The organism is Streptococcus sp. SM5 (assembly GCF_027497975.1).
Window position 1 is genome coordinate 1 of sequence record NZ_JAJNSC010000027.1, and the last position, 44524, is coordinate 44524.

Below are 44524 nucleotides of genomic sequence, written 5' to 3' on the forward strand. Positions count from 1 at the left end.
TCGTCGGGCTCATAACCCGAAGGTCGTAGGTTCAAATCCTGCTCCCGCAATAAGGCTCGGTAGCTCAGTTGGTAGAGCAATGGATTGAAGCTCCATGTGTCGGCGGTTCGATTCCGTCTCGCGCCATTTTTTTAATAAGATCTATGCGGGTGTAGTTTAGTGGTAAAACTACAGCCTTCCAAGCTGTTGTCGCGAGTTCGATTCTCGTCACCCGCTTTGAACTTTGTTCAAGTACCAAGTTTTTTACTTGGGCGCGTAGCTCAGGTGGTTAGAGCGCACGCCTGATAAGCGTGAGGTCGGTGGTTCGAGTCCACTCGTGCCCATTAATAGGAGAATTACTCAAGAGGCTGAAGAGGACGGTTTGCTAAATCGTTAGGTCGGGTAACCGGCGCAAGGGTTCGAATCCCTTATTCTCCGTTTAATTTCGACTCTCTGTCAACTGTAGTGGGTTGAAGAAAAGCTAAGTTCTAGGAAGGAGACATTTCGTCCTTTCTTTTTTGGTATTCAGAGCGATAAAAAGACTCCATAATATTTGTAGTGGGTACCCCCCTATAAATATTATGGAGCCTATTTTTATGTAGAAAAAAGTTCCATATGATCCATAATGAAAAGCAACCAAACCATCATTAGAAAGAATCATATGGAATAGTTACATTTTATCACAAAATTGTTCGATATCAAAGACCAAAATATCAAGATTTTAGATATCGTCAATAGGGATACTCACAAGGAAATCATCGCGAAACTGGATTACAATGCCCCATCTTGTCCTAGTTCTGGAAGTCAAATGAAGAAATATGACTTTCAAAAACCGTCTAAGATCCCTTACCTAGAAACGACTGGTATTCCTACTAGAATTCTCCTTAAAATGGCTCTTTTTCAACTGTATAGGGCTGCAGAAAAGCTAAAATCTTTATATATTGTCGATTCTATGGTTGTGCTAGTTTATTATTACTTCCAACTCTTGAGTGAAATTTCTCCGCTATTGAGCCAGATTTCTTTTCCGTTATCACATTGAACTAAAAGTTTGCCATTTTCTGAGATATCTTTAGCAAGTCCCTTGTAGTCTTTTTGATCTAGTGTGAAAGTAACTTCTTTTCCTAGAACGAATGACTGTTTTTTGTATAGGTATAATAGTTCTTCTGCTGGTGTTTCGAAGAAAGTCCGCCAGATTTCTATGATTAATTCATTTCTGGTAATAGGTGCTGGTGTTTTAAATAAACTAGCAGCTTTTTCTTTTAATTCCTGAGGAAAGTCTTTAATAGTGAAATTAATACCTACTCCAATAATGATATCTGTGACTAAGCCAGTTTCTACAGAGGTCATTGCCTCAGTAAGGATTCCTCCAATTTTATGATTGTTTAGGTAGATATCATTGACCCATTTTATGTCGACATCAATTAAAGTTAGGTTCTTAATGGCTTTGTAGACAGCTCCTGCTACAAGTAGTGTGTAGGATGGTAATTGGTCATAGGGCAGATTGGGTTTAAGATGGAGTGTCATATAAATGCCACCTTGTGGGGAGTAGAAAGAACGTTGAAAACGTCCTCGGCCAGCTGTTTGATAGGAAGCTAGATAGAGGGTGTTTGCTTCATTTCCTAAATCAATTGCTTCTTTTGCATCGAGTTGTGTTGATCTTGTTTCGGGTTTAAAACTGATTTTAATTGGAAGATTTTGTTCTAGAAGTTCTGGAAGAATAAGGTCTCCGTTCACCAGTTTATAGCCTTTGTTTTTGATACTATCAATTTCAATGCCTTCTTGTTCTAAACGCTTGATGGCTTTCCAAATTGATGTTCGAGTCAGTGATAGTTCTTCTGCAATCTTTTCTCCGCTGATATAATCGGTTTCTTTAGTTAGAATCTGATAGACAGCTTGGTAGGATTTCATGGGTTTCCTTTCTTTAAGAATAGTATATGATTTGATTTTAGTTTGGATAGTTGCTTCTAATCTATATTTTATTACTACTATTTTAACATATGCCTACTATTTTCGGCACGTTTTTTTAGAGTGAATCTAGTCATTAAGCTTGAGTTGTGAAATCTCAGTATTTTTGCTCCCTTTTTTACCTAGTAAACGTTTCCTTTGTTTTCAAATTGCTAAAAAAGTGGTACAATAAAGGGTAGCTTACTATTATCTGAATCAACTGATTTGGAGAGAAAGGATTCATTTTGAAATCAATAGGCTTTATTGAAAAGCTGAAAGGGTTGTCTAGTAAAGAACTGATTTTATTGGGAATCATCCTGAGTATCTTTTTACCCTTTTATCTTTTTGTAGTTGTATTCTGTTTATATATTATCAGTTTGATTTTTACAGGAGATATGAAAAGTATTCTTCAGAAAATGGGGGAGCATCCGATGCTACTTCTTTTTCTTGGCTATAGTACTGTTATATCCACTTTTGCTCAAAATTGGATGGGTCTTGTGGCTTCAGTAGGAATTTTTCTATTTACTGTTTTCTTTTTGCACTATCAGTCGATTTTATCACATAAATTCTTTCGATTGATTTTGCAGCTCGTCTTGTTTGGTAGCGTCTTGTCAGCTGCTTTTGCGAGTTTAGAACATTTCCAAATTGTAAAGAAATTTAACTATGCTTTTCTTTCACCCAATATGCAGGTGTGGCATCAAAATCGTGCAGAAGTGACCTTCTTTAATCCTAATTATTATGGAATTATTTGTTGTTTCTGTATCATGATTGCCTTCTATCTGTTTACAACGACCAAGTTGAATTGGTTGAAAGTATTCTGTGTGATTGCAGGCTTTGTGAATCTCTTTGGTTTGAACTTTACGCAAAATCGAACTGCCTTTCCTGCTATTATCGCTGGAGCCATTATTTATCTCTTTACGACCATTAAAAATTGGAAGGCCTTTTGGCTTAGTATTGGGGTCTTTGCGATTGGCTTGAGCTTCCTCTTTTCTAGTGATTTGGGAGTTCGGATGGGGACTTTAGACTCTTCTATGGAAGAACGCATTTCTATCTGGGATGCTGGGATGGCCTTATTTAAGCAAAATCCTTTCTGGGGTGAGGGGCCATTGACCTATATGCACTCGTATCCTCGGATAAATGCTCCTTATCATGAACATGCTCACAGTCTTTATATTGATACGATTCTGAGTTACGGAATTGTAGGGACTATTTTACTAGTTTTGTCTTCTGTGGCTCCTGTTCGCTTGATGATGGATATGAGTCAGGAGTCGGGGAAACGCCCGATTATCGGTCTTTATCTATCTTTCCTTACAGTGGTTGCTGTGCACGGAATCTTTGATCTGGCCCTCTTCTGGATTCAATCAGGTTTCATTTTCTTGCTAGTTATGTGCAGTGTTCCATTGGAGCATCGAACGTTGGTATCGGACATGACGGATTAAGTTTATAAGATTGAAATCTTCTACCTTGGGTAGGAGATTTTTTTACTGGGAAAAATTATTTCTAAATCGAAATAGTTGACAGTTAGAATAATGAGTGTTACAATTATTTTATTCATTTCGATATCGAAATAAATTGGAGGTGTCATGAAAGATAGTCATTTGCTAGCCCATCATATTCGTTTGTTGAATGGGCGGATTTTTCAAAAGTTACTGAGCCAAGATTCTGAGGCTCTTTATAGGGGTGAACAGGGCAAGATTTTAGCGGTTTTATGGAATAGTGAAACTGGCTGCGCAACTGCGACAGATATTGCTTTGGCGACTGGACTTGCTAATAATACGCTGACGACTATGATTAAAAAGCTAGAGGAACAAAATCTTGTAACTATTAGTCCATGTGGAGAAGATAAGCGTAAGAAGTATTTGGTTTTAACAGAGTTGGGGCAGTCTCAGAAAGAAGTGGGGCATCGTGTCAGTCAGAAATTGGATACGATCTTTTACAAAGGATTTTCAGAAGAAGAAATTCGTCAGTTTGAAGCCTTTCAAGAAAGAATTTTGGCTAATCTGAAAGAGGAGGAAAATGAGGTTTAAATCATGTCACAACAAGTGAAAAATGCTCATAACCTATACATTCATGCCATTCAAAACGGACGAGTTGTTGAGGCTCAAGCCCAGTCTGTAGGGGATACTTATATCTAACACTCGACAGGTGTACTTGACGGGAAAGAAGGGTTTGCGGCCTTCTTTGCAAATTTCTTCGAGCGCCATCCAGAGCGTCAGATGAAGATTGTCCGCACTATTGAGGATGGCAATCTGGTCTTTGTTCATGTTCATCAATATCTGAATGGTGGGGAAGCTCAATGGGTGACGACGGATACTTTCCGTGCAGATGAGAATGGACGTATCGTGGAGCATTGGGACGTTATTGACTACTATCGAACGCCTGAAAATGGACAATTAGACCAGATTTTTGGCGATTTTAAGATCAAGGATTTGGACAAGACAGCAGAAAATAAAAAAACTGTTCGTCGTTTCTTGACAGAAATTTTCCAAAATGGGGAACTGGAGCAGTGGAGTGATTATGTGGCAGACGATTTGATTCAGCATAATCATGAGATTGGACAAGGAAGTGCTGCTTATAAAAACTATGTGGCTGAATATGGCGTCACTTTTGACTTTGTTTTCCAACTCTTAGGACAAGGAAACTATGTGATCAGCTATGGTCAGACTCAGATTGATGGGCTGGCTTATGCCCAGTATGATATCTTCCGACTAGAAAACGGTAAAATTGTGGAGCATTGGGATAATAAGGAAGTTATGCCTAAGGTAGAAGACTTGACCAACCGAGGTAAGTTTTAAATTGAGGACAAAGAATGATTGAATACAAAAATGTAGCGCTACGCTATACAGAAAAAGATGTTTTGAGAGATGTCAATTTACGGATTGAGAATGGGGAGTTTATGGTTTTAGTTGGACCTTCTGGGTCTGGTAAGACGACCATGATTAAGATGATTAACCGTCTTTTGGAACCCACTGATGGAAATATTTATATGGATGGCAAGCGCATCAAAGACTATGATGAGCGTGAACTTCGCCTTTCTACTGGTTATGTTTTACAGGCCATTGCTCTGTTTCCCAATCTAACGGTTGCAGAAAATATTGCCCTGATTCCTGAGATGAAAGGCTGGACTAAGGAAGAAATAGCGAAGAAAACAGAAGAGCTTTTGGCTAAGGTTGGTTTACCAGTAGATGAGTATGGACATCGACTTCCGAGTGAATTATCTGGTGGAGAACAGCAACGGGTCGGCATTGTCCGTGCCATGATTGGCCAGCCTAAGATTCTCCTCATGGATGAGCCCTTTTCGGCCTTGGATGCTATTTCGAGAAAACAGCTACAGGTTCTGACGAAAGAATTGCATAAAGAGTTTGGGATGACAACGATTTTTGTGACCCATGATACGGATGAAGCTTTGAAATTGGCGGACCGTATTGCTGTCTTGCAGGATGGAGAGATTCGTCAGGTGGCGAATCCCGAGACGATTTTAAAAGCTCCTGCAACAGACTTTGTAGCAAACTTGTTTGGAGGTAGTGTTCATGACTAATTTAATTGCAACTTTTCAGGATCGTTTTAGTGATTGGTTGACAGCTCTATCTCAACATTTGCAGTTGTCACTTTTGACCTTGTTGTTGGCTATTTTTATCGCGATTCCCTTGGCTGTTTATCTCCGCTATCATGAGAAGTTGGCCGACTGGGTCTTGCAGATTGCAGGGATTTTCCAGACTATCCCGTCTCTGGCCTTGTTGGGGCTCTTTATCCCCTTGATGGGAATTGGAACCTTGCCGGCTTTAACAGCGCTAGTGATTTATGCGATTTTCCCGATCTTACAAAATACCATCACTGGGTTGAAGGGAATTGATCCAAGTCTGCAAGAGGCTGGGATTGCCTTTGGGATGACTAGGTGGGAGCGCCTCAAGAAGTTTGAAATTCCACTTGCCATGCCTGTCATTATGTCTGGGATTCGCACGGCGGCCGTTTTGATTATCGGTACGGCCACCTTGGCGGCCTTGATTGGTGCAGGGGGACTAGGTTCCTTTATCCTTTTGGGAATTGACCGTAATAATGCCAGTCTGATTTTGATTGGGGCCCTTTCTTCTGCAGTGCTTGCCATTGCCTTTAACTTCCTGCTAAAAGTGATGGAAAAAGCAAAATTGCGGACGATTTTTTCAGGTTTTGCCTTGGTGACAATATTACTCGGTCTGTCTTATAGTCCAGCCCTCTTGGCTCAAAAAGAGAAAGAAAATTTGGTGATTGCTGGGAAATTGGGTCCAGAACCAGAAATTTTGGCCAATATGTATAAGTTGCTGATTGAGGAAAATACCAGTATGACTGCAACTGTTAAACCGAATTTTGGGAAAACAAGCTTCCTCTATGAAGCTCTGAAAAAAGGCGATATTGACATCTATCCTGAATTTACGGGTACGGTGACTGAAAGTTTGCTTCAGCCATCACCAAAAGTGAGTCATGAGCCAGAGCAGGTTTATGATGTGGCGCGTGATGGTATTGCCAAACAGGATCATCTAGCCTATCTCAAACCCATGTCTTATCAAAATACCTACGCTGTAGCTGTTCCGAAGAAAATTGCTCAAGAATATGGCTTGAAGACCATTTCGGACTTGAAAAAAGTGGAAGGACAGTTGAAGGCAGGCTTTACACTCGAATTTAATGACCGTGAAGATGGAAATAAGGGTTTGCAATCAATGTATGGTCTCAATCTCAATGTAGCAACCATGGAGCCAGCTCTTCGCTATCAGGCGATTCAGTCAGGCGATATTCAAATCACAGATGCCTATTCAACAGATGCAGAGTTGGCGCGTTATGATTTGCAGGTCTTGGAAGATGACAAGCAACTCTTCCCACCTTATCAAGGAGCGCCACTCATGAAAGAAGCTCTTCTCAAGAAACATCCTGAGTTGGAGAAAGTTCTCAATAAATTGGCTGGTAAAATTACTGAAAGCCAGATGAGCCAGCTCAACTACCAAGTCGGTGTTGAAGGCAAGTCAGCAGAACAAGTAGCCAAGGAGTTTCTACAAGAACAAGGTTTGTTGAAGAAATAGTTTGAAAAGCTAAATTCAACTTGGTTAAATGTCTATATAGAAGAATGCTCAGACAATGTCGTCTGGGCTTTTTTGGTGTCAGAATTAATGATTTTCATTTTTTAAATGGAAAATAAGAGAAAATTTTCAGGAATTTGCATATTTAACTGTAAAGACACTTGACTATTCACAAAATAGGTGTATAATGTGTTGTGAACTATTTAACAAATAAGGATTTTCAGCTCATGTCGACTAAGGCTAGAAATCATGTGTATAGACAGTTCATTATCTAATAGAGCGTTGCGTCCGAAAGTCTATCCAGACACGGCTCTTTAAAAACAAAAGGAGAAATGATGCATACTTATTTGCAAAAGAAAATTGAAAATATCAAAACAACCCTAGGTGAAATGTCAGATGGTTACCGTCGTATGGTTGCGGCAATGACTGATTTAGGATTTTCAGGAACTATGAAGGCTATCTGGGATGACCTTTTTGCCCATCGTAGTTTTGCCCAGTGGCTTTATTTACTGGTTTTAGGAAGTTTTCCTCTCTGGCTGGAATTGATTTATGAACACCGTATTGTTGATTGGATTGGGATGATTTGTAGCCTGACAGGGATTATCTGTGTTATCTTTGTGTCGGAAGGTCGAGCAAGTAACTATCTTTTTGGCTTGATTAACTCTGTTATCTACCTTATCTTGGCCTTACAGAAAGGCTTTTATGGTGAGGTATTGACGACCCTTTACTTCACGGTCATGCAGCCAATTGGTCCTCTAGTTTGGATTTACCAAGCACAGTTTAAGAAGGAAAAGCAGGAGTTTGTTGCACGTAAACTGGACGGCAAGGGCTGGACAAAGTATCTTTCCATTAGTGTTCTTTGGTGGTTGGCCTTTGGCTTCATTTATCAGTCTATTGGTGCTAATCGTCCCTATCGGGATTCTATCACTGATGCGACCAATGGGGTTGGGCAAATCCTCATGACAGCTGTTTACCGTGAACAGTGGATATTCTGGGCGGCCACCAATGTCTTTTCAATCTATCTTTGGTGGGGAGAAAGCCTGCAAATTCAAGGGAAATATCTAATTTATTTCATCAACAGTCTAGTTGGTTGGTATCAGTGGAGTAAGGCTGCTAAGCAGAATACTGATTTACCTAACTAGGAAAAGATGTTTTAAGTTTTGGGATAAAATAGATAGAGTTGATACTAAAGGATTTTATATGATGGAAAGAGGATCGGCGGATCCTCTTTTATTGAAAAGATAAAAAACTCAGTAGCCTAGGTATAAGGCAACTGAGTTCTACTCTGTATTCAATTTTTAGGAATGAGAAGGTATAGATAAAATTGGACAACTTCCTGTTCTGTGAAATCTTGCCCTTTTTTGAGCCACCAGGTCAATGTTTCGATAAAGTTAGTTACGACAAAATGTTGGAGGTAAGAAGTAGGTAGACTTGGGTGAGTTTGTTTCAAATCAGCAGCCAGCATGGGATAGACGTGGTGCTCCAGTTCTTTATGAAGTTGGCGAAGGAAGTAGTCATTTTTGGAGAATAGCAGACTGGTGATATGGTCTTGGTTTTTCTGAAAATGAAGAAAGAGATGGGCGAGATAAACCTTAGTTGAAATGGATTTTTCTCTTTCAAAAAGATGATGGAAGAGGTAGCGGCAGAGCTGGTCCAGAAGAAGCTCCTTACTCTCATAGTGACAGTAAAAGGTGGATCGTCCCACATCTGCGAGATCAATGATATCCTGAACAGTAGTGGCCTCGTAGCCCTTAGCATTCAAAAGTTGTATAAAAGCTTGATAGATAGCTTTTTTGGTTTTGCTGATACGGCGGTCAATGTTAGTCATATGGACACTTGAGGCAAATTGTTCAGAACTGAATAAAGCTGACGTTTTGCTTCTATCCTTTCTTTGAGTTTTAGTGGATAATGATAATGAACAAGGTGTTCATAAATCTATTATAACAAAGGAATGAGAAATATGAAGGCAAAATATGCTGTTTGGGTGGCTTTTTTCTTAAATTTGATTTATGCTATTGTCGAGTTTATTGCAGGTGGAGTATTTGGTTCGAACGCTGTTCTTGCTGACTCGGTGCATGACTTGGGAGATGCGATTGCAATTGGAGTATCAGCCTTTCTAGAGACCATCTCTAATCGTGAAGAAGACAATCGGTACACCTTAGGCTATAAGCGTTTTAGTCTGCTAGGAGCCTTGGTAACAGCGATAATACTCATGACAGGATCTCTTCTAGTCATTTTGGAAAATGTCACGAAGATTTTAAATCCGCAACCAGTCAATGATGAGGGGATTCTCTGGTTAGGAATTATTGCAGTAAGTATTAATGTGTTAGCGAGTCTAGTGGTTGGTAAGGGAAAGACAAAGAATGAGTCTATTCTGAGTCTGCATTTTCTGGAAGATACCCTAGGGTGGCTGGCTGTCATCCTAATGGCCATTGTTCTTCGATTTACGGACTGGTATATCCTAGATCCACTTTTGTCCCTTGTCATTTCTTTCTTTATTCTTTCAAAAGCTCTTCCACGTTTTTGGTCTACTCTCAAGATTTTCTTGGATGCTGTGCCAGAAGGTCTTGATATCAAGCAAGTGAAGAGTGGTCTGGAGCACTTGGACAATGTGGCCAGTCTTAATCAGCTTAATCTCTGGACTATGGATGGTTTGGAAAAAAATGCCATTGTCCATGTTTGTATAAAAGAAATGGGAAATATGGAAGCTTGTAAAGAATCTATTCGAATTTTCCTCAAAGATTGTGGTTTCCAAAATATTACCATTGAGGTGGATGCTGACCTAGAAACTCACCAAGTACATAAGCGAAAGGTGTGTGACTTGGAGCCGAATCATGGGCATCGTCATTAGAAAAAAAGCGACAAATAATTGGGTACTATCTTATTTGGAATAGAGTAATTCTTTATTATTTAAATAATTTAAAAGATTGGTAAGAGAAGAGCATTGTATAAACTCCATTACATGATTGATAATTATAAAAAATTTTTCGATTAGGTGCAAAATGCTTGACTTGGAGTCAACTCAAAGTTATATAATAAGATAAGTGAGTTAGAATAGCTTAAACTCAGTGAATAAAATGAGAGGAGGTTAGTGTATGAATATTAAATCTGCCAGTGACTTGTTGGGAATTTCGGCGGATACGATTCGGTATTATGAACGAGTTGGTCTTGTACCACCGATTACTCGTACTGCAACTGGGATTCGTAATTTTCAAGACCAGGATATTGAGGCGCTGGAATTTATTAAGTGTTTTCGTTCGGCAGGTGTCTCTGTAGATAGTTTAGTTGACTATATGTCGCTCTACCAAAAGGGGGATGAAACGCGAGAGGAAAGGCTTGGTATTTTAGAAGAGGAAAAGAAAAAATTAGAGGAGCGCTTGTCTCAGTTGCAGGTGGCTTTGAATCGATTAAATCACAAAATTAAACTTTACAAGGAAGGAAAAATTTAAATGAAATCAGCAGTATATACAAAGGCAGGTCAAGTTGGTCTTGCTACAATTGAACGTCCGCAAATTATAGAAGCAGATGATGCTATTATCCGTATTGTCCGTACTTGCGTTTGTGGTTCGGATCTTTGGAGTTACCGGAATCCCAAAATCGAAGAAGGACATAGAAATAGCGGTCATGAGGCGATTGGAATTATCGAAGAAGTTGGTGAGAACGTTACTACAGTAAAAGCAGGTGACTTTGTCATTGCTCCGTTTACACATGGTTGTGGTCAGTGTGACGCCTGTCTTGCTGGCTTTGACGGTTCTTGCGATAATCATATTGGTAATAACTTGGGAGGCGATTTTCAGGCGGAATATATTCGTTTTCACTATGCAAACTGGGCGCTGGTTAAAATCCCTGGACAACCTTCTGACTACACAGAAGGTATGCTAAAGTCCCTCTTGACTCTTGCAGATGTTATGCCGACAGGCTATCATGCGGCGCGTGTTGCTAATGTTCAAAAAGGGGATAAGGTTGTGGTCATTGGTGATGGTGCTGTAGGTCAATGTGCTGTCATCGCGGCGAAGATGCGTGGTGCGTCGCAAATTATCCTCATGAGTCGTCATGAAGATCGTCAAAAGATGGCTCTGGAGTCGGGTGCGACAGCTTTTGTAGCTGAGCGAGGTCAAGAAGGTATTGCCAAGGTGCGTGAAATTCTCAGTGGCGGAGCGGACGCAGCACTTGAATGTGTTGGTACGGAGGCTGCTGTAGAACAGGCGCTAGGTGTCCTTCATAATGGAGGGCGTATGGGATTTGTAGGAGTCCCACACTATAATAATCGTGCTCTTGGTTCGACATTTATGCAAAATATCTCTGTAGCAGGTGGGGCAGCTTCTGCGACAACATATGATAAGCAATTTTTACTAAAAGCCGTCCTTGATGGTGATATCAATCCAGGCCGTGTCTTTACTTCAAGCTATAAATTAGAAGATATTGATCAAGCTTATAAAGATATGGATGAACGTAAGACCATTAAGTCTATGATTGTGATGGCCTAAAAAAGAAAATCCTAATGGAGATTTGAGACTCTCTATTAGGATTTTTTGTCATTTTTAATTTGTGGAGTTATGGCAGAGTACTCTCTCTCAATGTCAGTCTGGTTCCCAGCATGGTTAGGCTAGGGATTTTCCGACCGTGGAGTACTTCCTTATTAAGAATATCCATACCTGCTCGGCCCATTTCTTCGGTATAGACGGTGATGCTAGAGAGGGGAGGATAGACTTGCTTGGTCAGGCTAGTATCGTTAAAGGAAATAAGACTGACGCGGTCTGGCAGGTTGATTCCAGCTTCTTGGAGCGCACGGAGGGAACCGATAGCTAAACTATCGCTGGCTGCGAAAAAGGCTGGCGGGAGTTGATCTCCCAAGTTCTGAATGGCTTCCTTCATCAAGTCATAGCCAGACTGGGCGGTAAAGCTTCCTTGAAAGACCAGTTCATCATGATAAATTCCCTTCGCTTGACTGTAGTTTCTGAAATTTTCCAGCCGCTTATCCTCAATGATTTCTTCTTGGTCGGTTGTTTCCTCAAGCCCTGTTAGAATCCCAATACGGTCCATCCCTTGACTGAGGAAATAATCGACAACCTGTTTCATGGCAGTGTAAAAGTCCGTGATAATGCAGGTGTGTCCCAGTGAGAGGGTATCACTGTCTAGAAAGACAAGAGGCTTTTGGTATTCTTCAAAGGCAGAGATCTGAGCTCGACTAAACTTTCCGATGCAGAGAATCCCGATGACTTCCTCGCTCAGTGTAAAAGGATGGTCATTAAAATAGCGTAAAATATCATAGTCCAGTTCTTGGGCTCTTTTTTCTATGCCTAGGCGAATCTGGTAGTAGTAGAGATCGTCTAGCTCCCCTTGTTCGCTGACCCATTGGATAATGGCAATCTTTTGCTTGGGCTTGTGGGACTCGCCTGTCTTGAGGTGCTTGGTGTAGCCCAGCTCTTCAGCAACAGTTAAAATACGGTGTCTGGTTTCTTCTGTAACAGATAGACTCTGGTCGCGATTGAGGACACGGGATACGGTCGCGATAGAGACAGAGGCTAGCTGTGCAATGTCTTTTAAGGTAGCCATAAATCCTCCTTGATTAGATTAGTATATCATATTTTTCTGCTTTTTACCGATAGTTTAGTAAAATTTTAGTAAAAAGGATTGACCTTGGAAAATCCCTTGGATACAATAGAAGAAAACGATTACACGTTAAGGTGACTTAACGGACAGTAAAAGGAGAAATCATATGACACAACATCTTACTGCTGAAACTCTTCGCAAAGACTTTCTTGCTGTTTTTGGTCAAGAAGCAGACCAAACTTTCTTTTCACCAGGTCGTATCAATTTGATTGGTGAACACACAGACTACAACGGTGGGCACGTTTTTCCTGCTGCTATTTCCTTGGGAACTTACGGTGCAGCTCGTAAGCGTGACGACCAAGTTTTACGTTTCTACTCAGCTAACTTTGAGGACAAGGGTATTATCGAAGTGCCTCTCGCCGACCTCAAGTTTGAAAAAGAGCACAACTGGACCAACTATCCAAAAGGTGTCCTTCATTTCTTGCAAGAAGCTGGACACGTGATTGACAAAGGTTTTGATTTTTATGTTTATGGGAATATCCCAAATGGTGCTGGCTTGTCTTCTTCAGCATCCCTTGAACTCTTGACAGGAGTCGTGGCAGAGCATCTCTTTGATTTAAAATTAGAGCGTCTCGATTTGGTTAAAATTGGAAAACAAACAGAAAATAACTTTATCGGAGTCAACTCTGGTATCATGGACCAATTTGCTATTGGTATGGGGGCTGATCAACGTGCTATTTACCTTGATACCAACAACTTAGAGTATGATTTGGTACCACTTGATTTGAAGGACAATGTCGTTGTTATCATGAACACTAACAAACGCCGTGAATTGGCGGATTCTAAATACAATGAACGTCGTGCTGAGTGTGAAAAAGCAGTGGAAGAATTGCAAGTTGCTTTAGATATTCAGACCTTGGGTGAATTGGATGAGTGGGCCTTTGACCAATACAGCTATCTGATTAAAGATGAAAATCGTTTGAAACGTGCTCGCCATGCTGTGCTTGAAAACCAACGTACCCTCAAAGCTCAAGTAGCCCTTCAAGCAGGAGATTTGGAAACATTTGGTCGTTTGATGAATGCGTCACACGTTTCTCTGGAGCATGACTATGAAGTAACTGGTTTGGAATTGGATACTCTTGTTCACACAGCTTGGACACAAGAAGGTGTTCTCGGTGCTCGTATGACAGGGGCAGGTTTTGGTGGATGTGCCATTGCCTTGGTTCAAAAAGATGCTGTTGATGCCTTTAAGGAAGCTGTTGGCAAACACTACGAGGAAGTAGTTGGATACGCTCCAAGCTTCTATATCGCTGAAGTTGCAGGTGGCACTCGCGTCCTTGACTAGTCAAAAGGAGGCTCTATAGTGACCTTAGTAGATAAATTTGTAACACATGTCATTTCTGAAAGTTCATTTGAGGAAATGGATCGAATCTACCTGACCAATCGTGTCTTGGCACGAGTGGGAGACGGTGTTTTGGAAGTTGAGACCAATCTGGATAAAGTGATTGACCTCAAGGACCAGCTGGTTGAGGAAGCTGTTCGATTAGAAACGATTGAGGATAGTCAGACTGAGCGTGAAATCCTCGGTGCTGAACTGATGGACTTGGTGACCCCTTGTCCAAGTCAGGTCAATCGTGACTTTTGGGCAACCTACGCCCAGTCTCCTGAGCAAGCGATAGCGGATTTCTACCAACTCAGTCAGAAGAATGACTACATTAAACTCAAGGCCATTGCTAAAAATATCGCTTATCGTGTTCTGTCTGATTACGGTGAACTTGAAATTACCATCAACCTCTCTAAGCCTGAAAAGGATCCCAAAGAGATTGCGGCAGCCAAGTTGGTGCAAGCTAGCAATTATCCCCAGTGTCAGCTTTGTCTAGAGAATGAGGGCTACCATGGTCGAGTTAACCACCCAGCTCGCAGCAACCACCGTATTATCCGTTTTGAAATGGCTGGTCAGGAGTGGGGCTTCCAGTATTCGCCCTATGCTTACTTTAATGAGCATTGTATTTTCTTAGATGGCCAGCATCGTCCCATGGCCATTAGTCGTCAGAGCTTTGAACGTCTGCTTGCTATCGTAGAGCAGTTTCCAGGATATTTTGCAGGCTCTAATGCCGACCTGCCAATCGTGGGAGGCTCTATTCTGACTCATGATCACTATCAGGGAGGCCGTCACGTATTTCCTATGGAATTGGCTCCTCTGCAAAAGACCTTCCTATTTGCTGGTTTTGAGCAGGTCAAGGCTGGCATTGTCAAATGGCCAATGTCAGTATTGCGTTTGACTTCGGATTCCAAAGAAGATTTGATCAACTTAGCTGACAAGATTTTGCAGGAATGGCGTCAGTATTCAGATTCTGCAGTGCAGATTTTGGCAGAGACAGACGAGACACTGCATCACACCATCACACCAATTGCTCGTAAACGTAATGGACAATTTGAGTTGGACTTGGTCTTGAGGGACAATCAGATTTCTGCAGAACATCCTGATGGCATCTATCATCCTCACAAGGATGTCCAACATATCAAGAAGGAAAATATCGGCTTGATTGAGGTCATGGGCTTGGCAATCTTGCCACCACGTCTGAAAGAAGAAGTGGAGCAAGTCGCTAGCTATCTCGTGGGAGAAGCTGTTACAGTTTCCGATTATCATCAGGAATGGGCAGACCAACTTAGAGCCCAATATCCAGCCCTAACAGATAAAGAAAAAGCCCTTGAAATCGTCAAGGACTCTGTTGGTGCTATCTTTGCGCGTGTGCTTGAGGACGCAGGAGTCTACAAGCAGACAGAACAAGGACAGGCAGCCTTTATGCGCTTTGTGGAGCAGGTCGGAATTTTGCCAGACTAGGAGCTTTCTCCTTGCACAGTCCTATAAAAAGTAGTATCATAGTGTCGTTTGAAATATCAGGAGGAAACGATGAAAGACTTTCATTTTGACGCTATATCTGCCTTTGAAAATTACGAAATTGAACAAATGAGAGATGGTCACGTTGTGGTGACGACCAAAGTAGTGGACTCGTCTCTCAACTACTATGGCAATGCCCATGGTGGCTATCTCTTTACCCTTTGCGACCAGATCAGTGGTTTGGTGGTCATATCTCTGGGGCTTGATGGAGTGACGCTCCAGTCTTCTATCAACTACCTCAAAGCAGGAAAACTCGACGATGTGCTGACCATTAAAGGAGAATGTGTCCACCAAGGACGCACAACTTGCGTCGTGGATGTCGATATCACCAATCAAGAAGGCAGAAATGTCTGTAAAGCAACCTTTACCATGTTTGTTACAGGCCAAAGGTCAGAAGATAGACAGGTAAGGATATAGATAAACAAAAAAGAGGCTGGTACCTCTTTTTCTTATTTCTTTTTATGATTCAGTACTGCATTGAGGACAATAGCGAGTAGGCTGGCTACGACGATTCCGTTTGAGAAGAACATTTGGAAGGCTGTCGGCATACTAACGAAGAGATTACTGTTGTTGAGTCCGACACCTGCAGCGATGGATACAGCTGCGATAAGGAAGTTATGTTCATTGTTAGCAAAGTCAACACGGGCGAGGATTTGCATCCCTTGAATAGATACAAAACCAAACATCACCAGCATGGCACCACCGAGGACAGAACTCGGAATGATTTGGGCAAGGGCGCCAAACTTAGGAAGGAGTCCAAGGAGAACCAGGAAACCAGCTGCGTAGTAGATTGGCAGGCGAGTCTTGATACCTGATAATTTAACCAAACCAACGTTTTGTGAAAATCCTGTGTACGGGAAGGTGTTAAAGATTCCTCCGAGAAGTACGGCCAAACCTTCTGCGCGGTAACCGTTGCGCAGGCGGGTGCTGTCGATTGGATCTTTTGTGATATCAGACAAGGCTAGATAAACACCAGTCGACTCAACCATAGACACTGTTGCGATGATACACATCATGACAATCGATGAAATTTCAAAGGTTGGCATTCCAAAGTAGAGGGGAGTTGGGACATGGACAAGTGGTGCTGCCGCAACAGGAGAAAAATCAACCAAGCCCATGCTAGCAGCAATGGCAGTTCCAACAACCAGACCAATCAAAATAGAGATAGACTTGATAAATCCTTTAGTAAAGATGTTAATCAAAAGGATAATCAAAACAGTGATAGCTGCAAGCAAGAGACTTTGACCAGTTGGCTCTGGAACGTTATTTCCCATATTTCCAATAGCGACAGGAATCAAGGTTAAACCAATCGTGGTAATAACAGATCCTGTTACGATAGATGGGAAGAGATTGGCTACTTTTGAGAAGATGCCTGACACAAGAACAACGTAAATCCCTGATGCGATAAGGGCACCAAACATAGCACCACTACCACGGCTTTGTCCAATCATAATCAAGGGAGCGACGGATTGGAAGGCAACTCCTAGAACGACTGGGAGTCCAATACCAAAATATTTGTTGAGTTGGAGTTGGAGGAAGGTTGCCACTCCACACATGAAGATATCTGTGGAAATCAGGTAAGTCAACTGCTCAGCTGAATAGCCAAGGGCTGTCGCAATCATGATGGGAACCAGGATAGATCCTGAGTACATGGCTAGTAAGTGCTGCAAGCCAAGAACGGCTGCTTGTGAATGTTTTTCTTGAGTTTGCATTAGAGATCTGCCTCCTTAAATACGACTTGACCATTTTCAAAACGATCCAAACGAGCGAGTGATAGAACAGGGTAGCCTGCTTTTTCAAGCAAATCACGACCATCTTGGAAGGATTTTTCAATCACAATACCGATAGCTTCGACTGTGGCACCAGCTTGTTCGATGATTTGAATCAAGCCTTTGGCAGCTTGGCCATTAGCAAGGAAATCGTCGATAATCAAGACCTTGTCCTCTGGTGAGAGGAATTTTCCAGCGATAGAAACGGTGCTGGTAACCTGCTTGGTAAAGGAGTAAACTTCGGCAGTTAAGATTCCTTCGTTCATAGTGATGTTTTTAGCTTTTTTAGCGAAAATCATGGGAACGTTTAAGGCTTCAGCTGTAAAAATAGCTGGGGCAATGCCTGACGCTTCAATGGTCACAACCTTGGTAATGCCAGCAGCAGCGAATTTTTCCGCAAAAACCATACCAATCTCTCGCATCAAGCTAAAGTCAACTTGGTGGGTTAAAAAGGAATCCACCTTGAGGATGTTATCACCCAAGATATGCCCATCCTTGAGGATGCGCTCTTCTAATAATTTCATAAGACCTCCTAAAGTCTAAAAGCCGGTTTACTTGTTGGTTAACTGTTTCTATAGTGAACCAGTTTGCTAGTACTATGTATTTGATAAAACTAATACGAGCGAAGCGAGTTTTATCAAATATTTCCCGCCGTAGTGGTAGCATAGACAATAATCTTGTTATTGTCTATGACGGGATTTTTGAGACTTTTGGCTCAAAAATTAGGGATGAAATTCCCTGAATTCCTGAAATTATTCACAGGATAATTTCACCTCCCGTCCGCACTAATTAAGGGAAATATTAAAAATATTCAAAAAGGACCTACTTAATCTCTAAGCAAGTCCCAAAATAGGCATGACAAAAAAGACCATACCTTCAAGCTGACTTACTTATTGTTAGGTGTTCCGGCACCTTGTAGAAACGTCGTGCCAATTCACGACATAAACAAGTAAAACGATATTCAATTCTAAATAGGCTTGTGCCAATGTTTTTATTTTACACTAAATAACTTTAGAAATCAAATGTTTTGTCAGTGTTTTGAAATAAAAAACGAACAAAATGAAGAAAAGTGGACGAATTATCAATTATAGACTAACATTTAGAAGTGTTTTTCCATCATAAAAGGGCATATTATTAGGTTTTTAAACACCTGACAATATGCCTTTTTCTAACTTTAAAGACTTTTTCCCAATCTTTATTATTCTACTCGCTAAATCTTAAAAAATAACCATCTGGATCCAAAATCGCAAATTCATGGGGATATATAAAGCTATCTCCTACTCGAAATTCTCTTTTTGTCAGGGGACGATGGATAGGATAGTCAGCTTCCAGCAGTTTTTGGTGGAGCTGAGGAACATCTGCAATGCCAAAGGAAATATTGACACCGCGCCCGAAAGGATAGGTCAGCTGAGCTAATTCTTCTGCGCTGCCTTCTTCTAGCATAAGTTGGCAGTCTTCAAGCGAGAGGAAGAGAAATTTCTCCTCTGGACGCTCGTATTCGACAGAGAATCCCAACAAGTCGCAGTAGAAGTGGCGCGACTGTTCGAGGTCAGATACCACAAATTCAGGAATGACAGCTTGATAGTCCATCGGATTCCTCCTTAAAGTTCAATTTCCATGACAATGGGTGTATGGTCTTGGCGAGCACCTGAGTCAATCATATCAGATTTAGTGACCTTGTCTGCGAGACGGTTACTTGTGAGCCAGTAGTCGATTCTCCAGCCTGTATTGTTGATTTTAGAAGTCTTGCTGCGTTGTGCCCACCAAGTGTAGCGTTCTGGAACATCGCCGTGAATGTGGCGGAAGGTATCAGTAAATCCAGTTGCTAAGAGGTTGGTAAATCCAGCACGTTCTTCGTCAGTAAATCCAGGTGAACGGCGGTTGCTGGCAGGATTTGCAAGGTCGATCTCATTGTGGGCCACGTTGTAGTCACCGGTCGCAAGGACTGGTTTTTCTTTGTCTAGTTGAGCCAAGTACTCAGCATATTTGACATCCCAGACTTGACGTTCTTCCAAGCGTTTGAGACCGTCGCCAGCGTTTGGTGTGTAAACTTGGGTAACGAAAAATTTATCAAATTCTAAGGTTATGATGCGACCTTCCAAGTCCATGGTAGAAGGGGCACCGATTTCTGGGAAAGTGACAGTAGGTGTAAGTTCTTTCTTATAAAGGAACATGGTTCCAGCATAGCCTTTACGAGCAGGCTCTTGGGAAGAACGCCACGTGTTTTCGTAGCCTGGGAAGAGTTCTTCTAAAATTTCCAAGTGTTTCTTTGTAGGCCCTTTGGCAGAAAGCTTGGTTTCTTGGATAGCAATAATATCAGCATTTTCAGCGACCAAGGTTTGTAGGACTTCTTGGGACAATTTGGCACGAGCTGAGTCACTAGTTAGGGCTGCATTGAGGGAATCAATATTCCATGAGATAAGTTTCATAAAGTTACCTTTTTCATTCAGATTATAGATTTTATTATACCAAAAAAAGGTCTATTTCCCCAACGTATGGCTTGAAAAATCACTCTCTTTCGTTTATAATTAAGAATGATTTTATGAAAGGGAGTGAAAATAAATGAAATTTTACTCATATGACTATGTGCTTAGCCAAATCAGTCAACAAAATGGAATCATGATTGGCTTTGGAATTGTTCTCCTAGCTATCACAGGATTTTTTGCCTTTAAGGCCTATCGAGATAAAAAGGGGACTAAGTTTCGGGAATTGGTCATGATTTTGGCCTTGACCTTAGTGGCCATGCTTTTAGTGACAATTTCAAAATACCAGACCAATCAAGCCTCTAACAATCAATTTCAAACCTCCCTTCATTTCATAGAGGTTGTTTCCAAAGACTTGGGAGTGGATAAATCAGAAGTCTATGTCAATACTTCTGCAGCCACTGATGGAGCGCTTGTCAAGGTAGGTTCAAATGTCTATCGTGCCATGAACGGGAGCCAACCAGACAAGTATCTTTTAGAGAAATTAGAATTGCATCAAACAGATGCTATTGAATTGGTGGAGGTAAACAAATGACACTCAATTATATGGAAATTTTAATCAAACTGGCCTTGGGGCTCTTCTCGCTTGTTTTTGTTATCAATGTGACAGGAAAGGGGAACCTAGCACCTAACTCTGCGACAGACCAAATTCAGAACTATGTTCTCGGTGGTATCATCGGTGGGGTGATTTATAATAGTTCAATTAGTATTCTCCAGTATGCAGTGATTTTGATGATGTGGACGATTTTGGTCTTGACCCTCAAGTGGCTCAATAACAATGTTCGTTTTGTGAAACGCTTGATTGATGGTAAACCGACTCTGCTCATCAAAAATGGGCAGATTGACCCAGAAGCCTGTCGTTCAGTTGGTTTGTCTGCGGCAGATGTTGCTCTCAAACTTCGTAGCCAAGGAATTTTCCAGATGAAGCAAGTTAAACGAGCTGTGCAGGAGCAAAATGGCCAACTCATCGTGGTCCAAATGGGAGATGAAAATCCTAAGTATCCAGTTGTGACTGACGGTGTGATCCAAGTAGATGTTTTGGAGTCGATTGGTCGTAGCGAAGAGTGGCTGCTTGATAACCTCAACAAGCAAGGACATGACAATGTAGCTAATATCTTTATCGCTGAGTATGACAAGGGTGCCGTTACAGTCGTAACCTATGAATAAGAAAAACCTGGGGTCTTGGCCTCAGGTTTCTATTTGCAATCAGAAAGGGATTTTATGTCCATTATTCAAAAACTTTGGTGGTTTTTCAAGTTAGAAAAACGCCGTTATCTAGTCGGAATCGTGGCCCTGGTCTTGGTTTCCGTCCTTAATCTCATTCCCCCTATGGTTATGGGGCGGGTCATTGATGCCATCACATCGGAGCAATTAACCCAGCAGGACCTTCTTCTTGACCTATTTTACTTGCTTCTTGCAGCCTTTGGTATGTACTATCTGCGCTATGTTTGGCGTATGTATATCCTCGGGACTTCCTACCGTTTGGGACAGATTATGCGCTCTCGCTTATTTGAACATTTCACAAAAATGTCTCCAGCTTTTTATCAAACCTACCGGACGGGGGACCTGATGGCACACGCAACCAATGATATCAATGCCCTAACGCGTCTGGCAGGGGGTGGGGTTATGTCAGCGGTTGATGCCTCAATCACAGCTTTAGTGACCTTGATGACCATGCTCTTTAGCATTTCGTGGCAAATGACCTTGGTTGCCATTTTATCCTTACCTTTCATGGCTTATGCGACCAGTCGTCTAGGGAGAAAGACCCACAAGGCCTTTGGTGAATCCCAAGCTGCCTTTTCCGAACTCAATAACAAGGTACAGGAGTCGGTATCAGGTATCAAAGTGACCAAGTCTTTCGGTTATCAGTCGGATGAGCTCAAGTCCTTTCAGGCAGTCAATGAATTGACCTTCCAAAAGAACCTGCAAACCATGAAATACGATAGTCTCTTTGACCCCATGGTTCTCTTGTTTGTTGGTTCATCCTATGTCTTAACCCTCTTGGTAGGCTCCTTGATGGTTCAGAAAGGGCAAATCACGGTTGGTAATCTGGTCACCTTTATCAGCTACTTGGATATGCTGGTTTGGCCTCTCATGGCCATCGGCTTTCTCTTTAATATTACTCAGCGAGGGAAGGTTTCCTACCAGCGGATTGAGAATCTTTTGTCTCAGGAATCACCTGTACAAGACCCTGAGTTTCCTCTAGACAGTATTGAAAATGGGCGCTTGCAGTATGCCATTGATAGCTTTGCCTTTGAAAATGAGGAAACACTGACAAATGTTCACTTTAGTTTGGAAAAAGGGCAAACTCTGGGCTTGGTTGGGCAGACAGGTTCTGGTAAAACGTCCTTGATCAAACTCCTCTTGCGTGAATACGATGTGGATAAGGGAGCCATTTATCTAAATGGTTACGATATTCGTGACTATCGTCTGACAGACCTTCGCAGTCTTATGGGCTACGTCCCTCAGGACCAGTTTCTCTTTGCGACCTCTATCTTAGACAATATTCGCTTTGGGAATCCTGATTTACCACTTTCAGCGGTCGAGGAAGCGACTAAGCTAGCCCAAGTTTACCAAGACATTGTAGCCATGCCTCAGGGATTTGATACCTTGATTGGTGAAAAAGGAGTCAGTCTCTCTGGAGGTCAAAAGCAGCGTCTGGCCATGAGTCGGGCGATGATTTTAGACCCTGATATCTTGATTTTGGATGATTCTTTGTCAGCCGTGGATGCCAAGACAGAATATGCCATTATCGACAATCTTAAGGAAACGCGTCAGGACAAGACAACCATTATCACGGCTCATCGCCTCAGTGCAGTTGTCCATGCAGATTTGATTTTAGTCCTGCAAAATGGCCAAATCATCGAACGAGGCAGGCACGAAGACTTGCTAGCTTTGGATGGCTGGTATGCTCAAACCTACCAGTCTCAGCAGCTGGAAATGAAAGGAGAAGAAGATGCAGAATAAACAAGAACAATGGACTGTATTGAAGCGCTTGATGACTTATCTCAAGCCTTATGGACTCCTGACTTTTTTGGCACTTAGTTTTCTACTAGCGACTACGGTCATCAAAAGTGTCATTCCCCTTGTGGCTTCCCACTTTATTGACCAGTATCTCAGCAATCTCAACCAACTCGCTGTGACCGTTTTGCTGGTCTACTATGGCCTTTATATCCTACAAACTCTGGTCCAGTATCTCGGCAATCTTCTCTTTGCGCGCGTGTCTTACAGTATTGTTAGGGATATTCGTAGCGATGCCTTTGCTAATATGGAGAAGCTGGGCATGTCTTATTTTGATAAGACGCCAGCAGGCTCCATCGTCTCTCGTTTGACAAATGACACCGAGACCATCAGCGATATGTTTTCAGGAATTTTATCTAGCTTTATCTCAGCAGTTTTCATCTTTCTGACAACTCTTTATACCATGTTGGTATTGGATTTTCGTTTGACAGCATTAGTATTGCTCTTTCTCCCCTTGATTTTCCTTTTGGTCAATCTCTATCGGAAAAAATCAGTGAAAATCATTGAGAAAACTAGAAGTCTCTTGTCAGATATCAATAGCAAGCTGGCTGAAAACATCGAGGGCATCAGGATTATTCAGGCCTTTAATCAAGAGAAGCGCCTACAGTCAGAATTTGATGAGATTAACCAAGAACACTTGGTCTATGCCAACCGTTCTGTAGCCTTGGATGCCCTCTTTTTGCGCCCTGCCATGAGTTTGTTGAAACTCCTAGGATACGCTGTCTTGATGGCCTATTTTGGTTACCGTGGGCTTTATCTGGGAATAACGGCAGGAACCATGTATGCCTTTATCCAGTACATCAACCGCCTTTTTGACCCCTTGATTGAGGTGACGCAAAACTTTTCAACCCTGCAAACGTCTATGGTTTCTGCAGGCCGTGTATTTGCCTTGATTGACGAGAGGACCTATGAGCCTCTTCAAGAAAATGGTCAGACTGAGGTCAAAGAAGGCAATATCCGTTTTGAACATGTGTGTTTCTCATATGATGGGAAGCATCCGATTCTGGATGATATTTCCTTTTCGGTTAATAAGGGTGAAACCATTGCATTTGTAGGCCATACAGGTTCGGGGAAATCGTCTATTATCAATGTCCTCATGCGCTTTTATGAATTTCAATCAGGGCGAGTTCTCTTGGATGATGTGGATATCAGGAACTACAGTCAGGAAGAACTGAGAAAAAATATCGGGCTGGTCTTGCAGGACCCCTTCCTCTATCATGGAACCATTAAGTCCAATATCGCCATGTACCAAGACATTAGTAATGAGCAGGTTCAGGCTGCTGCAGCCTTCGTGGATGCAGATTCCTTTATTCAGGAGCTTCCGCAGGGTTATGATTCCCCTGTTTCCGAGCGTGGTTCGAGCTTCTCTACTGGTCAGCGTCAGCTTCTTGCCTTTGCTAGAACAGTCGCCAGTCAGCCTAAAATCCTGATTTTGGATGAAGCGACAGCCAATATTGACTCTGAAACAGAAAGTTTGGTTCAAGCTTCTCTGGCGAAGATGAGACAGGGACGGACAACCATTGCCATCGCTCATCGCCTTTCTACCATCCAAGACGCCAACTGCATCTATGTTTTGGACAAGGGGCGCATTATCGAGAGTGGAACCCATGAGCAACTCTTGGCTCTGGGAGGAACCTATCACAAGATGTATAGTTTGCAGGCGGGTGCCATGTCTTAATACTCTTTGAAAATCTATTCAAGCCATGTCAGCTTTATCTGCAATCTCAATGCTGTACATTGATTTTCATTGAGTGTAAGAAGGAAATACTTCAAAATACAGATTTCTTTCACCGCCTTTTCCATTTTGTGGTATAATGAAAAATGTTGACAAATAGCATAATAAAAACAAAGGAGAAACAGCATGCTGAAATGGGAAGACTTGCCCGTGGAAATGAAATCAAGCGAGGTTGAGTCTTACTACCAGCTTGTCTCTAAAAGGAAGGGTTCGCTGATTTTCAAGCGTTGTTTGGACTGGTTTTTGGCCTTGGTTGTACTGGTTTTGACCTCTCCCATCTTTCTCATTTTGAGCATTTGGATCAAGTTGGATAGCAAGGGGCCAGTGATTTACAAGCAAGAACGAGTGACCCAGTATAACCGTCGGTTCAAGATTTGGAAGTTCCGTACCATGGTAACGGATGCGGATAAAAAAGGGAGTCTGGTGACTTCTGCTAACGATAGCCGCATTACCAAGGTTGGAAATTTCATCCGCCGTGTGCGTTTGGACGAACTGCCTCAGCTGGTCAATGTCCTTAAAGGTGAGATGTCATTTGTAGGGACGCGTCCTGAAGTGCCTCGTTACACAGAGCAGTATAGCCCTGAAATGATGGCGACCTTGCTCTTACCAGCAGGGATTACCTCTCCAGCCAGCATCAACTACAAGGATGAGGACACTATCATCAGTCAAATGACGGAGAAAGGTTTATCAGTTGACCAAGCCTATGTCGAACATGTCCTTCCTGAAAAGATGCGCTATAACCTCGCCTATCTTCAAGAGTTTAGTTTCCTTGGAGACATCAAAATCATGTTTCAAACCGTGTTTGAAGTGCTAAAATAAAGTAGTCATGAGAAAATGAGTACAGATAAAAGGAGCAAATCAATGCCAAATTACAATATTCCATTTTCACCACCCGATATTACGGAAGCAGAAATTGCTGAAGTAGCGGATACCCTGCGTTCTGGTTGGATCACAACAGGTCCTAAGACAAAAGAATTGGAGCGCCGTTTGTCCCAATACACACAGACGCCCAAGACTGTCTGTCTTAACTCTGCGACTGCCGCTCTTGAGTTGATTTTACGCGTCTTGGAAGTGGGACCTGGTGATGAAGTCATCGTTCCAGCCATGACCTATACAGCTTCATGTAGTGTCATCACTCACGTGGGAGCAACTCCTGTCATGGTGGATATCCAAGCAGATACGTTTGAGATGGACTATGACCTGCTGGAGCAAGCTATCACTGAAAAGACCAAGGTGATCATCCCAGTAGAGCTTGCAGGGATTGTTTGCGACTACGACCGTTTGTTCCAAGTTGTGGAGAAGAAACGTGATCTCTTTACCGCTTCAAGCAAGTGGCAAAAAGCCTTTAACCGTATCGTGATTGTTTCTGATAGTGCCCATGCTTTGGGATCTACTTATAAAGGGCAACCAGCTGGTTCTATCGCTGACTTTACTTCCTTCTCATTCCACGCCGTTAAGAACTTTACAACTGCAGAAGGTGGAAGTGCCACTTGGAAAGCCAATCCAGCGATTGACGACGAAGAGATGTACAAGGAATTCCAAATTCTTTCCCTTCACGGGCAAACTAAGGATGCTCTTGCCAAGATGCAACTGGGTTCATGGGAATACGATATCGTCACACCAGCCTACAAGTGTAATATGACCGATATTATGGCTTCCCTTGGTTTGGTACAATTGGACCGCTACCCAAGTTTGCTAGAACGTCGTAAGGAGATCGTGAACCGCTATGATCGTGGTTTTGCAGGTTCTCGTATCCATCCATTGGCACACAAGACTGAAACTGTCGAATCTTCACGCCACCTCTACATCACCCATGTAGAAGGAGCGAGTTTAGAAGAACGCAATCTTATTATCCAAGAATTAGCTAAAGCAGGAATTGCAAGCAATGTCCACTACAAACCGCTTCCGCTCTTGACAGCCTATAAGAATCTTGGTTTTGATATGGCGAACTATCCTAAGGCTTATGCCTTCTTTGAAAATGAAATTACGCTCCCTCTTCACACTAAATTAAGCGATGAAGAAGTGGACTATATCATTGAGACTTTCAAAACAGTTTCTGAAAAAGTACTAGCTTCATCAAAAAAATTGTAAAAAAGTCTTGACAAAGAAAAAACAAAGTATTAAAATAAGTTCAACAAATCAGAAAAGTAACTATTTTTGATCTTCAGGGAGCCTGTGGTCATTGTGAACAGGTGGTTGGAAGTAGTGAAAGTGGGCTGATTTTAAAAATGAATTTGAAACAATGAAAATTCGGTGCGCACACCTTACAGTGCAACTTGTTGTTAGACAAGGCAGAGATGTAAAGGGATAGTCCCTTTATAATTGAGGTGGCACCGCGTTACCAACGCCCTCACACAGATGGTTTTCTGTGTGTGGGCTTTTTTCATATCTTGAAATCAATACTGAAAGAGGAAAATTTTATGACAACTAAAGGTTATTTTGGACAATTTGGTGGTAGTTTTGTACCGGAGCCGATTCAGGCTTTGTTGGATGAGTTGGAAGTGACATTTGACAAATACAAGGATGATCCAGAATTTTTGGCAGAATTTCGCCATTACTTGAAGGATTATTCAGGTCGCGAAACACCGCTCTATTTTGCAGAAAGTTTGACAGAGCACCTAGGTGGAGCTAAGATTTATCTCAAACGTGAAGACCTTAACCACCTTGGTTCTCACAAGCTCAACAATGTTTTAGGACAAATTCTTTTGGCCAAACGTATGGGCAAAAAACGAGTAATCGCAGAAACAGGAGCTGGTCAGCACGGTGTTGCGACAGCAGCGGCTGCAGCCAAGTTTGGTATGGCCTGTGATGTCTACATGGGGGCAGAGGATGTGGAGCGTCAACGTCTCAATGTTTTCCGTATGGAGATGATGGGAGCAACTGTTCACGCAGTTGAAACAGGGACTCGTACCCTCAAAGATGCGGTTGATGCAGCCTTTGGAGCATGGATGAATGACCTTGAAGCCTTCTATGTTCTGGGATCTGCTGTAGGTCCTCACCCTTATCCTACAATTGTCCACGAGTTCCAAAAGGTCATCAGTGAAGAATCTCGCCGTCAAATCTTAGAAAAAGAAGGACGCTTACCAGACTACGTTATTGCTTGTGTAGGTGGTGGTTCCAATGCCATCGGTGCTTTTTCTCAGTATGTGGCTGATGAAGAAGTTAAATTGGTTGGGGTCGAAGCTGCTGGACATGGACTTGACACAGACAAGCACGCAGCTACTATGACAAAAGGTAGTATCGGAATTGTCGACGGCATGAAGACTTATGCAGTCTTTAAGGAAGACGGAGAGTTGGCTCCAGTTTACTCTATCTCAGCTGGATTGGACTATCCAGGGGTTGGCCCAGAACACGCCTACTTTAAAGATTCAGGTCGCGTGGAATATGTGGCTGCGACAGACGAAGAAGCTGTTCAGGCTCTCCTCCTTCTCAGCAAGACTGAAGGAATTATCCCAGCGATTGAAAGTTCGCATGCTATCGCAGAAGCAGTTAAACGTGCACCGAAACTAAGTAAAGACGACATTATCATCATCAATGTCTCTGGTCGTGGAGACAAGGACGTAGCTGCGATTGCAGACTACCTAGAAGCTAAAAAATAAAAGATGGAAAAATTACAGTCTTTTCTCTCACAGAGAGCTTGTGGTTGCTGGAAACAAGCAGAGAAAACTGTAAGGTTGGGTCCATCTGAAACAAGAGAAAAAAACATAATTCTCAAGGGAGTGCCCTTTATCGCACAGCCTGTTACAGGAGGTTTCTGAGACAGGAATGAGAGATAGGAAAAATCCTATAATTGAGGTGGCACCGCGAATTTCGTCCTCACGCAAGTTATTTTGCGTGGGGATTTTTATATGTCTATTATAGGTTCAGCTGTTTAGTTTTAAATTATTGTTCATTATTAAATAGATTGATACAAAAAATTTGCGAACGAAGTGAGCTTTTAAAAGATATTTCCCGCCATAGTGGTATCCTATAGAAGCAAATATGCTTCTATAGGACGGAATTTTTGAGAGTAAAATAGTTCGGGGAACTATTTTAGCCTGAGCCTAGAAATGAATGAGCGAGGAGCTCAAAAATTAGGTCTTTCATTTCATGGATTTCTAAAATCATCCACTGGATAATTTTACCTCCCGTCCGCACTATTTAAGGGAAATAGAAAAAGATAAAAAATTAAAAAAAGGAACTGAAAGGGAAATTACAATGGAACGAATCATTCATGGAGATGTCTTATCGCCAATCTTGGCTTATATGCGCCTAAAGGGGCAACACAAGGTTATCTTAGAGAGTATTCCGAGAGACAAGGAAACCGCTCGTTTTTCTATCCTAGCCTATAATCCAGTTTTTGAGATTAAGTTTGAAAATGGAGTCCTTTATCAAAATGGTCAAGTGATTGATCGGGATCCTTTGGATTTCCTTTATGAAGTGACTCATAAGAGCCAGCACCATTCAGACCTACCTTTTGGTGGGGGAGCCATTGGTTTTGTGGGTTACGATATGATTTCTCTTTATGAAGAAATCGGTCAAATCCCTGAGGATACAATTGGAACGCCAGATATGCATTTCTTTGTTTATGAGAGCTACATGGTTTTTGACCACAAGAAGGAAAAAATCCATGTTATCGAGGATGCTCTTTATAGCAATCGCAGTCAAGAAGACTTGGAAAAAGCCTTGAACCAAGTGCTGGAGGAATTACGCATCCCTGCTCCAAATGAATTTGAAGACTTGGATTTATCTCCGCTGGACTTCAAACCCCATATTGCTCCTCAGAAGTTTGAGGAAATGGTGGAAACCGCTCGCGACTTGATTCGTAATGGAGATATGTTCCAATGCGTGCTCAGTCAGCGCTTCTCAGCAGAAGTTACTGGAAATCCATTTGACTTCTACAGAAATCTTCGCGTGACCAATCCATCTAATTATCTCTATTTCTATGATTTTGGGGATTATCAAATCATTGGAGCAAGTCCTGAAAGTTTGGTTTCCGTTAAAAATGGCATCGTGACAACCAATCCGATTGCGGGTACACGACCAAGAGGAGCTACGGAAGAAGAGGACAAGGCTTTGGCGACAGACCTGCTTTCTGATGAGAAGGAAACAGCAGAGCATCGAATGTTAGTAGACTTGGGTCGTAACGATATTGGCCGCATCTCTGAAACAGCCAGTGTCCAAGTCACTAAGTATATGGAAGTGGAGCTTTTCCGTTATGTCATGCATTTGACCAGTGTGGTCAAGGGGCGTTTGCTTCCAGAACTCACTGCTATGGATGCCTTGAAAGCAACACTTCCTGCTGGAACTGTTTCTGGAGCACCAAAAATTCGCGCGATGAGACGCATCTATGAACTGGAAACAGAAAAACGGGGCGTATACGCAGGAGCAATCGGCTACTTGTCTGCGACGGGTGATATGGATTTCGCCATTGCCATCCGAACTATGATTCTCAAAAATCAAACAGCCTATGTGCAGGCTGGGGCAGGGATTGTCTACGACTCTATCGCCCAAAACGAATACCAAGAAACCATTAACAAGGCTAAATCTATGACTAGAATTGGAGAACTAAGACCATGATTTTATTGATTGACAACTATGATTCTTTTACCTATAACTTGGCTCAATACATTGGGAATTTTGCGGAAGTACAAGTCTTGAGAAATGATGATCCCAAGCTGTATGAAGAAGCTGAAAAAGCAGATGGTCTGGTCTTTTCTCCAGGTCCTGGTTGGCCGGTTGATGCTGGTAAGATGGAAGACATGATTCGTGACTTTGCCGGCAAAAAGCCGATTCTTGGAATTTGTTTGGGTCACCAGGCCATCGCAGAAGTCTTTGGTGGTAAGCTAGGCTTGGCTCCAAAAGTCATGCATGGGAAACAGAGTAATATCAGCTTTGAAGCGCCATCTGTTTTGTATCAAGGTATCGAGGATGGCCGTGCGGTCATGCGTTACCACAGTATTTTGATTGAAGAAATGCCAAAAGACTTTGAGGTGACAGCTCGTTCGACTGATGATCAAGCTATCATGGGAATTCAACACAAAAACCTACCAATTTATGGCTTCCAGTACCATCCAGAGAGTATTGGAACGCCAGACGGCTTGTCTTCTATTCGGAATTTTATCGAGAAGGTTGTAAAGTGAGGAAACTAGGATGAAAGAGATTATTGAAAAACTAGCAAAATTTGAAAATTTATCAGGTGTGGAAATGACGGATGTCATCGAGCGTATCGTAACTGGGCGTGTAACGGAGGCGCAGATTGCTTCTCTCCTTTTGGCTCTTAAGATGAAGGGGGAAACACCTGAAGAACGCACAGCCATTGCCCAAGTCATGAGAGGGCATGCCCAACATATTCCAACTGAAATTCATGATGCCATGGACAACTGTGGTACAGGTGGGGACAAGTCTTTCAGTTTTAATATTTCCACAACTGCAGCCTTTGTCTTGGCTGGTGGTGGTGTTCACATGGCCAAGCATGGTAACCGCTCGATTTCTTCTAAATCTGGTTCTGCAGATGTTCTCGAAGCCTTGGGAATCAACCTGGATCTCAAACCAGCTGAACTAGGTAAGGTTTTTGATAAAACTGGCATCGTCTTTCTCTTTGCAAAAAATATGCATCCAGCTATGAAATACATCATGCCAGCTCGTTTGGAACTAGGAATTCCAACAATCATGAACTTGACTGGTCCTCTGATTCACCCAATGGCTTTGGAAACACAGCTTCTTGGTATTAGTCGTCCAGAACTTCTAGAAAGTACAGCTCAGGTTTTGAAAAATATGGGTCGCAAACGTGCCATCGTTGTTGCTGGACCAGAAGGATTGGACGAAGCTGGTTTGAATGGAACAACCAAAATTGCACTTCTTGAAAATGGCGAAATCACCTTATCAAGCTTTACTCCGGAGGATTTAGGGATGGAGCGCTACGCTATCGAAGATATTCGTGGAGGCAATGCTCAGGAAAATGCAGAAATTTTGCTCAGCGTTCTTAAAAATGAACCAAGTCCATTCTTGGAAACTACAGTTTTAAATGCTGGTCTTGGTTTCTATGCTAATGGTAAAGTAGCTAGTATCAAGGAAGGAGTTGCCTTAGCTCGTCAAGTCATTGCTGGTGGCAAGGCCTTTGAAAAACTCAGACTGTTACAGGAGTACCAAAAATGAGTCAGGAATTTTTAGCACGAATTTTGGAGCAGAAGGCGCGTGAGGTTGAGCAGATGAAGTTGGAGGAAATCCAGCCCCTGCGCCAGACCTATCGCTTGGCAGAATTTTTGAAGAATCACCAGGACCGTTTACAGGTAATTGCTGAAGTCAAGAAAGCTAGCCCTAGTCTGGGAGATATCAATCTAGATGTGGATATTGTGCAACAAGCCCAGACTTATGAAGCGAACGGAGCAGTGATGATTTCTGTTCTGACAGATGAAGTTTTCTTTAAAGGACATTTGGATTATCTACGGGAGATTTCCAGTCAGGTACAGATTCCGACCCTCAACAAGGATTTTATCATTGATGAAAAGCAAATTATCCGCGCTCGCAATGCAGGTGCAACAGTCATCCTGCTCATTGTGGCCGCCTTGTCAGAAGAACGCCTCAAGGAACTGTATGACTACGCGACAGAGCTTAGTCTGGAGGTTTTAGTGGAAACTCACAATCTAGCTGAACTAGAAGTGGCTCACAGACTTGGTGCCCAGATTATCGGGGTCAATAATCGTAATTTGACCACCTTTGAAGTTGACTTGCAGACCAGTGTAGATTTGGCTAAACATTTCAAAAATGATTGCTTGTACATTTCTGAATCTGCCATTTTCACAGGGCAGGATGCAGAGCGAGTAGCACCATACTTTAACGGAATTTTAGTAGGGACAGCTCTCATGCAGGCAGAAGATGTAGCCCAGAGAATCAAGGAGTTGCAGATTGACAAAGGTTAAAATTTGCGGATTATCGACAAAGGAAGCGGTGGAAACAGCCGTTTCAGCAGGGGCGGACTACATCGGTTTTGTCTTGGCACCTAGTAAAAGACAGGTGACCTTGGATCAGGCTGCTGAATTGGCAAAGTTCATTCCTTCAGACGTCAAAAAGGTTGGTGTATTTGTTTCACCAAGTCGGGCAGAACTGCTAGAAGCGATTGACAAAGCTGGCTTGGATTTGGTTCAAGTTCACGGTCAGGTAGCGGATGATTTGTTTGAGGACCTGCCCTGTGCTAGTATTCAGGCTGTTCAGGTGGATGGCGAGGGTCATGTGCCCAATTCTCAAGCAGATTATCTACTCTTTGATGCTCCTGTGGCAGGAAGTGGCCAGACCTTTGACTGGGGTCAACTAGATACGACAGAACTAGCTCAGCCCTTCTTTATCGCAGGTGGGCTTAATGAAGAAAATGTAGCAAAAGCAATTCAACACTTTACTCCCTATGCAGTCGATGTATCGAGCGGAGTGGAGACAGATGGACAAAAAGATCAGGAAAAGATTAGAAGATTTATAGAGAGGGCAAAGAATGGCATATCAAGAACCAAATAAAGATGGATTTTACGGAAAATTCGGAGGACGTTTCGTCCCAGAAACATTGATGACAGCAGTTTTGGAGTTGGAGAAGGCTTATCGTGAAAGTCAGGCAGACCCAAGTTTCCAAGAGGAATTAAATCAACTTTTGCGCCAGTACGTAGGACGTGAAACTCCTCTTTACTACGCAAAAAATTTGACCCAGCATATCGGCGGAGCCAAGATTTATCTCAAACGGGAAGACCTTAACCATACAGGAGCCCACAAGATTAACAATGCCTTGGGACAAGTTTTGCTTGCCAAACGCATGGGTAAAAAGAAAATTATCGCAGAAACAGGTGCTGGTCAGCACGGTGTGGCAACTGCAACAGCTGCAGCCCTCTTTAACATGGAATGTACTATCTATATGGGTGAAGAGGATGTTAAACGCCAAGCCCTTAATGTGTTCCGTATGGAGCTTTTGGGAGCAAAGGTTGAGTCAGTGACAGATGGTTCGCGCGTGCTCAAGGATGCGGTCAATGCAGCTCTTCGTTCATGGGTGGCTAATATCGATGATACCCACTATATCCTTGGTTCTGCCTTGGGGCCTCACCCATTCCCAGAAATCGTCCGTGACTTCCAAAGTGTCATCGGTAGGGAAGCCAAACAACAGTACCGTGACTTGACAGGTCAAGATTTACCAGATGCTCTAGTAGCCTGTGTTGGTGGTGGGTCGAATGCTATCGGGCTCTTCCATCCATTTGTAGAAGATGAGTCAGTAGCCATGTATGGGGCTGAAGCAGCTGGACTTGGTGTAGACACAGAGCACCACGCAGCTACCTTGACCAAGGGTCGTCCGGGTGTCCTTCACGGTTCCCTCATGGATGTGCTCCAAGATGCCCATGGTCAAATTCTTGAAGCCTTCTCTATCTCAGCAGGTTTGGACTATCCTGGTATCGGTCCAGAACATTCTCACTACCACGATATTAAACGTGCCAGCTATGTCCCTGTGACAGACGAAGAAGCCTTGGAAGGATTCCAGCTCTTGTCTCGTGTGGAAGGGATTATTCCAGCCTTGGAATCTAGTCATGCTATCGCCTTTGCGGTGAAATTGGCCAAAGAACTTGGACCAGACAAGTCCATGATTGTCTGTCTATCAGGTCGTGGGGACAAGGATGTGGTTCAAGTCAAAGACCGCTTGGAAGCAGATGCAGCAAAGAAGGGAGAAGCTCATGCCTAAGACACTAACAGAAAAATTAAACGCTATAAAAGCAGCTGGAAAAGGAATTTTCGTTCCCTATATCATGGCTGGAGACCATGAGAAAGGTTTGGATGGACTCGGAGAAACAATTCACTTTTTAGAAGATTTGGGTGTTTCGGCTATTGAAGTTGGTATTCCCTTTTCAGACCCTGTTGCAGATGGACCTGTTATCGAAGAAGCTGGCTTGCGCAGTTTAGCCCACGGGACCTCTACCCAGGCTTTGGTTGAAACATTGAAAACCATTGAAACAGAGGTTCCACTTGTCATCATGACCTACTTCAACCCCCTCTTTCAGTACGGTGTGGAGAACTTTGTCAAAGATTTGGCAGATACAGCGGTTAAGGGCTTGATCATTCCAGACCTTCCTCATGAGCATGCCAATTTTGTGGAGCCTTATTTGGCAGATACAGACATCGCTTTGATTCCCCTAGTTAGTTTGACAACAGGACTTGAGCGTCAAAAAGAGTTGATTGAAGGAGCAGAAGGTTTTGTCTATGCCGTTGCCATCAATGGGGTGACAGGGAAGTCAGGCAATTACCGTGCAGACTTGGACAAGCACTTGGCACAATTGCATCAAGTAGCTGACATCCCAGTCTTGACAGGTTTTGGTGTGTCTAGTCAAGCTGATGTAGAACGTTTCAATGCAGTGTCAGATGGCGTTATCGTCGGTTCAAAAATTGTAAAAGCTCTCCACCAAGGAGAGCCGATTGAGGACTTTATCAAACAAGCAGTAGCTTACCAAAAATAATCACACAAGTAGCAAGTAAGAGGAAAGGCACAAAAGGAAGTCTTTCCTTTTTCTTTTGTAGGAGAAAGGCTAGAATTCCCATCGCAGAAGCAGACTGAATCAAGATCAGTAACTCCGTTACACTAAAGACGAGAGCGCAAGAAGCTAAAAAGAGGAAATCCCCTGCGCCCATGCGAATATTGATAAAATGAGCCATGATTCCTAGGACAAGGAAGAAGAACATAACAAGATTCCAGCCAGAGCAGGCCATGAGGATTAGGTGGAAAGTCACCCAGACCAGTAAGGGATATTCCTGATGACAAAAGTCGTAGACGCCCAAGGTCAAGCCAGCAGTGATTAGGATGACTTGACTCACGGGAAGCCAGCCCCAAGACCAAGCTAGAAAGAGGAGTCCTAAGCCCAATTCAAAAAGGGCATACCAGACAGGATAGTGAGCCTTGCAGTAGCGACAGCGAAAGCGATTGAAGACCTGCGAGAGGATAGGAATCAAATCTAAGGGACGCAAGCGAGTCTGACAAGAATCACAGTGACTAGCTGGTCGGATAATGGATTGCTCAGGAAAACGGTCAATGACCAAACCAAGAAAGGAAGCGAGAATGCTCCCGACAAGAAAAAAATAAAAATCAATCATACTTATCTATTCGTAAAAAATGGAAGAAGTAGTATAATGGAGAACATATAGATAAGATAGTGAGGTCAAGATGACGATTCGTTTTGAAGAAAAGGTGAGTACAGAAAGTGCTCAGCTCGTATGCCAATGGTCCAACTCCCTTGGCCAAGCTTTTCAAGAACAATGGATGGGAACAATGATTCCTTTTCCCTTAACAATTCAAGTCTTGCAAGATTTGGAAGGAAGCTTTTCAATCTTTGATGGACAAGAATTTGTCGGCCTTATCCAGAAAATCAGACTGGAAGACAGAAATCTACATATTGGACGCTTTTTAATCAATCCCCAAAAACAGGGGCAGGGCTTAGGTAGGCAGGCTTTAAGGAAATTTGTTAGTTTGGTCTTTGAGAATGAAGACATAGATACTATTTCTCTAAATGTCTTCGAAGCAAATCAAGCAGCCCAGCACCTTTATCAAAAAGAAGGATTTGAAATCGTTCAAATAGTTGAAGTACCTGTACGAAAATACATTATGAAAAAGGGGAGATAGAAAGTAAAAATCCTTGAAATCAATCTTGACTGCGATGATGAACCTGAATCAGCCCCTCAAAAAAGACTGTATATGAATGAACGTTACCAGTGTTTAAAAACTAAAGAATATCAGGCGCTTTTATCTTCCAATGGTAGACAAATTTTCGCTAAACGTAAGATTGATATGAAATCTGTCTTTGGGCAGATAAAGGTTTGCTTGGTTATAAGAGATGTTATCTGAGAGGTAAGCGCCAAGTGAGAATTGACATAGGATTCGTACTCATGGCCAACAACCTGCTGAAATATAATAAGAGAAAGAGGCAAAATTAAAAAGCTAGAGTTCCGCAATTGGAAATCTCTAGCTTTTTGTTTTCTGAGAATCATTTTGACTCAGACTCTTTTGACTAATGTTACTAAAAAGATAAAGTAACTTTTAGCCTTATTTATTGTCGCCACTCAACATGTTTTTAACACCTTCGATAGCGCCTTCTACAGCGTCTTTGGCATCTTCAGCAACTTCTTTTACTTTAGAAACAACTTTTTCAGCTGTTCCTTCTTTTTCCATTTTTTCATCACCGATGGCTTTCCCAACACCTTCTTTAATAGAACCTTTAGCTTGATTTAATTTTTCTTCTACTGACATGATAATTTCTCCTGTTATATTTATTTTATCTTAGTTTACACGAGTTTTTTCGTGAGATACTACACCAGTTGCTGCACCTTTAACAGCTTCTACGCCTTCGCTAACTTTTTCTTGAACAGTTGAGAAACCAGATCCAAGACCAGATTTAGCTTTTTCGAATTGTTCTGAAGCGAATTCTCCTGTTGATTCAGCAACGTCAGATACGCGATCTTGAAGGCTTACTGAGTCTGCTTCATGTTGTTCTTTAGTTTTGATGTCGACAACGTTTACGTTGATTTCAACAACTTCCAAGTCAGTCATTTTAGCAACTTCTGAAGATACGATTTCTCTGATTTCTGAATATAAAGCTGGAACATTTTTTTGGTACTCAGCAATAATGTTTAAGTCAACTGCAACTTGTGTTTTACCAACTTCTACGTTAACACCACTTGTTACGTCATCGCTGTTAACGATTTTTTCTTTAAGATTTGAGAAGAAACCACCGTCGATTCCCAAAAGACCTGAAACGTTTTCTAGTGACAGACCAATGATTTTTTGTATAACTTTATCTTCGTAAGTAAGTTCCCCTTTGATTTCGTGAGCTACAGCAGTAGCATCTTTCTTTTCTACGTTAGTGTTAATGTTTTTTTCGTTTGACATATGAAACTCCTTTAATTAAATTAGTAATTTTTATTTATCTATATAGTTTTTTTCGATATATAACCCAGCTGCAACTCCCAGTGCTCCTAAAATCAATACAAATATTGTTTTGAAGAAGCCAAAGGAGACAATCAAACAAGCGAGAAATACGCCTATGAGACCAGTGATAATTGGATATCGATATTGTTTAAGCCATTCCATTTTTTACTTCCTTACTTCACACGACTAACAGTCTTTTTGTTTTGAGGTTTTGGTTTAGGCTGGTAGTCTTTTACTAGAACTTCTAGTTTAACCTGACGCTCAATACCAAAAAACTGCTTCAATCCATTAGTTATTTCATTTTGAATTAGTTGGCATCTGTCAGCGATGTTGTCCGAAGGAAGAATTTTACCTTCTACATGAACGAAACATTTATTTTTTCGTAAATTTACATGAACAGTTGGGTTCTTGATCAATCCATGATCACTCACCAAACTTCTAACAAAACCTTCGATTGCAGAATTCTTTAATTTTAATGTATCGTTTTTAGTTTCAAGTTGAATTTCCAAATAACGTTTAGGATAAAACAACACAACTAACATCGATAACAAAACTAAAGTTGATAGAGCCACTATCCCCCAGAATATATATCTAGAGAGATAGAATTCAACGAAATGATTCTGTCTCCAGCTAAATAGCTGAATGCCTAGATCACTAACTTGATGATAATCTATCAAAACAGGAAGGAAAATTGTCAAGATTAAAATACAGAAAATAATTAAAAATATTTTCTTTGTTTTTGACATATACAATCCTTTCGATTTAACATTAAACTATTTTTACCCGTCTAATCTATTTAAAAATAGTTTATTTTACAAGTAATTATTTTTTACCTGTAAAGAATGATACTACAGTAACAACAATTGCTGCTCCTGCAATAGATGGGATCAAAGCCATTCCAGCGATGGATGGGCCCAACTACCTAAAAGGGATTGTCCTACAGATGACCCGACTAAACCAGCGAATACATTTGCGACGATTCCCATAGAACTACCTTTTTTAGTGATTCTACCTGCTACAAGTCCAATAAGACCTCCAGCAATGATTGACCACAATATTGCTTACCCTCCTTTTCTATTTTAATATCAAAAAATAAATCAATTCCTTTGATTATCGCTATTATATAATTTTAATATAAAATAATCAATTATTTTGATTATTATATAATTTTAATATAAAAAAATCAAATTCTTTGATTGTTGCTATTATATAATTTTTAAAATTAAAAATATAATCTTTCGACTTGAATTTGATTCTGTATTCACGCACTTAATAGACGGTAAAATAAGAAAATTGTTTATATATTGCTCCCGTAGTGTTATTATACGAAATAAAAGATTTTAGTAAAAGTTGTTATATCATGCTATACCTATTCTTTGTGGTATAATTGCAAGAAGTTTAATCCGATAATTTATAAAAAGAGAAAGACATTCATGAGAGATTTATTATCTAAAAAAGTCATAGGCAATTAGAATTATTAGAATTATTATTTGAACATAAACGATGGTTTCATCGTTCTGAACTAGCAGAGTTACTAAATTGTACAGAACGTGCAGTCAAAGATGATCTATCCCATGTTAAATCTGCTTTTCCTGACTTGATTTTTCATTCTTCGACTAATGGTATACGCATTATTAATACCGATGATAGTGATATTGAAATGGTTTACCATCATTTCTTTAAGCATTCAACACATTTTTCGATTTTAGAATTTATCTTTTTTAATGAAGGTTGTCAAGCTGAAAGTATTTGTAAAGAATTTTATATCGGTTCATCTTCGCTCTATCGTATTATTAGCCAAATCAATAAAGTGATTAAAAGGCAATTTCAATTTGAAATCAGTCTGACCCCTGTTCAAATCATTGGAAATGAGAGAGACATTCGTTACTTTTTTTGCACAATATTTTTCAGAAAAATATTATTTTCTAGAATGGCCATTTGAAAATTTTTCATCAGAGCCCCTATCTCAATTGTTAGAATTGGTTTATAAGGAAACAAGCTTTCCAATGAATTTGTCAACGCATAGAATGCTAAAGTTGCTCCTAGTTACGAACCTATATAGAATAAAGTTTGGTCATTTCATGGAAGTAGAGAAAGACTCTTTTAACGATCAAAGTTTGGATTTTTTAATGCAGGTAGAAGGAATAGAAGGTGTTGCTAAGAATTTTGAATTAGAATACAATATCTCTTTAGATGAAGAAGTTGTTTGCCAATTATTTGTGTCTTACTTTCAAAAAATGTTTTTCATAGATGAAAGTCTCTTTTTGAAATGCGTAAAAAAGGATATCTATGTTGAAAAATCTTACCATCTATTGAGTGATTTTATTGATCAGATTTCAGTCAAGTATCAGATTGAGATTGAGAATAAGGATAATCTGATTTGGCATCTGCATAATACTGCACATCTGTATCGTCAGGAGTTGTCCACTGAGTTTATTTTATTTGATCAAAAAGGGAATACAATCAGGAATTTTCAAAATATTTTCCCTAAATTTGTTTCAGATGTAAAAAAAGAGCTTTCTCATTATTTAGAGACTCTTGAAGTTTGTTCTAGTTCAATGATGGTAAATCATCTATCTTATACCTTCATCACTCATACCAAACATTTGGTGCTTAATCTACTACAAAATCAGCCAAAGCTGAAGGTTCTGGTTATGAGTAATTTTGATCAGTATCATGCAAAATCCGTTGCAGAGACACTTTCTTATTATTGCAGCAACAATTTTGAACTTGAAGTTTGGACTGAATTAGAATTATCAAAGGAATCTTTAGAAGAATCGCCTTATGATATCATCATTTCTAATTTTATTATTCCTCCGATTGAAAATAAGAGACTGATCTATTCAAATAATATAAACACGGTCTCACTCATATCTTTGTTAAATGCCATGATGTTTATTCGATTAGATTAGTAACCTAAAATAAAAAATGCTATTTCGCGTTTTGAACTGTACCTCAAAAGTTAGACAGAAAAAATCTAATTTTTGGGGTGTTTTTATTAAGAAAAGACCTTCAGTCATTTAAGTAAAATGTACATCTAGAGTCATAGTCCTCTAAAACTCTTGCTTTTTTTGTAGAAGACAAGAAAAAAAGCCTTGATGTTAAGGCTTTTCCTGTTGTATGTAGATGCCCCCTACATGAATTTGTAAGAACTTTTCATATTGAAAATAAACAAAAATGTTGAAATATAGCTGATTTTAGGGAAATACTTTTAGGTATTTTCAATGTAAATATTTCAAAATGGGGCAAAAGTGGGGCAAAAACGAATGACTCACATTTGGTTTGAAAATCTATAATACCTAATGATTATGCCATACTAGATATATAGTGTTGTTATAAATAAATGTCAGTGCGAGTTCAAATCGGAGGATAAAATGGAAAAACAAATTAATGAAAAAAAAGCCTTGGTTTCCAAAGCTTTTTTAATGCTAAAAACTCATTAAAACAACTCCCAGTAAGGTGTGGAATGTTTTTTAGTCTGTGTCATATAAAAATAAATAGAATGAATAGCTATAGCTAGAGCTAAAATGGTTGTTATACTCACTACTATTATAGGATTAGAAGCAAAGATTAAAGAGAGAATCAAGGCAGCCAGATAGAGTGTAGCTTGGACACAGTAGTAACTTTTCGAATAGCGAAGATAGTGTTTGTTATAGGGCCCATTTGCTAGGACAGCAGCTTGGAAGAGGCCGATTCCGATATAAAAGAAGCTGGTTGCAAAGAGAAGATTAACTTCAGGATTCAGAAGAAAACTCATCGAAACGGTCATCATAAGAAGTCCAATGAAAATAGGATAGTGACTGTAAATTAGAAATAGTCCCTTTTGATTAGATTCTTCATCAATAGCATGGTCGAATTGAACAAAATAAAACAAGAACAGAGAAAGCATAATAATGAAATAAAGAACCGAATAAATCGAGAAATTCTCGATTGTAAAGAAGTTAACTAGCCCCATAATCATCTCTCCAAACGTAATAATGACAAGAAGGGAGATGCGCTCGATTAAATGGGGGAGAACTATCTGGAAATGATCATCTTTACTAATCGAGGTAATTGGCGTAATAAATGTTAGCAGAATACTAGCATAAAGGATATAGACTCCAATGTAAATAGGAAGAAGAGCTGCTAGATAGATTTCTAAACTTCGTAGACCTGTTATCCATAGAAAACCTTTGATACTTTCCCTATGAACATTATCGGTTGATTTTTTAAAAAACTCAACCAAATATTGAAAAAATAAGGTAAGGGTTAATGTACCAATAGCCCAACAGACATAATGAAAATATTGTTGCCAATCATCTTTAATCAAATTGGATATAAAGAGTAAAAGTCCCATATTGATAAACATGATTAGCATGTTAAATAAAGAGTTCTTTCCATAGCGATTGGTATAAACGGTTTGAATCATCCAGGCATTGATGAGAAGCAAGACAGACATGAAAAAATCAAGCAAAGAATTCCAAGTCAAAATACCGTTATGAAGATGGTGAATTAAAGCAGTTACTTTTGAAATCGCAAAAACAAAAACTAGATCATAAAAAAGTTCTGAATAATTTACACGTTTATGTTTAACAAGAGTTGTCATCTTAAGACCTTTCTATTTTAGAAGTACAATTTATTATAACAGAAAATGGTAATAAAAAAAAAGGAGATGCTTAAATAACTTCATGTGACGCGAATGAACTGCGCCACAAAAGTTAGGTTTTTTCTGTCTAACTTTTGGGGTGCAGTTCAGAAGGGGTGTTTTTTCTATCGTTTTTTAGTGCTAAGACTACACAAAAAAGCCTTGATTCCAAGGCTTTTTCCTGTTGATTTAGATGCCCCCTACAGGGATTTGGAAAGGACTTTCATATTGAGAGCAATTAAAAATATTGAAATATAAGTGATTTTAGGTATTTTCAATGTCATGATTTAAAAATGGGACAAAAGTGGGGCAAAAACCATACAGATTCTAAACTGTATGGTTCTTTTTTTATCTAACCAAGAAAGGTTAAAACTTATTAAAACAAATGCAATCAACTGTTGAAAACTTTTTAGTCCGTGTAATATAAAAACAAGTAAAAAGTTGAACTATAGGGAATATTGTGTCATAATAGGTAATAGATGAATAATTAATAGATTGGAAATAATGCTTTCTTACCTTAACAAGTTGAATTGGTTATACATTTTTTCGTCGCAATTGTGTCTATCTCTCGAGTTTAGCTAGTTTTTATAAGCTCTGGTTTCTAATCAATATAACAAATTTTAGAAGTGCATAAGACAAGATGGTGACATTACTACAGTCATTTCTAGTCACCATATGTTGCTGGCACAGGCTGTTTGTAGTGTTGGCTATTTACTAGTCAGTTTAATCGGAGTGTTTAATTTTTATTGTTGAAAGGTTTTTATATGGCGAAAATTCTATCTTTAGGTCTGACAGGTAAGAAATTACTTGCTCAGGGGTTCTTGTTTGTTCTGCTAGGTCTCATCTTGATGGTCACGGGGACTTGGTTGCCAGTAAAGATTATTCGACTGGTTCTGTTTTTAGCTTGGATAGCAACGGTCTTAGATTTAGTATTACGTATTTTCAAAAAAAGTCAGTCAACGGACACCTTGGGAGTTGCACTGGTTAAATTGTTAGTGCTGGGATATTTGCTTGGCTCCAATCTTGCGACGGATGTGCCGATTTATATTTTGGCTCTTGTGATTGGAGTTTATCAGATTTTTCATGCTAGTATTAACCTTGTCACCTATGTTCTCTACCGCAAAAACAAAATTCGACCTCGTTTTCGTCTCTTACTAGATGGACTCGTACTAGTTTTTCTTGGTGGGACTAGTCTTTTGTCCTCTACAGGAAATTCTGTCTTTCAACTCTTTGTATTAGGGGCTTATTTTTTCCTTTATGGTGTGTCCAATATCCGTGATGGTTTCTTGTTTGAGGAGGAAATTGGGAAAAACCATCTCAAACGTCGTATTAGAATTAGCTTACCTATTGTCCTAGCCGCTCTCATCCCTGCAAGAACTTTAGCAAAAGTTAACAAATTTATGCTGGAAAATGCTGATGAGGAAGAAGATATCCATCTTGGAATAGTGAAGTCTGGTAAGACAGCGGAGCTTGAAATTTTTGTTCATACAGCTGAGACCTCTCTGTTTTCGGCAATTGGTCATGTGGATATCTGCTATCAAGGCCGTGTTATTTCTTATGGCAACTATGATCCGTCTTCTGAGACCTTATTTGGCATGGTAGGAGATGGTGTCTTATATTTCTGTGATCGTGACAAGTACATTGACCTATGTAAACGTGAGAGTCAAAAAACGCTTTTTGGTTATGGGATAGATTTGACGCCTGAAATGGAAAAAGCAGTTCAGAAAAAGTTGGCTGAATTGAAACAACTGACGATTCCATGGGAGCCAAGTGCAGATAAAATCATGACAGGTGATGGTAAGGAAGACTACACCTACGCTTATAAAATCAGACATGAGACAGATGGGGAACTTTATAAATTTATCAAATCTAAGTTTAAATCCTACTTTGTCTTATCTACAAACTGTGTGCTCTTGGCTGATACCATAGTCGGTCAGGCTGGCACCGATATCCTCTCACCCAAAGGATTTATCGCTCCAGGAACTTACCAAGCCTACCTTAATCGAGAGTTTGAAAAACCAAATAGTATAGTCGTATCTAAACATGTTTATTAAGGAGAATTTATGAACTTAGTAAAAAAATACACCCCGTTAATCCTTTTTATAGGGCTGGTTGCTCTTGTAATTCTGAATGCATCGAGCTTTATATCAGGAGCAATCTCTCTCTTTGATGTAATATCAACCTTGATTTATGGTGCTGTTATTGCTTTTGTGCTTAATGTTCCTATGAAAAAAATTGAACAGTATTTAGTTAAATTGAAGGTAAAGGCAGAGTTGCGTCGTCCGATTGCCATGGTACTTGTTTTCCTAGCTCTTATCTTAATCGTGATTGCTCTTTTGGTTTTGGTGCTGCCAACCCTAGCCCAGACTATTAGTCAGCTGGGAACAGTCCTTTCAACAGTCCTGACTCAACTTGGGAAATTGCTAGGCAGCTCGGAATTTGTAACCAAAGACATGTTGTCAACTATCGTATCAGGCATACAGGGACAATCTAGTTCTATTAGCCAAGCTTTGATAGGTTTTTTATCAGGTCTGACTAGTAATATCGGCA

40 protein-coding genes, 4 tRNA genes, 5 pseudogenes, 1 riboswitch and 2 other annotated features are annotated in these 44524 nt (G+C 40.8%); of the genes and pseudogenes, 35 read left to right on the top strand and 14 right to left on the bottom strand.

Features of this window, described 5'->3' with window-relative positions; translation table 11 throughout:
- Window positions 1–53: 53 nt before the first annotated feature.
- The 5 genes and pseudogenes from PAN07_RS14985 to PAN07_RS15005 form a co-directional block, all read left to right on the top strand.
- Window positions 54–126: transfer RNA gene (locus PAN07_RS14985), tRNA-Phe, on the top strand.
- 19 nt (window positions 127–145) lie between these two features.
- Window positions 146–216: transfer RNA gene (locus PAN07_RS14990), tRNA-Gly, on the top strand.
- Window positions 217–249: 33 nt separating this feature from the next.
- A tRNA-Ile gene (locus PAN07_RS14995) sits at window positions 250–323 on the top strand.
- A gap of 6 nt (window positions 324–329) precedes the next feature.
- Window positions 330–417: transfer RNA gene (locus PAN07_RS15000), tRNA-Ser, on the top strand.
- 241 nt (window positions 418–658) lie between these two features.
- A pseudogene (locus PAN07_RS15005) lies at window positions 659–868 on the top strand (ISL3 family transposase); the annotation flags it as partial.
- A gap of 83 nt (window positions 869–951) precedes the next feature.
- Here the strand turns inward: PAN07_RS15005 and birA are convergent.
- Entirely contained in the window at window positions 952–1887 is a 936-nt protein-coding gene (gene birA, locus PAN07_RS15010; protein WP_049510207.1) for a bifunctional biotin--[acetyl-CoA-carboxylase] ligase/biotin operon repressor BirA, read from the bottom strand.
- Window positions 1888–2168: 281 nt separating this feature from the next.
- Between birA and PAN07_RS15015 the strand changes: the two genes are divergently transcribed.
- From PAN07_RS15015 to pnuC, 6 genes and pseudogenes are all read left to right on the top strand, one after another.
- Window positions 2169–3362: an O-antigen ligase gene (locus PAN07_RS15015; protein ID WP_265465368.1), complete on the top strand. Its 1194-nt coding sequence runs from the start codon at window positions 2169–2171 to the stop codon at window positions 3360–3362.
- Between the two features lie 144 nt (window positions 3363–3506).
- The gene (locus tag PAN07_RS15020) at window positions 3507–3950 is read left to right on the top strand and encodes a MarR family transcriptional regulator (RefSeq protein ID WP_049510203.1); all 444 of its coding nucleotides are present in this window, start codon (window positions 3507–3509) and stop codon (window positions 3948–3950) included.
- 3 nt (window positions 3951–3953) lie between these two features.
- Window positions 3954–4718, top strand: a pseudogene (locus tag PAN07_RS15025) (nuclear transport factor 2 family protein).
- 14 nt (window positions 4719–4732) lie between these two features.
- Entirely contained in the window at window positions 4733–5461 is a 729-nt protein-coding gene (locus PAN07_RS15030) for an ABC transporter ATP-binding protein (protein WP_265465366.1), read from the top strand.
- Window positions 5454–6974 carry an ABC transporter permease/substrate-binding protein gene (locus tag PAN07_RS15035; protein WP_261043822.1) on the top strand — a complete coding sequence of 507 codons (1521 nt, stop codon included), beginning with the start codon at window positions 5454–5456 and terminating at the stop codon, window positions 6972–6974. The genes PAN07_RS15030 and PAN07_RS15035 overlap by 8 nt, the downstream gene beginning before the upstream one ends.
- A 332-nt stretch (window positions 6975–7306) precedes the next feature.
- Entirely contained in the window at window positions 7307–8113 is an 807-nt protein-coding gene (pnuC, locus tag PAN07_RS15040; protein ID WP_265465778.1) for a nicotinamide riboside transporter PnuC, read from the top strand.
- A gap of 149 nt (window positions 8114–8262) precedes the next feature.
- On the opposite strand, the gene PAN07_RS15045 is transcribed toward pnuC, so the two are convergent.
- Window positions 8263–8799, bottom strand: coding sequence for a TetR/AcrR family transcriptional regulator (locus PAN07_RS15045; protein ID WP_045605773.1), 537 nt, complete (start codon window positions 8797–8799; stop codon window positions 8263–8265).
- Between the two features lie 132 nt (window positions 8800–8931).
- On the opposite strand from PAN07_RS15045, the gene PAN07_RS15050 reads away from it, so the two are divergent.
- From PAN07_RS15050 to PAN07_RS15060, 3 genes are all read left to right on the top strand, one after another.
- Window positions 8932–9822 carry a cation diffusion facilitator family transporter gene (locus PAN07_RS15050; protein WP_269798231.1) on the top strand — a complete coding sequence of 297 codons (891 nt, stop codon included), beginning with the start codon at window positions 8932–8934 and terminating at the stop codon, window positions 9820–9822.
- A gap of 244 nt (window positions 9823–10066) precedes the next feature.
- Window positions 10067–10420, top strand: a complete 354-nt coding sequence (gene nmlR, locus PAN07_RS15055; protein WP_001022633.1) for a stress response transcriptional regulator NmlR — start codon at window positions 10067–10069, stop codon at window positions 10418–10420.
- Window positions 10421–11458, top strand: coding sequence for an alcohol dehydrogenase catalytic domain-containing protein (locus tag PAN07_RS15060; RefSeq protein WP_269798232.1), 1038 nt, complete (start codon window positions 10421–10423; stop codon window positions 11456–11458).
- 67 nt (window positions 11459–11525) lie between these two features.
- Here the strand turns inward: PAN07_RS15060 and galR are convergent, their stop codons facing one another.
- The gene (gene galR, locus PAN07_RS15065; RefSeq protein ID WP_261052675.1) at window positions 11526–12527 is read right to left on the bottom strand and encodes a DNA-binding transcriptional regulator GalR; all 1002 of its coding nucleotides are present in this window, start codon (window positions 12525–12527) and stop codon (window positions 11526–11528) included.
- A 163-nt stretch (window positions 12528–12690) separates the two neighbouring features.
- Here galR and PAN07_RS15070 point away from each other — a divergent pair, with 163 nt between their 5' ends.
- From PAN07_RS15070 to PAN07_RS15080, 3 genes are all read left to right on the top strand, one after another.
- Window positions 12691–13869 (top strand): galactokinase, encoded by a 1179-nt coding sequence (locus PAN07_RS15070; protein WP_261805153.1) that lies wholly within the window; start codon window positions 12691–12693, stop codon window positions 13867–13869.
- A gap of 18 nt (window positions 13870–13887) precedes the next feature.
- A complete protein-coding gene (locus PAN07_RS15075; protein ID WP_269798233.1) occupies window positions 13888–15369 on the top strand; it encodes a UDP-glucose--hexose-1-phosphate uridylyltransferase in 1482 nt (493 codons plus the stop codon).
- Window positions 15370–15438: 69 nt separating this feature from the next.
- Window positions 15439–15843 carry a PaaI family thioesterase gene (locus tag PAN07_RS15080; protein WP_000651223.1) on the top strand — a complete coding sequence of 135 codons (405 nt, stop codon included), beginning with the start codon at window positions 15439–15441 and terminating at the stop codon, window positions 15841–15843.
- Between the two features lie 32 nt (window positions 15844–15875).
- Here PAN07_RS15080 and PAN07_RS15085 read toward each other — a convergent pair whose 3' ends face one another.
- The 4 genes from PAN07_RS15085 to PAN07_RS15100 all read right to left on the bottom strand — a co-directional run bounded on the left by PAN07_RS15085 (window position 15876) and on the right by PAN07_RS15100 (window position 19624).
- Window positions 15876–17138 carry a nucleobase:cation symporter-2 family protein gene (locus PAN07_RS15085; protein WP_203176729.1) on the bottom strand — a complete coding sequence of 421 codons (1263 nt, stop codon included), beginning with the start codon at window positions 17136–17138 and terminating at the stop codon, window positions 15876–15878.
- Window positions 17138–17719: a xanthine phosphoribosyltransferase gene (locus tag PAN07_RS15090; protein ID WP_261099512.1), complete on the bottom strand. Its 582-nt coding sequence runs from the start codon at window positions 17717–17719 to the stop codon at window positions 17138–17140. Before PAN07_RS15090 ends, PAN07_RS15085 begins: the two co-directional genes overlap by 1 nt.
- Window positions 17720–18068: 349 nt before the next feature.
- A riboswitch (purine riboswitch) is annotated at window positions 18069–18164 on the bottom strand.
- 234 nt (window positions 18165–18398) lie between these two features.
- Window positions 18399–18785 (bottom strand): VOC family protein, encoded by a 387-nt coding sequence (locus PAN07_RS15095; protein WP_261266231.1) that lies wholly within the window; start codon window positions 18783–18785, stop codon window positions 18399–18401.
- Window positions 18786–18796: 11 nt separating this feature from the next.
- Window positions 18797–19624: an exodeoxyribonuclease III gene (locus PAN07_RS15100; RefSeq protein ID WP_172922997.1), complete on the bottom strand. Its 828-nt coding sequence runs from the start codon at window positions 19622–19624 to the stop codon at window positions 18797–18799.
- A 133-nt stretch (window positions 19625–19757) separates the two neighbouring features.
- On the opposite strand from PAN07_RS15100, the gene PAN07_RS15105 reads away from it, so the two are divergent.
- The 14 genes from PAN07_RS15105 to trpA all read left to right on the top strand — a co-directional run bounded on the left by PAN07_RS15105 (window position 19758) and on the right by trpA (window position 34891).
- A complete protein-coding gene (locus PAN07_RS15105; protein ID WP_020900359.1) occupies window positions 19758–20213 on the top strand; it encodes a DUF3290 family protein in 456 nt (151 codons plus the stop codon).
- Window positions 20210–20845 (top strand): DUF421 domain-containing protein, encoded by a 636-nt coding sequence (locus PAN07_RS15110; RefSeq protein ID WP_000174447.1) that lies wholly within the window; start codon window positions 20210–20212, stop codon window positions 20843–20845. The genes PAN07_RS15105 and PAN07_RS15110 overlap by 4 nt, the downstream gene beginning before the upstream one ends.
- A 54-nt stretch (window positions 20846–20899) precedes the next feature.
- Window positions 20900–22645, top strand: coding sequence for an ABC transporter transmembrane domain-containing protein (locus tag PAN07_RS15115; protein ID WP_261266230.1), 1746 nt, complete (start codon window positions 20900–20902; stop codon window positions 22643–22645).
- Complete coding sequence (locus tag PAN07_RS15120; protein WP_269798234.1) at window positions 22635–24377, top strand: ABC transporter ATP-binding protein; 1743 nt, start codon at window positions 22635–22637, stop codon at window positions 24375–24377. The genes PAN07_RS15115 and PAN07_RS15120 overlap by 11 nt, the downstream gene beginning before the upstream one ends.
- Window positions 24378–24560: 183 nt before the next feature.
- A complete protein-coding gene (locus PAN07_RS15125; protein ID WP_269798235.1) occupies window positions 24561–25253 on the top strand; it encodes a sugar transferase in 693 nt (230 codons plus the stop codon).
- A 42-nt stretch (window positions 25254–25295) separates the two neighbouring features.
- Window positions 25296–26525 carry a DegT/DnrJ/EryC1/StrS aminotransferase family protein gene (locus PAN07_RS15130; protein ID WP_020903539.1) on the top strand — a complete coding sequence of 410 codons (1230 nt, stop codon included), beginning with the start codon at window positions 25296–25298 and terminating at the stop codon, window positions 26523–26525.
- Window positions 26526–26559: 34 nt separating this feature from the next.
- Window positions 26560–26789, top strand: a binding site (T-box leader).
- 65 nt (window positions 26790–26854) lie between these two features.
- On the top strand, window positions 26855–28033 hold the full coding sequence (gene trpB, locus PAN07_RS15135; RefSeq protein WP_004262199.1) for a tryptophan synthase subunit beta: 1179 nt from the start codon (window positions 26855–26857) through the stop codon (window positions 28031–28033).
- Window positions 28030–28255: a binding site (T-box leader), on the top strand. It overlaps the preceding gene by 4 nt.
- 376 nt (window positions 28256–28631) lie before the next feature.
- On the top strand, window positions 28632–29993 hold the full coding sequence (gene trpE / locus PAN07_RS15140; protein WP_269798236.1) for an anthranilate synthase component I: 1362 nt from the start codon (window positions 28632–28634) through the stop codon (window positions 29991–29993).
- Window positions 29990–30556: an aminodeoxychorismate/anthranilate synthase component II gene (locus PAN07_RS15145; protein ID WP_269798237.1), complete on the top strand. Its 567-nt coding sequence runs from the start codon at window positions 29990–29992 to the stop codon at window positions 30554–30556. Before trpE ends, PAN07_RS15145 begins: the two co-directional genes overlap by 4 nt.
- A gap of 10 nt (window positions 30557–30566) precedes the next feature.
- Window positions 30567–31571 carry an anthranilate phosphoribosyltransferase gene (gene trpD / locus PAN07_RS15150; RefSeq protein WP_042750576.1) on the top strand — a complete coding sequence of 335 codons (1005 nt, stop codon included), beginning with the start codon at window positions 30567–30569 and terminating at the stop codon, window positions 31569–31571.
- Window positions 31568–32335: an indole-3-glycerol phosphate synthase TrpC gene (trpC, locus tag PAN07_RS15155; protein WP_265487062.1), complete on the top strand. Its 768-nt coding sequence runs from the start codon at window positions 31568–31570 to the stop codon at window positions 32333–32335. Before trpD ends, trpC begins: the two co-directional genes overlap by 4 nt.
- Window positions 32322–32921: a phosphoribosylanthranilate isomerase gene (locus PAN07_RS15160; protein ID WP_237447352.1), complete on the top strand. Its 600-nt coding sequence runs from the start codon at window positions 32322–32324 to the stop codon at window positions 32919–32921. The genes trpC and PAN07_RS15160 overlap by 14 nt, the downstream gene beginning before the upstream one ends.
- A complete protein-coding gene (gene trpB, locus PAN07_RS15165) occupies window positions 32899–34122 on the top strand; it encodes a tryptophan synthase subunit beta (RefSeq protein WP_269798238.1) in 1224 nt (407 codons plus the stop codon). Before PAN07_RS15160 ends, trpB (PAN07_RS15165) begins: the two co-directional genes overlap by 23 nt.
- The gene (trpA, locus tag PAN07_RS15170) at window positions 34115–34891 is read left to right on the top strand and encodes a tryptophan synthase subunit alpha (RefSeq protein ID WP_269798239.1); all 777 of its coding nucleotides are present in this window, start codon (window positions 34115–34117) and stop codon (window positions 34889–34891) included. The genes trpB (PAN07_RS15165) and trpA overlap by 8 nt, the downstream gene beginning before the upstream one ends.
- Here trpA and PAN07_RS15175 read toward each other — a convergent pair.
- Complete coding sequence (locus PAN07_RS15175; protein ID WP_269798240.1) at window positions 34863–35522, bottom strand: A24 family peptidase; 660 nt, start codon at window positions 35520–35522, stop codon at window positions 34863–34865. The two genes, trpA and PAN07_RS15175, sit on opposite strands and share 29 nt — an antisense overlap.
- 70 nt (window positions 35523–35592) lie before the next feature.
- Between PAN07_RS15175 and PAN07_RS15180 the strand changes: the two genes are divergently transcribed.
- A complete protein-coding gene (locus PAN07_RS15180; RefSeq protein ID WP_269798241.1) occupies window positions 35593–36048 on the top strand; it encodes a GNAT family N-acetyltransferase in 456 nt (151 codons plus the stop codon).
- Between the two features lie 420 nt (window positions 36049–36468).
- On the opposite strand, the gene PAN07_RS15185 is transcribed toward PAN07_RS15180, so the two are convergent.
- The 5 genes and pseudogenes from PAN07_RS15185 to PAN07_RS15205 all read right to left on the bottom strand — a co-directional run bounded on the left by PAN07_RS15185 (window position 36469) and on the right by PAN07_RS15205 (window position 38408).
- Window positions 36469–36672 (bottom strand): CsbD family protein, encoded by a 204-nt coding sequence (locus tag PAN07_RS15185; protein ID WP_000109960.1) that lies wholly within the window; start codon window positions 36670–36672, stop codon window positions 36469–36471.
- 30 nt (window positions 36673–36702) lie between these two features.
- A complete protein-coding gene (locus PAN07_RS15190; RefSeq protein WP_000064110.1) occupies window positions 36703–37311 on the bottom strand; it encodes an Asp23/Gls24 family envelope stress response protein in 609 nt (202 codons plus the stop codon).
- 30 nt (window positions 37312–37341) lie between these two features.
- On the bottom strand, window positions 37342–37512 hold the full coding sequence (locus tag PAN07_RS15195; RefSeq protein WP_269798242.1) for a DUF2273 domain-containing protein: 171 nt from the start codon (window positions 37510–37512) through the stop codon (window positions 37342–37344).
- Between the two features lie 11 nt (window positions 37513–37523).
- On the bottom strand, window positions 37524–38096 hold the full coding sequence (amaP, locus tag PAN07_RS15200) for an alkaline shock response membrane anchor protein AmaP (protein WP_023946078.1): 573 nt from the start codon (window positions 38094–38096) through the stop codon (window positions 37524–37526).
- A 76-nt stretch (window positions 38097–38172) separates the two neighbouring features.
- Window positions 38173–38408 (bottom strand): annotated as a pseudogene (locus PAN07_RS15205) (GlsB/YeaQ/YmgE family stress response membrane protein).
- 375 nt (window positions 38409–38783) lie between these two features.
- Between PAN07_RS15205 and mgaSpn the strand changes: the two are divergent.
- Window positions 38784–40262: pseudogene (gene mgaSpn / locus PAN07_RS15210) on the top strand (virulence factor transcriptional regulator MgaSpn).
- Window positions 40263–40789: 527 nt separating this feature from the next.
- On the opposite strand, the gene PAN07_RS15215 reads toward mgaSpn, so the two are convergent.
- Complete coding sequence (locus PAN07_RS15215; protein ID WP_020903223.1) at window positions 40790–41935, bottom strand: low temperature requirement protein A; 1146 nt, start codon at window positions 41933–41935, stop codon at window positions 40790–40792.
- A gap of 803 nt (window positions 41936–42738) precedes the next feature.
- Here PAN07_RS15215 and PAN07_RS15220 point away from each other — a divergent pair.
- Both PAN07_RS15220 and PAN07_RS15225 read left to right on the top strand, forming a co-directional pair.
- A complete protein-coding gene (locus PAN07_RS15220) occupies window positions 42739–44028 on the top strand; it encodes a DUF308 domain-containing protein (protein WP_269798243.1) in 1290 nt (429 codons plus the stop codon).
- Between the two features lie 9 nt (window positions 44029–44037).
- A pseudogene (locus PAN07_RS15225) lies at window positions 44038–44524 on the top strand (AI-2E family transporter); the annotation flags it as partial.

Excerpts from the sequence above, each read along its gene's own strand:
- PAN07_RS15030 (WP_265465366.1), top strand. The coding sequence starts at position 4,733 with ATGATTGAATACAAAAATGTAGCGCTACGCTATACAGAAAAAGATGTT.
- PAN07_RS15070 (WP_261805153.1), top strand. The coding sequence starts at position 12,691 with ATGACACAACATCTTACTGCTGAAACTCTTCGCAAAGACTTTCTTGCT.
- trpB (WP_269798238.1), top strand. The coding sequence starts at position 32,899 with ATGGCATATCAAGAACCAAATAAAGATGGATTTTACGGAAAATTCGGA.
- trpD (WP_042750576.1), top strand. The coding sequence starts at position 30,567 with ATGAAAGAGATTATTGAAAAACTAGCAAAATTTGAAAATTTATCAGGT.
- PAN07_RS15085 (WP_203176729.1), bottom strand. The coding sequence starts at position 17,138 with ATGCAAACTCAAGAAAAACATTCACAAGCAGCCGTTCTTGGCTTGCAG.
- PAN07_RS15050 (WP_269798231.1), top strand. The coding sequence starts at position 8,932 with ATGAAGGCAAAATATGCTGTTTGGGTGGCTTTTTTCTTAAATTTGATT.
- galR (WP_261052675.1), bottom strand. The coding sequence starts at position 12,527 with ATGGCTACCTTAAAAGACATTGCACAGCTAGCCTCTGTCTCTATCGCG.
- trpC (WP_265487062.1), top strand. The coding sequence starts at position 31,568 with ATGAGTCAGGAATTTTTAGCACGAATTTTGGAGCAGAAGGCGCGTGAG.
- PAN07_RS15045 (WP_045605773.1), bottom strand. The coding sequence starts at position 8,799 with ATGACTAACATTGACCGCCGTATCAGCAAAACCAAAAAAGCTATCTAT.
- PAN07_RS15190 (WP_000064110.1), bottom strand. The coding sequence starts at position 37,311 with ATGTCAAACGAAAAAAACATTAACACTAACGTAGAAAAGAAAGATGCT.
- trpE (WP_269798236.1), top strand. The coding sequence starts at position 28,632 with ATGGAACGAATCATTCATGGAGATGTCTTATCGCCAATCTTGGCTTAT.
- PAN07_RS15095 (WP_261266231.1), bottom strand. The coding sequence starts at position 18,785 with ATGGACTATCAAGCTGTCATTCCTGAATTTGTGGTATCTGACCTCGAA.
- PAN07_RS15195 (WP_269798242.1), bottom strand. The coding sequence starts at position 37,512 with ATGGAATGGCTTAAACAATATCGATATCCAATTATCACTGGTCTCATA.
- PAN07_RS15110 (WP_000174447.1), top strand. The coding sequence starts at position 20,210 with ATGACACTCAATTATATGGAAATTTTAATCAAACTGGCCTTGGGGCTC.
- PAN07_RS15145 (WP_269798237.1), top strand. The coding sequence starts at position 29,990 with ATGATTTTATTGATTGACAACTATGATTCTTTTACCTATAACTTGGCT.
- PAN07_RS15125 (WP_269798235.1), top strand. The coding sequence starts at position 24,561 with ATGCTGAAATGGGAAGACTTGCCCGTGGAAATGAAATCAAGCGAGGTT.
- PAN07_RS15115 (WP_261266230.1), top strand. The coding sequence starts at position 20,900 with ATGTCCATTATTCAAAAACTTTGGTGGTTTTTCAAGTTAGAAAAACGC.
- PAN07_RS15185 (WP_000109960.1), bottom strand. The coding sequence starts at position 36,672 with ATGTCAGTAGAAGAAAAATTAAATCAAGCTAAAGGTTCTATTAAAGAA.
- PAN07_RS15060 (WP_269798232.1), top strand. The coding sequence starts at position 10,421 with ATGAAATCAGCAGTATATACAAAGGCAGGTCAAGTTGGTCTTGCTACA.
- PAN07_RS15220 (WP_269798243.1), top strand. The coding sequence starts at position 42,739 with ATGGCGAAAATTCTATCTTTAGGTCTGACAGGTAAGAAATTACTTGCT.
- pnuC (WP_265465778.1), top strand. The coding sequence starts at position 7,307 with ATGCATACTTATTTGCAAAAGAAAATTGAAAATATCAAAACAACCCTA.
- PAN07_RS15080 (WP_000651223.1), top strand. The coding sequence starts at position 15,439 with ATGAAAGACTTTCATTTTGACGCTATATCTGCCTTTGAAAATTACGAA.
- PAN07_RS15105 (WP_020900359.1), top strand. The coding sequence starts at position 19,758 with ATGAAATTTTACTCATATGACTATGTGCTTAGCCAAATCAGTCAACAA.
- PAN07_RS15090 (WP_261099512.1), bottom strand. The coding sequence starts at position 17,719 with ATGAAATTATTAGAAGAGCGCATCCTCAAGGATGGGCATATCTTGGGT.
- PAN07_RS15130 (WP_020903539.1), top strand. The coding sequence starts at position 25,296 with ATGCCAAATTACAATATTCCATTTTCACCACCCGATATTACGGAAGCA.
- PAN07_RS15215 (WP_020903223.1), bottom strand. The coding sequence starts at position 41,935 with ATGACAACTCTTGTTAAACATAAACGTGTAAATTATTCAGAACTTTTT.
- PAN07_RS15035 (WP_261043822.1), top strand. The coding sequence starts at position 5,454 with ATGACTAATTTAATTGCAACTTTTCAGGATCGTTTTAGTGATTGGTTG.
- PAN07_RS15020 (WP_049510203.1), top strand. The coding sequence starts at position 3,507 with ATGAAAGATAGTCATTTGCTAGCCCATCATATTCGTTTGTTGAATGGG.
- PAN07_RS15120 (WP_269798234.1), top strand. The coding sequence starts at position 22,635 with ATGCAGAATAAACAAGAACAATGGACTGTATTGAAGCGCTTGATGACT.
- PAN07_RS15180 (WP_269798241.1), top strand. The coding sequence starts at position 35,593 with ATGACGATTCGTTTTGAAGAAAAGGTGAGTACAGAAAGTGCTCAGCTC.
- PAN07_RS15100 (WP_172922997.1), bottom strand. The coding sequence starts at position 19,624 with ATGAAACTTATCTCATGGAATATTGATTCCCTCAATGCAGCCCTAACT.
- birA (WP_049510207.1), bottom strand. The coding sequence starts at position 1,887 with ATGAAATCCTACCAAGCTGTCTATCAGATTCTAACTAAAGAAACCGAT.
- nmlR (WP_001022633.1), top strand. The coding sequence starts at position 10,067 with ATGAATATTAAATCTGCCAGTGACTTGTTGGGAATTTCGGCGGATACG.
- PAN07_RS15175 (WP_269798240.1), bottom strand. The coding sequence starts at position 35,522 with ATGATTGATTTTTATTTTTTTCTTGTCGGGAGCATTCTCGCTTCCTTT.
- amaP (WP_023946078.1), bottom strand. The coding sequence starts at position 38,096 with ATGTCAAAAACAAAGAAAATATTTTTAATTATTTTCTGTATTTTAATC.
- trpB (WP_004262199.1), top strand. The coding sequence starts at position 26,855 with ATGACAACTAAAGGTTATTTTGGACAATTTGGTGGTAGTTTTGTACCG.
- trpA (WP_269798239.1), top strand. The coding sequence starts at position 34,115 with ATGCCTAAGACACTAACAGAAAAATTAAACGCTATAAAAGCAGCTGGA.